Consider the following 57671-nt stretch of genomic DNA (forward strand, 5'->3'; position numbering starts at 1 on the left):
TCGCTGCAGAAGGTCCCGGTGGCGGTGTCGGTAATCGACGGCGAACAGCTGGAGCGCGACAACCGCAATGGCGTGGCGAGCATTGTCCAGCAAGTGCCGTCGCTGAATTTCCGCACCGGCGCGTCGAACAAGGACACCTCGTTGTTCGTGCGGGGCGTGGGCACCATTTCCACCTCGCCGGGCGTCGAACCGACCGTGGCGACGGTGATCGACGGCGTGGTGTATGCGCGTCCCGGCCAGGCCACGCTGGACTTGCTGGACCTGGAACGCGTCGAAGTTCTGCGCGGCCCGCAAGGCACGCTGTTCGGCAAGAACGCTTCGGCCGGTGTGCTCAATATCACCAGCAGGGCGCCGACTGCCGAGACCCACGGCTACATCGATCAGTCGTACTACAGCGGCAACGAAAGCCGTACCCGATTCGGCCTCGGCGGCAGCCTGATACCGGACACGCTGAAAGGCTCGATCACCACGCTGTTCGGCAGCTACGACGGCAACGTGGACAACGAGCACAACGGGCAGGAAGTCAACGGCTACAACCACAAGGGCGCGCGGGGCAAGCTGGAGTTCACGCCCAACGATGATTTCAAGTTCACCGTCATTGCCGACTACATGCAATCCCACGACGACGCGCCCAACGGGGTGGTCAGCCAGGCGCTGACGCCGGCCTTCGCCAATGCGCTGAGCCCGGTGCGGGCGTCCAGCGATAACCGCAAGATCAACACCGACACGCGGTCCCACGTCGAGGACATCAACAAGGGCCTGTCCGGTCAGCTCGACTGGTATCTGGGCGATTACACCCTGACGTCGATCACCGCGTGGCGCGGCTGGGACAACACCCAATATCAGGACGGTGACCGGCTCGGCAGCATTACCGCCGCGTTCCCCGGCACGGCGGACAAAGGCGACCTGGCTTTCGACCAATACTCGCAAGAGCTGCGCCTGGCCTCGCCCAAGGGCCAGTTTTTCGAGTATGTCGGCGGGCTGTTCTACATGCATGGCAAGGACGAAGAAACCTATCAGCGCACGCTTACTACGCCGACCAGCGTCAACCGCGGGATTGCCGATTACAGCACCACCAACGACAGCTACGCGGTGTTCGGCGAAAGCACGCTGAATTTCACTTCGGACTTTCGTGGTATCGCCGGCCTGCGCTGGACCCACGACGATCTGGAATACGATCACCGCCGGGTGTCGACCTCGGCGACCACCGTCAGTGGCATCCAGCCGGCGACCAGCAGCTCCGGTTCGGTGGACGAAGACGGCTGGTCGGGGCGCCTAGGTGTGCAATACGACCTCAGCGATACCGTCACAACGTACCTGACGTATTCGCGCGGCTACAAAGGCCCGGCCTACAACGTGTTCTTCAACATGCAGCCGCGCGACACCGACGCGCTGAAGCCGGAAACCTCCAACACCTGGGAGTTGGGTATCAAGGCCTCGTCCTGGAACAATCGCCTGACCACCAACCTCGCCGTGTTCCACAGTGAGTACGACAACTATCAGGCCAACTTTTTCGACACCGTTGCCGGGCAAGTGGTGACGCGCCTGATCAACGCCGGCAGTGTCAGCACCGAAGGCGTGGAGCTCGATTACGCTTTGCAGGCCACCCAGCAACTGAAGTTCTCCGGTGCCCTGGCGTACACCCGCGCACGCATCGATGAGTTCGCCTGCCCGGCGGGCGCGGCGGCGTCGTGCAACGTCGACGGCAAACCGCTGCCGTACACCCCGGACTGGAAAAGCTATGTGCGCGCCGACTACAGCATCCCGCTGGAAAACGGCCTCGATATCGAACTGGGCACCGACTACAGCTGGCAGAGCGAAGTGCAGTACGACATCGCCCAGAACCCCGACACCAAACAGGGTGCCTACGGCCTGTGGAACGCCAGTATCGCGCTGGCCGACTACAGCAATGGCTGGCGTGTGGCGCTGCTGGGCAAGAACCTCGCGGACAAATCCTATTCACCGTTGCTGGCCAGCGGCGGCAACTACATCTACCGCGCTGTGCCACGGGATGACGAGCGCTACTTCGGCGTGCAGCTGCGCAAGGATTTCTGAGCATGACCCGACAACTGAAACTCGGCGCGTTCCTCATGGCCACCGGGCACCACGTCGCCGCGTGGCGCCATCCCGACGTGCCGGCCAACGCCGGGCTGGATTTCAGCCACTACAAACGCCTGGCGCAGATTGCCGAGGCCGCGAAGTTTGACGCCTTGTTCGTCGCGGACACGGTGGCCGCGCCGAGTGACGAGATCGCCAGCCACACGGCACGCTCGGATTACTTCGAGCCACTGACCCTGCTGTCGGCCCTTAGCGCGGTGACCGAGCACATCGGCCTGATCGCCACGGCCACCACCAGTTACAACGAGCCGTACCACGTGGCGCGAAAATTCGCGTCGCTGGATCACCTGTCCGGTGGGCGAGCAGGGTGGAACCTGGTGACGTCGGACAATGCCGCCGAAACCCTGAATTTCGGCCGGGATGAACACATCGGACACGCCGAGCGTTACAGCCGCGCGCGGGAGTTTTACCAGGTGGTCACGGGGCTGTGGGACAGCTGGGAGGACGACGCGTTTGTTCGCGACAAGGCCAGCGGCGTCTATTACGACCCGGCCAGGCTGCATGTGTTGAATCACGTCGGTGAGCATTTCCGGGTCAAAGGGCCGCTGAATATCGCGCGCTCGCCGCAGGGGCAGCCTGTGATTGTGCAGGCAGGGTCTTCAGAGACCGGCCGTGAGCTGGCGGCGCAAACCGCCGAGGTGGTGTTCACGGCGCAGACATCCCTGGCGAACGCGCGGGCGTTTTATGCCGATCTCAAAGGGCGCCTCGCTCAGCATAGACGCAGTGCCGATTCGCTGAAAATCATGCCGGGCGTTTTTGTGGTGGTCGGGTCGACCGAAAGTGAAGCGCGGGACAAATACGAGTCCTTTCAGCGTCTGGTCGAGCCAGAGGTGGGCGTCGCTTTGCTTGGCCGCATGCTGGGCAACTTTGACCTGTCGTCGTATCCGCTGGATGGGCCGTTGCCGGACTTGCCGCTCACTGAAAGCGGTCAGCAGAGTCGGCAGAAACTGCTGACGGAACTGGCGGGCCGGGAAAACCTCAGCCTCGCCGAGCTGGGCAGGAAAATTGCCGGGGGCCGGGGGCATTACAGTCTGGTGGGTACGGCGGTGCAGATTGCCGACCGGTTGCAGGAGTGGTTCGAGCAAGGTGCGGCGGACGGTTTTAATGTGCTGGTGCCGCACCTGCCCGGGGGGCTGGAAGATTTCGCCAATGAGGTGGTGCCTGAGTTGCAGCGGCGTGGATTGTTCAGGACCGAATACGAAGGCCGGACGTTGCGTGAAAACCTCGGACTGACCAGACCCTCCAACAGATTCACACCTATGTAGGAGCCAGCTTGCTGGCGATGGCGGTGTGTCAATCACTGAGTCGGCGCCTGACAAATCGCCATCGCCGGCAAGCCGGCTCCTACAGTTGAACGTATTTTATTCAGGGAGATAGCGATGAGATTGCAGAAGGTTTTTTTAGCGGGGTTGGCGTTGTTCAGTCTGGCCGGTTCGGTGATGGCAGCAGACCCCGCCACATTGCGAATCGGCTATCAGAAAGGCTCGATCACCTTGTTGCTGGCCAAGGAACACAGGCTGCTGGAAAAACGCTTTCCCCGCACGGCCGTGCAGTGGATCGAGTTTCCTGCCGGGCCGCAGATGCTGGAAGCGATGAACGTCAACGCACTGGACATTGGTTCCACCGGTGATATTCCGCCGCTGTTCGCGCAAGCGGCGGGGGCCGACCTGGTCTACATCGGCACCGAACCGCCCAAGCCACAAGCGGAAACGATACTGGTCCGCGCTGACAGTCCGTTGAAGGGCATTGCCGACCTTAAAGGCAAAAAGGTCGCCTTCCAGAGAGGCTCCAGCTCACACAACCTGATTCTGCGGGCGTTGAACAAGGCCGGTTTGAACTACAGGGATATCCAGCCGATGAACCTGCCACCGGCAAATGCGCGTGCCGCGTTCGAGCAGGGCAGTGTCGATGCCTGGGCGATTTGGGAGCCTTATTCCTCACTGGCCCTGAGTCAGGGCAATGTGCGCGTGCTGGCCAATGGCGAAGGCTTGAACCTGTCAGGCCCGGTGTACACCGCACGACGGGCTTATGCGCAAGACAACGGCGCATTTGTCCATGCGCTGCTCGATGAGCTCACGGCCGCCGAAGGGCTGACGCGCAGCCAACGGCAAGACAGTCTGAACGTGGTGAAAAAGTACATGGGCCTGCCGGACGAGGTGATTGCCAGCTACTTCGATAACCGGCCGCCATCGCCAATATTGCCCGTTGACGAAAGCATCATCCGGGCGCAGCAGACGACGGCGGACCTGTTTTATCAAAACCAGCTGCTGCCCAAGGCAATCGATGTGCGTGAAGCGGTGTGGAAAGAAGCAGATTGAGTCCATCAATCAGCATCAATGGTGCCTGATCCACCGCAATCCTGTAGGAGTCGGCTTGCTGGCGATCACGGTCCATCATTGAACATTGATGGCGCCTGTCACACCGCGATCGCCGGCAAGCCGGCTCCTACAGGTTTGGTGGTCTGCGCGGCACTGCGCGCCAGGGCAAAAATCCCGTCCATGCGCCAGTGCTGATTATTGTATTTCGGGTCGGTCGCCCACTCGTCCCAGCCTGAATCACGGCGGTACTGTCCGAGCAGGCCAGCGTTCCGCACCACGTCCGGATCAGGCTGACGAACCTGGTCGCAGTCGGGGTCGACGTACAGCGCATCGCTCGCACAATACAGTTCGCACATGAAACACGTCTGGCAGGCTTGCTGGTCGATGATCTGTGGTTTGGCCGCGGAATCCAGGCGCAGTACGTTGGTGGGGCAGACCTCGACACACTGGCCGCAGCCGCTGCACAGGTCCTGGTAAATCAACTCGATCATTGGGCGTGGCCTTGTGGCTGCGGGAGAGAAGTGGACACCGGGTCGTGGCGGGTCCAGGGCTGGTCGACGCCGGCGATGCGCAGGTGGGCGTCGAACAGCGGATTCTGTTCAGGGGTGTCGCTGCGCTGGTGCATGCCGCGACTTTCCTTGCGTTGTTCGGCTGCGCTGTAGCACCACCGGGCCGTGGCGGCCATGGCGGCGACTTCCCTGGCCCTGAGCGGGTTTTGCGGATCGACCGACAAGCCTTGGCGCACCTCGTCCCAGACGGTGTCCAGCACTTGCAGGGAACGGCCGAGCTGATGACCGGAGCGGAACAGGTTTTTCTCCAGCGGGTGGACTTCCGCCTGGATTCGCCGTATCAGCTCGTTCGGCTGTGGCGCCGTGAGCGCAGGGCTAGACCACAAACCCGCACCCGCAAATCCTTGCAGCACTTCGCTACGTGCAGGTTTGCCGAGAGCCAGCCTCGCGGCACCGCGTCCCGCGTACTGGCCGGAAGACAAGGCCCATGCCGAGTTCTGCGCGCCACCTCCAGAAGTCGCACCGGCAATCAGCTCACGGCTGGCGGCGTCGCCGGCAGCGAATACACCGGGCACCGTGGTCTGGCAATCATCATCAATGACCCGCAGGCCGCCGACGCCGCGAATGGTGCCTTCGGGGTGCAAGGTTACGGCGAACCGGTCGCGCCAGGGATCGATGCCACGTCGGTCGAACGGCAGCATGAGGTTCGGTTGGATCGTGGGTAACTGCGCGCGAATGTTCGCCGGCACCCGATTGAGCCGGCAATACACCGGACCGTCGAGCAACGCCCTGGCGAGGGCATCGGTGAAGTCGGGGCCGGTTGAAAGGTTCAGGGGCCGGTCGGCGGCATCGAAGTAGTCGCCGAAGCTGTAGACCATCGAACGGGTCATGCTGCTGCCCGCTGCGGCGATGCAGTAATAACTGGAGAACTCCATGCCGGACAACTCGGCGCCTGCTTCAGCCGCCATCAAGTAACCGTCGCCGGTATTGGTGTGGCTACCGAGCAATCGCGAAAGAAAGGCACAACCGCCGCTCGCCAGCACCACGGCACCCGCCCGGATCTGCCAGTCGCCACCCGCTTGCCGGCGCCAGCCTCGGGCACCGGCGACCTCGCCCTGATCATTGCGCAGCAGTTCCAGTGCCGGGCTGTGATCGAGAATGGTCACACCGCTGTCCTGCACCAGTCGCCGCATGCCGCGCAGGTATTCCGGCCCGCGCAGCCCGCGATACTGGGTCACGCCGTGTTCGTTCTGCGGGAAATCGTAGTAGCCGGCGAGGGTTGGCAGGCTGGTCCAGGTGGTGTCGATGATGCGTGCCATCCAGCGCGGATCGGCCAGGGCATGGGCCGTGGCGAGACGTTTGTCGATGGCCGCCTCACGCACACCGGGCAAGGGCGGTACCCACCAATGACCCGGTCCGGCGGTGGCCGTCACGCCGCTGGTGCCGCAATAGCCTTTGTCGACCAGAACCACCCGCGCGCCTTCACGGGCAGCGGCGACAGCGGCCCATGTACCGGCCAGGCCGCCACCGATGACCAACACGTCGGTGGCAAGATCGAGGGTCGTTCGGGAGGCAAGGGGGATGGTCATGAAAGGGCAGGTTCCTGGCGGTTCTGGATGGGGTGGTTTACCTCCGCCTGGAGAAAAGGGGTCGGCCTGTATCAAAGCTATCCCCATAAAAATCCGCTGTGAAATTCTCTTTGGTTATAAGTTTGTTATGAAAATAGCTGATACATAAATCTATTGAATATTACGTAAATGCATTATTAGGTTAGATCAATAAAGCATTTCACAGGTGTATTCCCAACGCATAAGGTCGACCTTCACAAGGCAGTAGTGCCGCAATCTCCGGGGGATTTCACATGACCACTTCACCACGACAACTCAAGTTCGGTGCCATTCTCACCGGCGTCGGCACCGCTCAGAATGAATGGCTGCACCCGCAAATTCCGGGCGATGCGAGCATCAATATCGACTGGTATCGGCAGCAGGCCCAGGCCGCCGAAGCCGCGAAGTTCGACTTGATCTTCATCGTCGACAGCCCGTACATCACGCCGGATTCGGCGCCGCATTACCTCAATCGCCTGGAACCCCTGACGTTGCTGTCGGCCGTGGCCGGCGCGACGTCGAAGATTGGCCTGGTCGCCACGCTGACGACGTCCTACACCGAACCGTTCAACGTGGCTCGCCAGTTCGCTTCGCTGGACCTGATCAGCGGCGGCCGGGCGGGCTGGAACGTGGTCACCACTGGCCTGGAAGGTGCCGCCGGGAATTTCGGGCGTGAGCAGCACATCGACCACACCGAGCGCTATCGCCGGGCCAGCGAACACCTGCAAGTGGTGCAGGGATTGTGGGATTCCTACGAAGACGATGCCTTTGTGCGCGACAAGCAGAGCCGGGTGTTCCTCGACCCGCAGCGTCAGCACCGGCTTGATCACCAGGGCGAATTCTTTTCGGTCACCGGGCCGCTGAACATTGCCCGTTCACCCCAAGGCCAACCGGTGATCTTCCAGGCCGGGATTTCAGAATCCGGGCGCAACCTGGCGGCCAGCTTTGCCGAAGGCATCTTCGCCGGCGTGGACAATTTCGAGGATGCCCGCGCCTATTATCAGGACATCAAGCAACGCGCCGCCGCAGCCGGACGCAACCCCGATCACATCACCATCCTGCCGGGCATCTCGCCGATCATTGCCGATACCGACGAGCAGGCCCAGGCCATCGACCGCGAACGCAATGGCGAGCTGGACCTGCGCAAGGCGTTGGTACATCTGGGTCGTCCGTTCAACTACCACGACTTCACGCAATACCCCCTCGACGAACCTTTCCCGGAGCTGGGCGACCTAGGCAGCAATGGCTATCGCGGCCATGCCGAGCACATCAAGCAAGTTGCCCGCGACCAAGGGCTGACCCTGCGCCAGGCCGCCTTGCGTTTCGCCGCACCGTTTTCGAATTTTGTCGGTTCACCGAAAACCGTCGCCGACGAGATCGAGCGCTGGTTCGTCGAAGGGGCCGTCGATGGGTTCAATATCCGTGTCGGCGCGCCGGACGAGTTTGCCCGGTTCACCGACGAAGTCTTGCCATTGCTGCGAGAGCGCGGCTTGTTTCGCAGCGAATACAGCCACAACACCTTGCGCGGTCACCTGGGCTTGCCGGTGCCGGTCAATCGCCACAGCGCCGCCCGCGCGGAGCAAGGGACGGCCTTGGCGGAGAGTGCATAACTCGTCAGGCGTTCTTCACGGAAGCCTTCACACGGGTGACAGGCTTCTTCGGCGCGCGCATCAGCAGCGGGCCGAATGTCGCGAGCAGCGCGAGCATGATCAGCGGGAAAAACATCAGCGAGCTCAACCCGAAGTTGCTGACGATCACGGTGATAGCGGCCGGGCCGACGAGCATCCCGGAAAAACCGATGCAGTTGACGATGCCGATGTTGCGACCGGCATGCTTGGGATCCCGGCGTCCAGCGGCGGAGATCATCAGCGGCGCGATGCACGACAGCCCGAGACCAAACAGCGCGAAGCCGATAATGCCCGTTACAGCGGTGCCACCGATAATGGTGATGAGCATGCCGAGGACACACACTGCGCCGCATCCGAACACGACCTGGGCATTGCCGAAGGTCGCCGCCAGTCGGTCACCGAACAGGCGCCCGATGAAGGCTGCACCGACGAAGATCGACACCGCCATGCCGGCCGTCGAGGTGCTCGTGGCGAACTGGCGGCGGATGTATTCCTGGCCCCAGTCCGCGATAGCGTTTTCGCCCATCATGCTGCCCAGCAGCAGGACACCGAGGGCAATCATGACCAGCAGCGTTTTTGTCGAGGGCCCCTTGCCCGACTCATCAATGGTCTGGGCGCCGGCCTGCCAGTCGCTGGATGAAGGCGCGGGGACATCCTGTTTGCCCAGCAGCCACCGGCTGAAAAAACAGCCTACGACAAACAGCACCAGGCCGAGCACGGTGTAGGGTACGAGGACGCTGTCGGTATAGAAACCGGTCAGCCAGCTGCACACCATCCCCAGCAGAAAGCCGCCCAGTGAATAAAACGCGTGGAAGCCAGACATGATCGAGCGTTGGTAGAAGCGTTCGACTTGCACGCCGTGTGCATTCAACGCGGTGTCCAGCGCGCCTCTCAGCAACCCGAGGACCACGCCGAAGCACAGGGCGAACCAGAAGCCGCTGACGAAACCCAGCGGAATGATCGACAGGGGATAGGCGAGGGCGCACACCGTGATGACCGGCTTCGCGCCGAACGAGTCGAGCAGGCGACCGACGCACAGCGCGCCTGTCGCGGAGCCCACGCCGACACCGAGGGCGATCAGGCCGAAACTGGCGTCTCCCAGTTCGCCGGTAAAGCCCAGTTGCACCCGAAAGACGCTCACGCCCGTCGACCAGATGTACATCATGGCGCCGATCATCATGAAGCCGAGGAACGTCGCGATACGTGCCTTGCGAATGCGGGCGGGGATCTGTGTTTTTTGAAGGTTGGTCATCACGCTGCAGGGTCCCTTTTGTTTTTGTTGGGTATTGATGCAAGTGCGGAATTACGGTTTTGAGTTATACGTATAACTCCATAAACTAGCATCGGCAGTGGATCCGCTGTCAACTCTTTTTCCGTATTCACGGATGAGTGACGTCAGCGTCGGATTGACACCTTCATTCAATGGACGAATCTCGGGGTTAAACAGATCGATTGGCCTAACGGATTGTTTTAGGTTATACGTATAACTTTCATCGTCCGAGCCTGAGGTTGCCGTGTCGTCTCAAGAATTGCTGTTGCCCTGCGCCACGCCTGATATGGCGGCTTATCGGCTGACGTTTCTGATGTCAGGCCTGTGCATGGGTGCATGGGCGCCCCTGGTTCCTTATGCGCGGAGCCGGGCAGGGGTCGACGACGGTGCGTTGGGCCTGCTTTTGCTGTGCCTTGGCCTCGGTTCGCTGGTGATGATGCCGCTTGCCGGGATCCTGAACGCGCGCAAGGGGTGTCGCTTCACGATGCACGTCGGCATCGCGCTGGTGTTGCTGACTTTACCTTTGCTGGCGACCACCCATTCATTCGCCGGCCTGATGTTCGCCCTGACCGTTTTCGGTGCCGGTTGCGGCGCTGTCGATGTCACGATGAACGTCCAGGGGGTGATGGTCGAGCGTGCCACCGGCCGATCGCTCATGTCCGGTTTTCATGGCTTGTTCAGCCTCGGCACGATTGTGAGTGCCGCGGGCATTACCGCATTGTTGTGGCTCGGTGCCACGCCGTTGCTGGCCAGCAGTGCGGTGATGGCGGCACTGCTCGCTTTCGTCGTGAGCTACGGACGGCAGATGCTGGGGCGAAGTGGTGATGAAGGCAGCCCGATCTTTGTCCGGCCAACGCGAAAAGTCCTGTGGCTTGGTTTGCTTTGCCTGTTCGCCTTTCTCGCGGAAGGCGCGATTCTGGACTGGAGCGCGGTGTTTCTGACGGAGGCAAGAGGCGTTCAACATTCGATTGCCGGCCTTGGCTACGCGGCGTTCGCGGTGATGATGGCCCTGGGACGATTGAGCGGTGACCGGATTCTGCTGAAGCTGGGGTCTCGCACGGTGCTCATGGGTGGCGGGCTTATCGTCATCGCGGGATTCCTGCTGGTGGTGCTGGTGGCCGACTGGCTGCTGAACCTGTTGGGTTTTGCCGTCATCGGCATCGGCCTGGCGAACATTGCGCCGGTCTACCTGTCGCTGGCAGGCGCCCAGCAGACGATGCCGGGCGAGCTGGCGATTGCCGCCGCAACCAGTCTCGGTTACCTCGGCATCCTGATGGGCCCGGCGGTGATCGGCTTTGTCGCCCACGCGACCAACCTGTCTGCGGCGTTGCTCGCCGTCGCCTCATTGATGATCGCGGTCATCGTCAGTGCCACTCGACTGGTTCCGAAGGCTTCTCGTCAACGGTTACACTGAGTGCATGTTTATTTCACAGACCTCCCTTGGAGGTTTAAAAAGATCGGGAAGCAAGCGATGGCATCCGTTTCAATGAAAGATGTAGCACTGGCGGCGGGGGTGTCTCAGCCTGCGGTGTCCTACGCTTACAATCGCCCCTCCAAACTGTCGCAAGCCCAGCGCGAGCACATCCTCGAGGTGGCCGCGACATTGGGCTATCCAGGCCCCAATGTGCTGGGGCGAAGCCTTCGCTCGGGCAAAATCGGCGCGATCGGGCTGATGATGATGGACAAATTGTCCCTGGCGTTCGCCGATCCCTGCACCATCGCCTTGTTGCGCGGGATCAGTGAAGTGGGCGAACTGGAGAACGTCGCACTGACGTTGTTCCCGCTCAATAACAATCGACTGGTCGGGCGTGCCCAGGCTGCAAGTCACGGCAGCCTTGCTCTGCGCGGGCTGGTGGATGGACTGATTATCTCGACCCTGCCGGATGATCACCCGGCGGTGTTGGCCGTGGTGAAGCAGAACATCCCCTTTGTGGTGATCGATTCGCCCCTGGTTGAAGACTCATTCTTTGTCGGGATCGACGACCGGGGCGCCGCCCGCACGCAGATGCAGCACCTGCTGGACCTGGGGCACCGCAAGATCGGCATCATCATTGATCGGCTCAACCCCGACGGTTATCGCGGGCCGATCGATCAGCAGCGTTTCAAAAGCGCCAGTGAGCGCATCGTCAGGGAACGGTTGACCGGCTACGTGGAAGCGGCTGGCGCGGCTGGCCTGGCGTTCGAGGACCTGAGCATCATCGAGGCTGGCGGGCTGGATTCCACCTCCGGGCAGGCGGCAGCCTTTACGTTGCTGACGTCCAACGATGTCACGGCCGTGGTGGCCTGTTCGGATGTCATGGCGATCGCTTGCATGAAAACTGCCCACGCGCTTAATCGCAATGTCCCGCAGGCGTTGTCCGTGATTGGCTTTGACGACATACCCGAGGCCGTTCAACTCGGCTTGACCACCATCGGCCAGCCCATGGTGGAGAAGGGCGTCTACGCTGCGCGACTGTTGACCGAGCAATTGAACGCACCGGCCGACACCCGTCTGGAACCCGAGCAGAAAATTTTCGCCACGAAACTCATCGTGCGCACCTCGACGCAAAAGCTGCCGCCCGCCGACGTTTGAGAAGCAGACACAAAGGCACCGGATTCGACATGACCTATTGCAGGAGCCAGCTTGCTGGCGATGGTCGTTAACGTCTGATTCACCGCGGCGCACTTGAGTCCATCGCCAGCAAGCCGGCTCCTACAGGTTCGGTGTTTCCCGGGGTTGCGTGTAAAACCTCGGGGTTCTGCCGGTTGACGAAGAACCATTGTAGGAGCCAGCTTGCTGGCGATGGTCGTTAACGTCTGATTCACCGCGGCGCACTTGAGTCCATCGCCAGCAAGCCGGCTCCTACAGGTTCGGTGTTTCCTGGGGTTGCGTGTACAACCGCAGGGTTCTGCCGCTTGGCGCAGAACCATTGTAGGAGCCAGCTTGCTGGCGATGGTCGTTAACGATAACGCGGGCAAACTGACTCACCGCGGCGCACTTGAGTCCATCGCCGGCAAGCCGGCTCCTACAGGTTCGGTGTTTCCTGGGGTTGCGTGTACAACCGCAGGGTTCTGCCGCTTGGCGCAGAACCATTGTAGGAGCCAGCTTGCTGGCGATGGACGTTAACGATGACGCGGGCGAACTGATTCACCGCGGCGCCCTCGAGTCCATCGCCGGCAAGCCGGCTCCTACAGGTTCTGTGTTCCGGGGTCAGTTCGCCAGGTGCTTGAAGTGCTCTGCAACCCGCAGCGCATTGGCGGCGATGGTGAGCGCCGGGTTGACGGCGGCGGATGACGGGAAGAACGAGCTGTCGACTACCCAGACGTTATCCAGGTCATGCAGCTTGCAGTTCACATCCAGCACGCTGGAAGCCGGGTCCTTGCCCATGACGGCTGTCCCGCACTGATGGGAGTTGGTGGCAATCCCCATGCGTGCTTTCAGGATCACCGGATAACCTGCTTCACGCATGACTTTGCTGGTCTTGTTCACCAGGCCTTCGTGCGCCTTGAGGTTGTTCGGCGTCCAGTGGACTTTGATCGCACCCCGGGCCTTGTCGTACGTGACCCGGTTTTCCTGCGTCGGCAGATCCTCCGAGGTCAGGTACAAGTCGACACTGTGGTCGGTGATGTACCGCGACGCGAACCTGGGCAGCCACGGACGCATCGACGTGATCATGGGCTCACGGATTTTGCCGAGCATCTGCACGTTGCCCAAGGGAAACGAGTTGAGCGCACTGGCGCTGTACCAGTCGTTGATGGCCAGGGTTTTCTGGAAGATCACCTTGTTCTTGCGTCGCGGGTCGACCGCCAGCATGAACGTGCTGTTGTGGACCATGTAGTTGCGACCCAATTGCCCGGAGCTGTTACCAAGGCCTTCCGGGTGCTGAGCATTGGCTGACTTGAACAACAGCGCCGCGCTGTTCACCGCGCCGCACGCCAGGACGAATCGTTTGGCCCGGAGTGTCACGTCCCGGCCATCGAACTGGCCTCGCGCTTCGGTGACGGTTCGACCGTCGTTGCCGGTGTTCAGCTGTTTGATCGTGGTGCGGGTCATCAGCCGGAGGGTCGCGCTACGCAGTGCCGGTCGCAAGGCCGACACCTCGGCATCGGCCTTGGCATCCACCAGGCAGGGATAACCATCGCAGGTCGAGCACAACACGCAGTCGCCGCCATCGCCATAATCCACCGCCGCCGGCATCACGAAAGGCTTGAGCCCGGAACGGCGCATGCTTTGTTCGAGCGGCACCAGTGCCGGGTCATGCTTGAGCGCCGGTTGCGGAAAGGGCCCCGAACGCCACGGCTCGCTGGGATCGCTACCCGCCTGGCCATGAACCCGATAGAGCTTTTCAGCTTCGGCATACCAGGGTTCCAGGTCTGCATAGCTGATCGGCCAGGCGGGGGAAACGCCCTCGGCGTGCTGGATTTCGCCGAAGTCTTCTTCGCGAAACCGTGGGAGCATGGCGCCATAGAATTTGGTGTTGCCGCCAACGTAATAGAACACGCCGGGGGAAAACGGTTGATTGGCCTGGTTCAGCCACTGTTCGGCATTGCGGTAACGGCCTTCACCGAAGACCGACTCGGCGCTCCAGTTGTGTATCTCGCGGGGCAGGAAATCACCCCGTTCGACGATCACAATGTCCAGCCCGCTGTCGCGCAGCGCATGGGCAAAGGTCGAACCGCCCATGCCCGAGCCGATAATCACTACATCACAGTTGATATTGCCATCTGCATCAGGTGTCACCACGTCGAGGGCGCGCGGTTCGCGCGGCGCCCCCGGTTGTGGATTCAGCTCTGCATGATGCGAAATCAATGCATCACTCATTTGAGCCGCTCCAGTTCTTATAGGTGCTGTTCGGAGTTCCGCAGTTCCCGGTATTCATCCTGACGTTCGTCAGTGATGTATTCAGGAATCGGGAAGTCCCACCAGCCAGGTACCCAAGGGCCTGCGGCGTCGCGATCAGTCGGGATTTCGATCAGCACCGGCGCGTTCAGCTCCAGGGCCTCCTGCAGAATCGGCTCCAGATCTTCAGGGCGCTCCACACGATAGGATTTCAGGCCGAACGCTTCGCCGACCGCTTTGAAATCCGGGCTGTAAGGCGTGCCGTCCGGGTGGTTGAACTCGGTGCCGATGTGGCGACTGGTCTGCTTGCGCTGGCCACCGCGAATCGACATGTACCCGGCGTTGTTCTGGATCATGAACACAACAGGAATGTTGTTGGTCACGCAGATCGCAATTTCCTGAGAGGTCATCAGGAAGTCACCGTCGCCGAGGATGCACACCACCGGTTGATTCGGCGCAGCCAGCTTGGCGCCGATGGCGGCCGGAACGGCCCAGCCCATGGACGAGAAACCGCCGGAGGTCAGGTGCGTACGAGGGGTGTAAACCGGGAAAGTCTGCTTGACCGCGCCCTGGGTGTTGCCCGATCCGACCACCACGATGGTGTCGCGCGGGAAGACCTTGCGCAGCGCGCCCAGCGGACGTTGCGAGGTGAACGGGAAGCGATCGGAGTCACGACGACCGGCCAGTTTGGTTTCCCACTCGTCCTGATAGCCACGCAGGTCGCTCAGGTATTCCTCGCGATCGACCGTCTGGCCTTTCAAGCCTTCGACGATGTGCGCCAGTGCGTATTTCGCATCGGCACAAATGCCCACGGTCACCGGGTAGTTCTTGCCGATCTCGTGCGGATCGATGTCGATGTGAATCAGCTTCGACGGCGGAATCGCGAAGGTCACGCCTTTGGCGTAGCTGGACGAGGACCAGTCGGTGAAGCGGCAACCCACGGCGATGATCACGTCAGCCGTGGAGGCCACTTTGTTGCCGCACATCGTGCCGGTCTGTCCGACGCTGCCGGCGAACAACGGGTGATCTTCCGGGAAACCGCTTTTGCCGTTCCAGGTAGTGACTACGGGGATTTTCCAGGCCTCGGCCAGGGCCAGGACTTCGGCGCTGGCTTCACCGGTGATGACGCCGCCGCCGATGACCAGCACCGGACGTTTGCAGGCCTGCAACTCTTCAACGGCACGGGCCGTGGCGGCCGGGTCCGGGAAACATTTGCCGATCGGGGTACGTTCTTCCAGGGCGTGAAGGGTGACGTCAGCGGCCTCGGCCTGCACGTCCATCGGGATTTCAAGGTGAACCGGGCCAGGACGTCCCGTCACCATCGAACTCCAGGCGCGGTGCATCATGAACGGCAATTCTTCAACGCGAGTGGCGACCCAATGGCGCTTGGAGACCGCTTCGGCGATTTTCGGAAAGTCGTTGTCGGTGTAGCGTTCCAGCTCTTGCAGCAAACCGTGGCCGCGCATGTGCGTGGGCGGCCCGCCGGTGATGAGCATCAGGCTGGTGGAGTCGGTGAAGGCGGTGGCCATGCCGATCACGGTGTTGGCAGCGCCGGCACCGATGGACGTGACGGCAGCCATCGGCTTGCCGGAAACCCGGTAGTAACCATCCGCCAGGTGCACCGCGCTCTGCTCGTGGAAGACCTGGATGAACTTGAGTTTCGAGTCTTCTTCGAGGAAGGCGTCGGTGAGTGTCCAGATCCCGTGTCCAGGAATACCGGCGACGTATTCGACGCCATAGTTTTTCAGGGTTTGAGCCACGATCTGGCTGCCGGTCAATTTAGTCATGACAGGACTCCTTGGGTTGATGAAACGGTGGTGGAGGCATCGGATTTGCCGGTGCTGCCGGCACGCCCGCGCGTTGCCCAGTTCAGGCCCTGCTTGGTCAGGCGGCGGATGTTCGGGTCGGCGAGGTTGCTCGTGTCGTGGCCGATCGAGTGATAGAACACCCGGCCCTGGCCCCATTGGCGAACCCAGGCAACCGGGCTGCGATGGCCCTTGATCCAGGGGAACGGATTGCCGTCGAAGGTGGTTTCGGCGAGCACATGAATGTTCGGGTCGACCTGCATGTAGTACTGCTCGGAGCGAACCTCGAAATCCTCGACGCCTTGCGTGACTTCATGGCTGCGGTCGATGACGTTGACCTGATACGGATGGGGAAAACCTTCGCCCATCGGATGCTCGAGGAACGATCCGCCCAGCACCCAGTGATACTTGAGGCTTGCCCGGAATGCCGCACCGGCACCGTGCCAACCCACCAGGCCGGTGCCGCTTTCGATCGCTTCGAGCAGGCGGTTTTCCTGGGAGGCGGTCAGGGTTTCCGTGGTGACGGCGTTGTTCCAGCCGATCACGATCAGGTCGTAACCGGTCAAGTCCCTGTCCAGCGTGAAGATGTCGGTCGACTCCTCGACTTCAAACTCCAGCTCCTGGAAAACGGTCCGAGCCCATGCAGCAATTTCGTAGGGGTAATGGCCGGGCCAGCCACCGTATAGATACAAGACTCGACTCACGGTTGGTCACCTCTTCAGGTTGGGTGTGATTATTAGGTTATACGTATAACCGCTTATTTAAGCTATCACTCCGAATCGGTAAGTCAATCCCTGTGTGGCGATTTTCAAGAAACGGCAGTCATGGTGTCGTGTTTAGGGCACTTAATCCCTTGTAAACCAAGGGCTGCAGCGAACTCGCCAAGAAGATGAGACCCAGCTTTCAGGGTTTTAATGAGAAAAGGTTATACGAATAACGTAAATGACTGCTGCAAGTGCTTCAGCAGTGCGTCTGTGCTGCGTCAGATCGCGTCATCAATAGGGGCGCTGCGAAATTGCCGGGGGCAGGGGGGTGAGAAAAGATGGTCGCCAATGCTGAGGACATGTCGCGTGCCCTCATGAACCACCTGGAGTCTATTGATGATTCGTTATCTGAAAACAAGCAAACCCGTCGAAGCCCAAGCCGAGATCGCCTCCCAAGTCCGCGATACGGTTGAGCAAATCATCGCCAACGTCGCCAGGAACGGTGACGCCGCCGTCCGGGAATACTCGAAGCAGTTCGATAAGTGGGAGCCCGTGTCCTTCCGCCTGACCGACGAAGAAATCGCGGCGTGCGTCGCCAGCCTCTCGGAGCAGGAAATCGGCGATATCAAGTTTGCCCAGGCGCAAGTCCGCCGTTTTGCCGAAGTGCAAAAAGCCTCGATGCACGACGTTGAAGTCGAGACGCTGCCGGGTGTGATCCTGGGGCACCGCAACATTCCGGTGAACTCGGTGGGTTGCTACATTCCTGGTGGTAAGTACCCGTTGCTGGCCTCGGCGCACATGAGCGTACTGACCGCCAAGGTGGCCGGTGTGAAACGCGTGGTTGCAGCGGCGCCGCCCTTTGATGGCAAGCCTCACCCGGCCATCGTCACCGCCATGTACCTGGCGGGTGCCGACGAGATTTACTGTGTCGGCGGGGTACAAGCGATTGCCGCTTTTGCCTTGGGCACCGAAGCCTTCAAACCGGTCGACATGATCGTCGGACCGGGCAACGCCTATGTGGCGGAAGCCAAGCGCCAGCTCTTCGGCAAAATCGGTATCGACCTGATCGCCGGCCCGACCGAAACCCTGGTGATTGCCGATGACAGTTCCGACGTTGAAATCATCGCCGCCGACTTGCTGGGCCAGGCCGAGCATGGCGTCAACTCCCCAGCCGTGTTCCTGACCAACAGCCCTGAACTGGCGGAAACACTGCCGGCAGAAATCGAGCGCCAGTTGGGCATTCTGTCCACCGCGCCTGTCGCTTCGGTCGCCTGGCGTGACTACGGCGAAATTATTCTCTGCGACACCCTGGACGAACTGGTCCAGGAGGCTGACCGCATTGCCTCCGAGCACGTGCAAGTCATGACCCGGGACCCGCTGTATTTCCTCGAACACATGACCAACTACGGTGCGCTGTTCCTCGGCCAGCGGACCAACGTGTCCTACGGCGACAAAGTAATTGGCACCAACCACACGCTGCCGACCACCGGGACGGCGCGTTACACCGGCGGCCTGTGGGTCGGCAAGTTCATCAAGACCTGCACCTATCAACGGGTCCTGACGGACGAGGCTTCGGTCCTGGTGGGCGAATATTGCTCGCGTCTGTGCGGCATGGAAGGTTTTGCCGGGCACAAGGAACAGGCGGACATCCGCATTCGTCGGTACAAAAAGACCGCTTGAGGTTGTTGATTCGTTGTTGCACTTGGCAAGCGGGCAGCGAGAAAAAGGGTCGTTCTCGCTGCTGGTGGTCACTCTTACCGTCTTTCCAAGTGTTTTCAGGCTCCCCGTTCGGGGAGCTTTTTTTTTGAACCACTCAAAACCACTCGTTGTTCCAGGCTGAATCTTATAGAGGCGATGCGATGGGAACCTTGTCGATTAAAACAAGAATTACGCTGGCTGCCGGCAGTTGCCTGTTTGTGATGGTGCTCTGTCTGGTGGGGTTTTCGATTCATCAGATGCGCGACACGTCGGCCGTGGTCAGCGCGTCCAGTACGAACGCCTTGTCACTGGCGTCGATGCAATACCTGGAGGCGACGGGGCACTTGCAGGCCAATGGCATTGAACAGCGCTTCCTCAGCAGCCTGATGTTCACCCGGTCCCTGGCAACGCAGGTGGTCATGCTGCGCCGCCAGGCCCGGCAAAATGGCCTGGCCCCCAAACAGCTGCGCGGCGATTTGTACCGGCTGATCCGCGCGCAAGTGGCGACTACGCCAGAGATACTCGGTGTCGGCATTTCCTTCGAACCCAATGCGCTGGACGGCGCTGACGCCAGCGCGATCAACGGTGCCGACTTCAGCGGCAACGCCAGTGGCCGGTTCGCGGTGTACGTGTCCTCGATGCAGAACTTCATCCTTGATGAAAAGGAAATGCAGGACGACGGCGACCCTGGCAAAGCCTGGTGGAACTGCCCGAAGAAAACCCGCAAACCCTGTTTGATCGAACCTTATTCGTTCCTGCTCAACGGTGTGCCGACCCTGACTTCCAGCATCGCGATACCGTTGATGGACGGCGGCAAGTTCATCGGCGTGGTCAGCATTGACCTGCCGTTGAGCAGCTTGCAAAACATTGCGCAGAAAGCCGGTTCGTCGCTGTTCGACGGGCAAGGACAACTGACCTTCGTCAGCGGCGCCGGTGCGGTCATGGGCCGGAGCGGCGATCCTGCTGCGCTGGGAAAATCCATCAGCGACCTGTTCCCCCAGCAGGCGACGGATATGGTCGAGGCGGCGAAATCGGGTAAAACCCTGACGATCGATGGGGCCGACAGCGCCAACGTCATGCTCGTCGTGCCGTTTTCGCCCATCCCGAATGCGAGCCCGTGGATGACGGTGATCGAGGTGCCGCGCGCCACGTTGATGGCCTCGGTCGCGGCATTGCAGGAGGTGCTCGAGCAATCGAACCGGACGTCGGTGATCGTTCAGGTCGCCACCGGTATTGGCGTCACCCTGGCCGGCACCTTGCTGATGGGGTTGCTGGCGGTGAGTGTCAGCCGGCCAATCCGTCGCGTGTCGGCGATGCTTGAAAACATCGCCAATGGTGAGGGCGACCTGACCCAGCGGCTCAGCGCCGAGCGTCGCGATGAAATCGGCGCGCTGGTGGGCGGGTTCAATCGCTTCCTGGACAAGCTGCAGCCGATCATTGCGCAGGTCAGCCAGAGCGTTGTCGAGACCAGATCCACCGCCGACCAGGCCTCCTCGATCGCCACCCAGACCAGCAGCGGTATGCAGCAACAACTGCGGGAAGTCGAGCAGGTCGCGACGGCTGCCCATGAAATGAGCGCGACGTCTCAAGAGGTGGCGCGCAACGCGTCCATGGCGGCGACGGCTGCGCGCAACGGTGATGTCGCGGCGCGATCCTGCAAGGGCACCATCGAGACCGCTGCCCATTCCATCCAGTCGCTGGCCGATCACATGAGCGGCGCCATGAGCGGTGTGCGTCAGCTCGCCGACAGCAGCGAGAAAATCGGCAGTGTGCTCGATGTGATTCGGACCATTGCCCAGCAGACCAATCTACTGGCGCTGAACGCTGCCATCGAAGCGGCGAGGGCCGGGGAGACGGGCCGGGGTTTTGCGGTGGTGGCGGACGAGGTTCGACATCTGGCCCAGCGCACCCAGGACTCGGTGAGCGAGATTCAGGGGGTGATCGAAAGCCTCCAGAGCGGCACCCGCGATGTGGTGAATGCGATGCAGAGTCAGCATCGGCAGGCGGATGCCAGTGCAGTGCAGGCGCTGGAGGCGGTGGATGCGTTGATCAATGTCAGCCAGAACATCGAGATCATGACCGACATGAACCTGCAAATCGCCAGTGCGGCGGAGGAGCAGAGTGCGGTAACGGAAGAGGTGAACCGCAATGTCTCGGCCATCCGGGACGTCACGGGAGCGCTGGTGGAACAGGCGGATCAGTCGGCGCGGATCAGCCAATCGTTGAATGACCTGGCGAACCAGCAGCAGGTATTGATGAGCAATTTCAGGGTCTGACCCGACCCCAACGCCTATCCCCCTGTAGGAGCCGGCTTGCCGGCGATAGCGGTGGATCAGTCGACATGTTTATCGATTGAATTGACGCTATCGCCAGCAAGCTGGCTCCTACAGGTGGGGTTCCGGGTTAGAAGGCACGCTGAATGTGATCCGCCGCTTTCTCGCCAATCATGATCGCCAGGGCATTGGTGTTGCTCGAGCACAGGCTCGGGGCAATGGAGTTATCGGCGATTCGCAAACCGTCGATTCCGTGTACCCGCAACTCGTTGTCCACCACCGCCATCTCGTCCGCGCCCATTTTGCAGGTACCGACCGGGTGCAGTGCGGCGTGCGCCTGTTGGCGGACGAACTGGCGGTAATCGTCGCGGGTACGCAATGGCTCGGCGGGCATGTGCTCGCGCAGGATATGCCCAGCCATCGCACTCTGGGACATGATGTGACGACCGAACTCGGTCGCTTGCACCATGCATTCCACGTCGAACGGGTCGCTCAGGTAGTTGGGGTTGATCGAGGGGAAATCCAGCGGATCAGCGCTGCGAAGTTGCACGGCGCCGGTCGAGCGCGGGCGGGTCTGGCAGACGTTCAGGGTGCAGCCATTGCCACCGGGGACGGAACCTACGCCCGCTTCCACACCGGCACCGGCCATGAAGCAGTACTGCGCATCGGCACGGTCCTCGGCCACCGAGGTTCGCCAGAACGCACCGCCTTCAACCACGTTTGACGTCACCGGACCTTCTCGAAACAACGCGTACTGCAACCCGGCAGCGAGTTTCCAGTGCGGCTTCTTGTACTTGTCATAGCTCAGCGGGCGGCGCAGTTCATTGATCAGTGATACTTCAATGTGATCCTGCAGGTTCTGCCCGACACCCGGCAGGTCATGCAGCACCTCGACGCCTGTGTCCCGCAGGTGACTGGCCGGCCCGATGCCCGACAGCATCAACAGCTTCGGTGTGTTGATCGCCCCGGCGCTGACGATGACTTCGCGCTCGGCCCTGAGCACGCGACGTTGATTGTTTTCAAGGTACTCAACCCCGGTTGCCCGGCCATTTTCGACCAGGATACGCAGGACCCGGCAGCTGGTTTTCACCGTCAGATTGGCGCGTTTGCGTGCCGGCTTCAGGTAGGCGACCGAGGTGCTCGATCTCAATCCATTCCTGGCGTTGATCTGATACAACCCGCAGCCGTCCTGTACACCCGAGTTGAAGTCTGGGTTATAAGGCAGCCCGGCCTGCTGGCAGGCTTGCAACCAGAACTTGGTCAGAGGATGGGTATAGCGCTGATCGCTGACGCCGAGCGGACCCTCGGTGCCGTGGGCCGCATTGCTGAAGCGATCGTTGGTTTCGCATTTCCTGAAGAAGGGCAGAACGTCCTTGTAGGCCCAGCCTTGAGCGCCGCCCGATGCCCAACTGTCGTAATCGGCCGGTTGCCCGCGCAGGTAAACCATGGCGTTGACCGAACTGCCGCCGCCGAGCACCCGCGCCTGGACCATGGTCGGGCTGGCCGGGCCTATGTAGTCCGCTGGCGGGTCCCAAGGGTAATGCTCGACCAGGTTGCCCTGGCTGGTCTTGTAGAAACCGACCGGCAAATGAATGAACGGGTGGGTGTCCCTGGGTCCTTCTTCAAGGAGCACCACCGAAGCCTGTGCATTTTCGCTGAGGCGCGCGGCAATCACGCAGCCGGCAGATCCGCCCCCGATGACGATGTAGTCGACCACTTCTATGTACCGCCCTGATCAAAAAAAGTCCCACCAATAACGCGATACTTGTAGGAGCCAGCTTGCTGGCGATGGACTCGAGAACGCCGCGCTGAACCAGTCCGCACGCGTTATCGTTGACGACCATCGCCAGCAAGCTGGCTCCTACAGGGGAACGCGCACCACCAGAAATCAGGCGGGCATCACCACAAAACTGTCGGGTTTGCAGGTGAGCGCCACGTCCGATCCCGGCGGCAGCGCGTGGCTGCCCGGGGTCGGCAACTGTTGGCATTTGAGGTCGAGGGTGCCGCCGGCCACCGCCACCCGGTAAATGACCCGGTTGCCGATGAAGGACGTGTCCTTGACCTTGCCGATAAAGGTGCCGTCCGCCGGCGGATTGCCCGATGCCGGCTCAAGACCGATGGTTTCCGGACGGATCGACACATTCACCGGACCGGCGCCGAGGCTGTTTTTGGCCGTGTGCGCGTAGCGCCCGAACGGCAGATCGACAAAGCCGCTGCTGCTGTCAGCCACGCCGTAGGTGCCATTGACGATATTGGTGTCGCCGAAAAATTTCGCGGCGAACAACGTCCGTGGCGACCAATACATCTCTTGCGGCCCACCGATTTGCTCGATGCCACCCTTGTTCAGCAGCACCACGCGGTCGGACAGGATCATCGCTTCGTCCTGGTCGTGGGTGACGTAAACGAAGGTGGTCGAGGTCTCTTCGTGGATCCGTTTGATCTCGTTGAGCATGTGGTGGCGAATCTTCAGGTCCAGCGCCGCCAGTGGCTCATCGAGCAGCAACACCGCCGGGCGATTCACCAATGCGCGAGCCAGTGCGACGCGCTGCGCCTGGCCGCCGCTGAGTTCGGAAATCCAGCGATTCTTGAAGCTTTCCAGCTGCACCAGTTCCAGCGCCTTGGTCACTTCACGCTTGATCTCGTCTTTCGGCTTTTTCTTCAGGCGCAGCCCGAACGCCACGTTGTCGAACACGTCCAGATGCGGAAATAGCGCGTATTTCTGGAACACCATGTTCACCGGGCGATGTTCAGGCGCCAGGGACGTGGAATCCTTGCCATCGATCACGACCTTGCCGGTGGTGGGTTCTTCGAAGCCGGCGATGATCCGCATCAGGGTGGTCTTGCCGCAGCCGCTCGGGCCCAGCAAGGTCAGGATTTCGTTGCGCTTGACGGTCAGGTCGACTTTGCCAAGGGCGGTCAGGTTGCCGTAGCTCTTGGAGATTCCGGTCAGTTCAATACTGTTGGTCATGGCGATTACTCTGCAGTTTCAGCACGTTCAAGTTCGAGGCGGCGACGGCGCAAGGTCATGACCAGGCCGGCGATGACGATAATGGCGATGGTCACGACCAGCATGAATACCGAGGCGGCATTGATGGTTGGGCTGACGGCGCGGCGCATCATCGAAAGGATCATCAGGGGCAATGTGGTGTCGCTGCCGGTGACGAACACGGTGATCAGGAATTCGTCCATGGAAAGCGCCACTGCCAGGATCGCGGCGCCGGCAATGGTCGGACCGATGATCGGCAGCGTCACCAGCCAGAACGCCTTGAGTGGTGAGGCGCCCAGGTCACGGGCCGCTTCTTCGAATGACAGATCGAAGTACTCCAGGCGTGAACGGACCGACTCGACGAAGAACGGAAAGGTAAACAGCGTGTGGCCGATGATCACGGTCAGCAGCGAGCGCGGCAGGCCGATCAGCGAGAAGAAAATCACCAGTGCGATGCCCAGGAACAAGCCGGGCAGGGCGATCGGCGCGAAGTTCATGAAGGCAAACACCTTTTTGACCCGGCCTTTCATGCGCATCAGCGCCAGCGCCGAAAAGGTGCCGAGCAGCGTGGTCAGAATGGCCGAGCCGGCGGCGACGATTGCACTGTTGGTCAGCGCCGTCATGAAGTCCGAGCTGCTGAACAGCGCCTCATACCACTGGGTAGAGAAGCCCTCGAACGGGAACGACAACGAGGCCGACGAGTGAAAGCTGAACAACGCAATTATCGCGATCGGCGCGTAGAGGAAGAGCATGTAAACGTAAGTGAAGAGTCTGATCATGGCGGTCACCTTGCATTTTTATTGGCGGCGTTCAGTCGTGGTAGCGTTTGCCCGGCGCCAGGTTGGCCGCCCGCAACACACCCAGCAGCAGCGCATAAACCAGCATGAAGACAATCAGCAGCAGGTAAGCCATCGCCGCTCCCAGCGGCCAGTTGCCGACCGAGCGGAACTGGTTGGCGATCACCAGGCCGGTGGTCATGGCGTCGCGTCCACCGAGCAGTTGCGGGGTGACGTAGTCACTGGCGGCGAGCACGAAGGTGAACATGAAGGAACTGACGATGCTCTTGTGCGCCATCGGCATGATCACGCGCCACAGGATGGTCGCGCCGCCAGCGCCCAGGTCCGCGGCGGCTTCCAGGTAGTCCTTCTTGATGTCGCGCAGACCCGAAACCAGCAGCAGAAGCGTGAAGGGCAACATGATGTGGACCAGGGTCAACACCACGGAGAATTTGCTGAACACCAGCCAGTCCAGCGGTTGGTCGATCAGCCCGAGGTGCAGCAGCGTGGAGTTGATCACGCCGTTGGTGCCCAGGATCGAACGCCAGGCGTAGACCCGCACCAGGTAGCTGGAGAACCACGAGATCAAGGCCAGGTACAGCACGGCGTTGGAGCGCGTGCGATAGACGATGTAATAGGCGACCGGGGCGCTGATGACCGTGGACAGCACGGCGGTCCAGAAACCGTTTTGCAGGGCGATCCACAACGAGTCGTAGAAGCCGCTGGCACTCAGCGCCTTCGCGTAGTTGGCCAGGGTCGCGGCGGGCTCCATGCTGAAGGTCTTGGCGGTCCAGAAACTCGCGACCAGCAGCAGCACCGACGGGATGAGGAAGAACACAACCAGGAACAACAGTGGAGGCGACGCCAGCCAGTATGCGCTGAGGGTTTTCTTGTCGATTTTCACGTGTTTACCGGTCTGCGAATCCCGTTCGTCAAGAAGGATGGGCTCGCTGTTGTTGACTACGTTCATGATGAGTTTGCCTTTGCTTTTTATTTCGATGACGAGGGCGCTTTGGCGAGCGCCTGCACGGTGTGACATGTGCGCTTGCTGAACCGTACGAACGGCATCGACAGGCCATTCCATCGCCTCCATCGAGCAGAGAAGCGCGTGCTTGCAAACACGCACCCTCCGGTACAGTTCCCTCAAACAATCCTTTCAATACACCGGATTGGCGATGGCTCTAGAACGAGCCTTTGAAGTTCGCCCACTGATCGATCCATTCAGCATAGGTCACATACTTGTCGGAGCTCAGGGGCGGCTGGCCATAGAGTTTCGATTTCTCGAAAAAGCCGTCCAGGTTCGCGTAGTCGAAGGTGCTTTTCAGCTCGGCAGGCAGCAGCGGGATCGCTTTGGTGTTGACCACGCCGGAGAACATGGTGGTCGCCATCTTGGCCTGGGTTTCAGCCTCGAGCGTCTTGTTGATGAACTCCAGCGCCAGCGGAATATCCTTCGCGGTTTTCGGAATGAACAGGGCATCGCACCACAGCGCCGCACCTTCGGCGGGAACCGACAGCGCCGTTTCTATGCCGCGTTTACGGGTCTCGCTGGGCGTGTTGGCTGACGCCGAGAACACTGCGTCCACTTCGCCCGACACCAGCAGGGACACCGCGTCACCCGAAGAGGCGGCAAACACCCGGCATTGATCACGGTAAGGCTTGAGTTTCTCGAAGGCATCGTCGAACTCGGCACGGGTCAGGTTGGGGAACTTGTCGCCATAGCCGGCAATGATCGCGATGAGTGACCAGTTCGAAGTCCCGTCATCGACGAAGGTCAGTTTGCCCTTCAGCTTCGGATCCAGCAGGTCCTTGTACTCGGTGGGCTTTTTCACGTTCTTCGGGTTGTAGACGATGGTGTTCATGCCCCACAGCAGCGGGACGCCCCATTGCTTGCCGTCCCAGTACCAGCGGCTGCCTTTGTAGAACAGCGGCACGGTATTTTCGGCCGAGTAGTTGGGGATCTTCGAGGTGTCGATTGCCTTGAGCAGGCCCATTTCCTGATAGATCGTCTCGTAGCCCAGGGCGTACATGGTCAGGTCGAGCTGCACGGGATCTGAACCGGCCAGGCGAGCGGTAATGTCGTCCTGGTTGCTGGCATAGCTCGAGCGCACGGTGATGCCGCGCTGTTTGCGCCACTCGGCCAGTTCCGCGTCACCGGTTTCACCTTCCCAACCCAGAATTTCCAGGTGGCCGCCTGCCGCTGCCGCAAACGCGCTCGGCATGAACGAGCCCATGTACAACCCCGCGGCAGACGCCGCGGCCCCGAGCAAAAAGGTGCGGCGCTTCAAGCTGATCGAATCAAGGTCAATGCCGGTGAGTCCATAACCCGTCTCTGTTTCTTTTTTCATTTTGAGTTCCTGCCTGGGGTGGTGGTTAGCAAACGATCAGCAACTTGCAATGGCTCCGGCTTGCTGCGTGTTGCCGGGCTCATCCTTATGTATGCAGTCATGTACATCGGCAGTGTTATGGCCAGCGGTGGTTCCATCCGGCTGGGGAGGGTGGCGGCGCTTGCATGCCCAAAAATGCGGGCAATGCGTCGTTGATCTCCACTGTTCCGATCGACTCTTCCTTGGCGGGGCTGCGGGCTGCGTTCCTCGAACAGACTGAGGAACCTAAGCGGCGCGCCCAGCGCTTGATAGGCTCGGCTTGTTGTTTTCATGGATCGAGTATTGGCCCGGCGGGCAGGGCACTCAATTTCGCAGCATCTTTAAAAGCGACGCACTCTGACGCATCAAAGTGACCTGATTGGCGCAGCACGCTCCCCGTAACGATAGTTGCCCATGGCGCGGGGAGCGGGGGGAGCGCCTGCGTCAACCTGCGTCGATTTTGCGCAGGGTGCGAAATTGAGCCGTGCCGGTTGCGGGCGAATACTCAAGTCGAGGTCCTGAGGCGGGCGATGTGTATTCGCCCTGACACCTGCGTCGGTTTGATTGGAGTGTCCCGTGAAGCTCACTGGTGGCCAGATTATTGCGAAAGCGCTGAAAGCGAACGGTGTCGGTTATGTGGCCGGCATGCCGGGCGAAGGCTCGTGGGCCGTGGTGGAAGCCTTGCTGACGGCCGGCACCGATATCCCGTTCATCCACGTCATGCAGGAACAAAGCGCCGTCCACCTTGCCGACGGCTATTTTCGAACCTGTGGTCGTCCGATGGCAGTCCTGCTTCCCGTTTCATTAGGGGCTTCCAAGGCACTGGGCGGTGTCGCGGCTGCGGCGGCGGATGCGTCGGCCATGCTGATACTCAGCAGTGGCGAGGATGTCCGGCCGGATTCTGCGGCACCCGGTATCACGACAGCGTCGGTACGGGTCACGTCGACGGACCAGTTGCCGGACGCCTTGCGTCAGTCCTTCGATACGATGTTCAGTGGGCGTGCCGGTCCGGTCTGCCTGGATATTCCGGCTGCGGTCCAGAACACCTCTATCGACGTCAGCCTGGCGCCCGCCACGCTGCGGGCGACCAGCGAGGTGCAGCGGCCGGATCCACGCTTGAAAGTGGTCGCCTTGCGCGAAGACCGAACACCGCACTTGAGCGAAGACGGCGCGAATGACATTCCGCCATTGACGGTGCAGAGGCCCTTGGCCGAATTGAAGTCGGTCCTGGATAAGGACGCGATTCTGGTGGTGGGTGCGGGGCGCCTGCAGTCCCTGGTCAAGGCGATGTTCCCCGTTTATCAATCCCGAAGCCTGTGCACCACGCACAATGACCTGCCCGGTTGGGCATTGCCCGCAGCGATTGGCGCGAAGCTCGCCATGCCGGCGCGTCAGGTGGTGTGTGCTCTAGAGAGCGCGGATTTCCTGCAGTCGTTGCAGGAAATGGCGGTGTGCGTGATGCACAGTCTTCCTGTGGTGTTCCTGGTGTTCAATAACAGTGGAGAAGGCGCGTTCAGCGATGTGCAAACCCCGTTGCTCGAGCAGCACCGGGCCGGCGAATTCAACCTGCCGGACGGCAAACCGTATTCCCCGGACTTCGCCGGCGTGGCCCGGAATTTTGGCCTGGAGGCGTGGCGGGTCGAGCATGCCTCGCAACTCAATCCGGCGTTTATCAAGGCGCTGAACAGCAAGGGGCCGTCGCTGGTGGAAGTGATCACGGCGCGCGGGGCGCGAGGGCAGTAATCAAATCGTCTGGAGAGGAATCACGTTATGGGTATTTTCGACTGGAAGCACTGGATCGTCATACTGCTGGTGGTGGTGCTGGTGTTCGGCACCAAAAAACTGAAAAACCTCGGCAGCGATGTCGGTGAAACCATCAAGGGGTTTCGCAACGCCATGCATGAGGATGAGCCACCAGCGCCCATCGTCGAGCCACCGCCCGTCATCGACGGGCAGCATCACAAAGTCTGAACAACCACGAGGCGGTCCATTGACCGCCTCAGTCCTGTCCGCCCCACACAATTGTCGCGTTGTCGCCCGTCATGTACTCACGCACTTCCAGCGGCAAGGATTGATCGCTGGGCAGCACGGCGGTTGCATTGCGCAGGTGATGTTTGCGGATCTTGCCTTTGTCCACCAGCCCGAGTGCCATGCGGGTCGAGAAGGGTTGGCGGAACGAAGACGACGCCACGCCGGTGACCAGCCCGTAGAGGAAGCGGATCGGGCGGCGATGCTGTGGGGTCAGGATCGAAAACGTCATTTCGTTTCGTTGCTTGCCTTCAAAGTCGACCATGAACAGGCGGTCTCCGAGGAGCAGGCAGAATCCGTGGTAGGTAAACGAATAGCCAATCTTGCCGCTGCCATCCAGCAACGGGAAACGTTCTACCGTGACGTACTGAACCATCGAATCGGCGCGATACAGGCAGGTCACCGAACGCAGGATCCGGCCCTTGTAGATCGATGAGTTGTGGTAGCGGTAATAAACGCCCAGATAGTCTTCGAGCAAGTCTGCCGACTGTTTTGCCAATGGCAGGAAGTGATTGAACTGCGCCGAGGCACGCAAGTCCGTGGGCAATTCGTTTTCATAGCCTTCATAGAACTTCTTGAACTCGGCGGGCGGCCGAAAAAGATCTTCGGCTTCCATCATGAAGTAACGACCGATCTTCTGAAGAATCTTCTGAGAAGGAACGTGCTGGCCCACCAGGTACTTGTTGAACTGCTGGCGATTGACGTCGACTTTGCGGCACATGTCCGCTACCGAGCGGCAGGATTCAACCAGCGTACTCAGGTTTTTTTGCACGTTTGCCTGCAAGTCGCTGCGAACCTGTTGTCGCTCGGGGTGCGAGGTGGCAGCGGTCAATGGCATGGTGACGGGATCTCCTGGGCGGGGCATTTTCTGTCTCTATTTAACTGGGCGTGTTTGCGCGGCGCGGTTATATGGTAGTTATTCCTGAATAACCGTTAATTCACTTCATGCCGACGTAAATACTTGATCATATTGTATTTAATTCCAAGCAGGTTCCATGCCGTGTCGCAATGTTCGAATACTGTGGGCCACCGGCATTTATCAGTCTAGCTTGCGCGGCTGAAGGTTACTCGCCGCCCCATCAGGTAACAGTTCGGCATTGCCGGGTAACATCATTGTTATTGCCTCGTTCATTTCGGTGCTGCACTCCGCGTCATGTATCAGCGTGGTGCGAAATGGTGAAAAGCCGGTTCTCGTCCAATACTCCCCGTGGCGCACAGGCGCCATACATCACGGAGCATTTGAACGATGGCCAGGTTAACAGGCGATATTCCAGGACAACGACGTTTCAAGGTCGGCATGGTCGGTGGCGGGCAGGGTGCCTACTTCGCCAGCTATCACCGCGCGGCCATGCGGCTGTGCAATCGCTACGACATTGTCGCCGGCGCCTTTTCTTCAGACCCGGACAAATGCCGCGAGGCTGGCCTGGCGTTCAACCTCGAGGACGACAGGATTTACCTGTCATTCGAAGACATGGCCGCTGCCGAGTCGCGACGCCCGGACCCGATTGATGCCGTGGTCATCGTCACGCCCAACCACCTGCACTTTGAACCGTGCCAGCTGTTCCTGCAGGCGGGTATCCCGGTGATCTGCGACAAGCCGCTGGTCAACAGCCCGGAAGAAGCCCATGAGCTGGCCCGCATTGCCGATCGGCATAACACTTTTTTCGCGGTGACCTACACCTATCAGGGCTATCCCATGGTCCGGGACGCCCGCAGCCGAATCCTGGCCGGGGAACTCGGGGACATTCGCTTTATGTATGTCGAGTACCTGCTGGAGTGGCTGGCGTCGGGCGTTGAGGGTTTGAACAAGAGCCTGGCCTGGCGTGGCGACCCCGAAAAGGCTGGCCCGACCGGTGCTTTGGGCGATGTGGGAACACACGCTTTCAACATGCTTGAATTCCTGTCCGGGCAGCGCTGCACCAATCTGAATGCCAAACTGAGCACGCTTGTTGCCGGTTGGGGGCTGGATGATACCTGTGTGGTGCAGCTGGAATTCGAGGGTGGCATCGAAGGGTTGTTGTGGGCCAGTTTCGCCGCCCCAGGGCATCGCAACGGCTTGCGTTTCAAGATCGTCGGCAGCAAGGCCTCGATCGAGTGGTGCCAGGAGTCGCCGGAAACGCTGTTGTTTACCCCCATTGACGGCGCCGACCGTATCTATCGCCGGGGCCAGAGCGATAACGCAGCCCAGACGCTGAGCTTCACCAGTCTGCCGGCGGGTAATACGGAGGGTTACCTGGAAGCGCTCGCCGTGCTGTATGCCGATTTTGCCGAAGCGCTCGATGCCGGAACGGACTGGCGCACGGCGACCGCCATCCCGTTACCCGACATTCATGAAGGCGTGCGCGGCGTCGTGTTGTCCCAGGCTTGTCTCGAGTCCAGTCAACGGCGTGCCTGGGTAACTTTTCCAAAGCCATAGCGCCTGCCGGTCAGCTGGCGACCACCACGTTCGAAACCCGGGCCTGGATCGGCGCCAGCCGTTCGGCAGGGGCATCACTTTCCACCACCAGCACACCCAGTTCCTCGCAGGAGGCGACCTGGTAGTGCGCGATACTCGACAGCTTTTCGTTGGTCGCGGCGACCACGATCTGCCCGCTGCGCGAGACCACGGTGCGTTTGAATTCGGCATCGTCCATGTCGAAGGCTGTCACGCCTTTGATCGCGTCAATCGCACAGGCGCCGAGAAAGCACAGGTCGAAGTTGAAGTTCGACAGTTGCTGAATGGCCGTGAGGCCGACGGTGCTGCCGGTCGCCTTGTGCAAACGCCCGCCCAGCAGGATCACATCGGCCTTTGGCAGTTTTTCAAGTTCGAGGGCAATGGCTGGCGAATTAGTGGTGATTGAAATGGCGAGATCGTGATTGATCATGCTCGATATGCGGGCATTGGTCGTGCCGCCATCGATGAATACGTGTTGCCCGGATTTGATCAGCGCCGCAGCGGCCAGCGCGAGGGAGTTTTTGCGATCTGCCTGTTGAAGCTGCGCGGCTTGATCGCCCCGTACGGGCGCCACGGAGATAGCGCCGCCGTAGACGCGCTTGCAGATTCCAGCTTCCGCCAGCGCCGCGAGGTCACGGCGGATCGAGTGCTCGGAAACGTTGAATTCCTGGGCCAGTTCTCCTGCCAGAACCCGGCCATGGGTGGCCAGACGCTCCGCGATCAGGTTCTGCCGTTCCCCGGGGAAAGCTTCATGAGTGAGCATTGACTTAATCCGTTCTCCGTATAGAGTGAGCGCAAACGAGCATTGCAGTGTCTGTTTGTGCTCGATTTTGGGCGGTATCATGCGTGGCACCCCGTCACGCGTCAATAAACTTGAGCGTTCTGCTCAAAATAACGGTGTTGAGGAAATACGATGTCAAGCGAACTGCATAGAGCCGCGTACTCGGTCCTGCTTCCTGCCTTCGGGGATTTAAACCTGGACGACACGGTCCGTCGTTATTTGAGCCGGGGCGGCGTGTCCCTCCTGCTGGGCGAAACCCGGGAGGAGTACGTCAGTCGGGACATGAGCCCGGCGCGCAAGGGCGCCGAATCCCAGGCCCAGTTCATCGATATCGCTCGGCAAGCTGCGTCATTGGCCGGTGCGCCGATACTGATCGCCGTGGACCAGGAACTGGGTGGCATCGAGCGTCTTCACCAATTGGTGCCGGCCGTTGCGTCGCGAGAACAGCTCAGGGACCTCGACGCGCAGGAGATCGAAACGCGTTGCTTCGAGATGGCCCGCGTGGCGCGCAGCCTGGGCGTCAACCTGTTCCTGGCGCCGATTGTCGATGTGGTCACCGGTGCCAACCCGTGGCTGGTCAACCGACACCTGGGCGCTGACCCGGTTGAGGTCAGCCGCGTGTCTTGCGCCTTTATCCGTGGGGTGCAGCGCGCTGGCGTCATCGCCACGGCAAAACATTTCCCCGGTCACTACGTCACCGAACAGGACCCGGCCATCGCCGAGGCCACGGTCCCCGGGCCGTTGGAATTGCTCCATGACAACCTTGAGGTGTTCAAGGAAGTCATCGCGACCGGTGTTAAAGCAGTGATGCCCGGGCCTGCGGTTTTTCCTGCCATCGACCCGGATCATTCGGCATCAACCTCGTCCAAAGTCATCGCGGTGTTGCGTGACACCCTGGGATTCGGCGGCCTGATCATCTCCGACGACCTTGATGCGGTCTCCATCCTCAGAGGCAATTCGATCACGGACACCGCGGTTGCTTCATTGGCTGCCGGTGCGCATCTGTTGCTGGTGTCCAGCGAGTCGGGCCTGGATGCCATTGCCGAAGCCATTGTCGCAGCGGTTCACGACGGTGCTCTGGATCGTCAGGTGCTGTTGGACGCAGCCTCCAAGGTTCGCGAACTGGCAGCGGCCAATCATGAACAGCAGCACTCAAGCCGGGATTGATCATGAGCTCAATTGAACACAAGGCCTTCAGCGTCCTGTTTCCGGTGTTGCTCGATCTGGACATGAACGATGACGTGCGCAGGTTTCTCGACAGTGGAGGGCGCAGCCTGCTGTTTGGCGAGACTGCGCAGGAGTATGTCAGCGGCAAGATGAGCGCGAGCCGGCTCGAGTCGGAAACCCTGGAAACGTGGCAGCGGTTCACCGGCACCGCCAAGGAACTGGCCGGGCCGCTGCTGCTGGCGGCGGATGCGGACATCTCTGCGGTCCATCGCTTGCAGGGCATCGCGCCTGCGCTTCCGGAGCCCGGTTTGGCCAGAACCATGGCGCTGGCCGAGCTGGAAGAGGTGTGCTTTAAGGTCGCGACCGCCGTGCGAAATGCCGGGGTGAACCTGCTCCTGTCGCCGACGGCCGATGTGGTGGCCGGCCCCAACGTGTGGTTGCAGGGGCGCACGCTTTCCGATGACGTTGATCAGGCCGCCGCCATGGTTGGCGCGTACGTGCGTGGCGTGCGCCGTGCCGGGATGGCCAGTACGCTGAAGCACTTTCCCGGGCATCCCGTGTTGCTGCGCCAGCCGTCGATTGAGGAGGCGGTGGTCACCGAGTCGCTGGATCAACTGCGCGCCTATTGGCCCGCGTTTCAGGCCGGGGTGAACGCCGGGGCGGACGCGGTGATGATGGGGCCGGCGATTTTTGCCGCCTGCGAGCCCCCCGTCGCGGCATCGGTGTCGCCCGAGCTGATCGGTTTGCTCCGACAGGAATTGGGCTTCAAGGGATTGGTCATGACCATCGACCTGGACCACCGCTCCACGATCGGCAACCTGTCGCTGGGCGAGGTGGCGGTGGCGGCACTGAATGCGGGGGCTGACCTGCTGCTGATCTCCGCGAAGGCGATGCCCGAGATTGCGCAGATTGCTCGCGCGATTACCACGGCGGTCGCGCAGGGAAGCTTGCCGCTGGAGCGGCTGGAGGCCGCGTCTCAAACCGTCTCGGCACTGGCCAACCGCCTCGCCAAAACCCACTGAACACAACCCCTGTAGGAGCCGGCTTGCCGGCTCCTACAGGGTGCGCATTTTGCCGATGTTGACGCAGCAACTGCGTCAGGTTGCGCCGCATTTACTGCGAGTGCGAAATCACTACCGGAACCCTATCGCTCTACACTGGAAGCCAACAGTAGGAGCGCCCTATGCACACTCAAAAAAACACCCTGGCCCTGCATTCCACGGTCGCCAAACATTCGACGCTGGCGATGGACATCGACATTGCCAGGACGGTCGGTTTCGAAGCGCTGGAAATCTACAGCGGCAAACTCGAGAACTGGTTGCAGGCCGGTGATTCCGAAGCGGAACTGAAAGCGTTGTTCAAGGACATCCCCGTCACCGGCATCGGTTACCTGAGGGATATCGAGCGCCAAGGCGCCGAACGCGATGATTTGCTAAAGGAAGCGGAGCGGCTTTTCCAGTTGGCCAACCTGGTCGGCGCCAAGGGTGTTCAAGTGCTCACCGGCCCGATCAACGTGCAAGCCGTGATTGATTTCCGCAAGCACGGCAGTAGCGCCCACTACAGCGGTCTGCTTGGGCAGGACGAGGCCGAGCAGTTTGCGTTGACGGCTGAAAATCTGGTGTTGCTGGCCGATCTCGCCAAGCAATACGACGTGCTGCTTTACCTCGAAGCGTTGTCCTGGACGCCCTTGAATACCCTGGATCACCAACTGCAGCTGATCGATCGCACCGAGCGCGACAACGTGAAGATGGTGATCGATTACTGGCATTGCTTCACCTCCGGCGTCAAACCTGAAGACATCGCGCGCATGAACAAAGACGTGATCTACGGCGTGCATGTGTGTGACTCGCTGCCGTTCGCAGGCGGGATTCCCAATGAAGAGATTCTGCGGGATGTGCCGACGGGGCAGGGGATATTGGACCTCGTCGAGTGGACCGACGCCGTGAAGGCGACTGGTTATGACGGCTGGTGGAGTTGCGAGTTGTTTTGCAAGAAGCAGCAGCAACAAAACAGCTATGAGGTCGCGCAGGACCTGAAGGCGCTGCTGACCCGACTGGTTGGACGCTAAAGCGCCGCTCACCCGGATTTCAAACTCCCCGCTCTCACAATGTGTGCCTCATAAAAGGTAGTAAGTCGTCATGGTGGATTTCATCGTAATCGGAGGCGGCTCGACAGGCTGCACGGTGGCCTCGAGGCTCAGCGAAGACAGTTCCGCATCCGTCGTGCTGTTTGAAGAAGGACCTCGCGACCGCAACCCCTACATCCATATCCCCGGCGCCTATTACAAAACGGCGCAGGGCCCGCTGCTCAAACGCTATGCCTGGGAACCGACCGAAGATCAGCGCCGCACTGAAACGCCGACCATGGTCCAGGCCAGCGTGCTGGGGGGCGGGAGTTCGGTCAACGCGATGATTTACATCCGCGGTGTGCCGGCCGACTACGACGGTTGGGTCGAGCAGGGCGCCACGGGCTGGTCGTACAAAGACGTGCTGCCTTACTTCAAGAAGGCCGAAGACAACGAGCGTTTCTGTAACGAGGCCCATGGTGTGGGCGGGCCTCTGGGGGTTTCCGACCCGATCAATATTCATCCGCTGACCAAGGTCTGGCTGCGCGCCTGCCAGCAATACGGCTTGCCGTACAACGAGGATTTCAACTCCGGTAAACCGCAAGGTTGCGGGTTGTACCAAATCACCGCAAAAAATGGCTTTCGCAGCAGTGCGGCCGTGGCCTATCTCGCGCCTGCCAAATCACGCAAGAACCTCACGGTGAAGACCGGGTGCCGGGTGATCCGCATCCTGACCGAGGGCAACAGGGCGATTGGCGTGGAATACATCGAGAACGGTGTGCGCCAGATCATGCACGCCGACAAGGAAATCGTCCTGTCGGCCGGCGCCATCAACTCGCCTCGTTTGTTGATGCTGTCGGGCATCGGTCCGGCCGCGCAGCTGGCAAAGCACGGCATCAAGGTGATCAGGGATTTGCCGGGGGTAGGGCAGAACCTGCAGGACCATATCGAAGTGTCGCTGGTCTACGAACTGACGGGGCCGCACAGCTACGACAAGTACAAGAAGCTGCACTGGAAAATGATGGCGGGCTTGCAGTACGCCCTGTTCCGGCAAGGCCCGGCGGCCTCGAACCTGATTGAAGGCGGCGCGTTCTGGTGGGGTGACAAGGCGGCGACCAATCCCGATATCCAGTACTTCATGGTGGTGGGCGCGGGGATTGAAGAGGGCGTCGATTCCGTTCCGGGGGGCAATGGGTGCACCTTGAACCTGGGCCAGATCCGTCCAAGATCCCGGGGCTATGTCGAACTGTACTCGGCCGACCCGATGTCGCCACCGCGCATCGTGCCCAACTACTTCTCCGACCCCTATGACATCGAAAGCCTGGTGGACGGCTGCCTGGTGGGCGAAGAGATCATGTCCCAGGCCGCGTTCAAACCTTACCTCGCCAGGCGTCATGTGCCGGACGCGGCGGTCAGGTCCCGGGAAGCGATGAAGAAGTTCTGCCACGAAGAAGCCCACGCCGCGCTGCATCCTTCCGGCACGTGCCGCATGGGCACGGATGACCTGTCCGTTGTCGCTCCGGATCTCAAGGTGCATGGCATCGAAGGGCTGCGCGTTGCGGACGCCTCGATCATGCCCACACTGATTTCAGGTAACCCGAATTCGGTGTGCATCATGATTGGGGAAAGGGCGGCCGACATGATCAGGAACGGTCGATAAGCCGAGCTCGAGGCAGCGTTTGATCAAGGCGCGGCAGTCACAGGTGCATAACCTGTGGCTGCCGCGCTTTTTTGGTTCAGGCGAAGCTGCCGATCAACCAGAACGTGCAGGAAGTACTCAGGGCCACCAGCAGAATCGCACTGCAAATCCTTGCCTGAAACTCAAGGGCAGAAGGCTTCGTTTCAACGGGGCCAGGCACCGAATCAAGCGGCTGTACCCGGATTTTGGCCAGATGGCCCGTCGCATAAAACACACTGTGCATGGCATGTACCCCTGTGGGTGGTTTCTGCTCAAGTAGAGGTTGATCGACGCCTCTTTCCTGTGCAGGAGCAATCTCCATGCCACCGGCTTTCCCCGGTTTCGCCACCCCCTCGTCTATGCTCCGCAGAGCCAGTCAATGGCTCTGCGTCAATGCGTTCATATGATTTACATGTCCCGAAAAAAAGTCACTTGTTGCACCTCTGGCATCAGGCCATTGTGGTTTGCAAGCGAGGCGATATGTAGTTTCTCGTGACGGACGCAACAGCGTTTTCCTGTTGCCCCAATAACAAAAGGTCACCCGGATTCTCGCGATTTATATGGCTCATAGTCAGCCCTGCCCAATCGACAACAACAATTCCTATTGAGGCGTATGCGAATGAACTATCGAAATGCAGGTCAGCTGGTTACAGGTCTCGTAGCGTGCATGAGCATCGGCCTTGCCCAGGCTGCCGTGCCTGAAATATCGACACCTGTTCGAATCTCGTTCATCAACTCCTCGGACTCCGATTTCATTGCCGCCGTGTATGGCCAGGCACTGAAACAGGCGGGATACGAGGTCAAGTATGTGACGGTGGATTCCGCGGCGCAGTACACCGCCGTGCAGACCGGCGATATCGACGTCACGCTTGGCGCCTGGCAAACCACCGGCGTGGAGATGACCAAGGCCGCCATGGCGTCCGGTAAGGTCAACAATTACGGCCCGACAGGCGTAAAAGTCACCGAGGGCTGGTGGTACCCGGAGTACCTCAAGCAATTCTGTCCGGGACTGCCTTCTTTCGAGGCGCTCAAACAGCCCAAGTGCGCTGAAGCCCTGGCCACCGCCGACACCAAGCCCAAGGCCCGTTTTGTCGATGCCCCGGCCGACTGGGGCTCGCGTTCCGATGTGCGCATCACCACCTATCAACTGCCGTTCAATGTGATCAATTCAGGTTCACCTTCAGCGCTGCTGGCCACGTTCCAGGGGGCCATCGATCGCAAACAGCCGATCCTCGGCTGGATGTTCACCCCAAACTGGTTCACCGAAAAAAATCCCGGTGAGTTCGTGCAGTTTCCCGATACCCGCCAGGAAGTCGACGTGCTGAAACTGGGCAACAAACAGGCGTTTGCCGCCATACCGGTCGCGGAAAAAATCCTCCAGAAATTCACCCTGAACAAAGAGTCCGTGGCCACGGCGATGGACATGATCGACAACGACGGCAGCTCACCTGAAAACGAAGCCGATGAATGGATTGCCTCCCACAAGGACGTTGTTCAAGGCTGGTCGAAATAGCGCAACACCGCTGATTTCGTCACTGCTCAAGAACCTGTACCGAACAGGCGAGCGCCAATCGTCATGGGAGATTCAAGGTGTTAAACCCTATTGCTCATACAGAGCCACTTGCACTCAAAGCGATCGATGTCTGGAAAGTTTTCGGTGCCGACTGCGAAGCGTATCTGAAGGCGCAAGGCAATGCGCGCGATGCCCAGGCCCTGGAAAAACTGGGCTACACCACCGGTGTGCGTGAAGCCAGTTTTGAAGTTCGCACCGGCGAGATTTTTATCCTGATGGGCTTGTCCGGCTCAGGCAAATCAACCCTGCTGCGCTGCCTGACCGGGCTGTATTCCCTCAGCGCGGGGGAGGTGATGATCGCCGATCAGTCGCTGGCATCCGCCACCTCGCAACAACTGATGGATATTCGCCGGCGCAAGATCAGCATGGTGTTCCAGAACTTCGGGCTGCTGCCGCACTTGAGCGTGTTGGAGAACATCGCGTTCCCGCTGCGCATGAACGGCACCCCACGGGACAAGCGCCTGGCCGAGGCGCAACGCGTGCTGGAACTGGTCGGGCTCAAGGGCCGGGAATTGTTCTACCCCCATGAACTCTCCGGCGGACAGCAACAGCGCGTGGGTATTGCCAGGAGCCTGGTGACCGACCCGTCCATCTGGTTCCTCGACGAACCGTTCTCGGCACTCGATCCACTGATCCGCAAAGAGATGCAGAACGAGTTCATTCGTCTGCAGCGCAGCCTGCGCAAGACCATTGTGTTCGTGACCCACGACTTCGATGAAGCGGTCCGCCTGGGCGACCGGATTGCAATCATGCAGAACGGCCAGATCCTGCAGATCGGCACCGCCGAAGACCTGGTGCTCAAACCTGCCAACGATTACGTACGCGCGTTCGTGCAAGACATTCCGCGGGACAAGGTGGTGTCGCTGCGAGCGATCCTGGAACCGCTGTCAGCCCAGGCCGAGCACGCCGAACCGTTCGAGCTGGATCAGAAAATCGGCACGGCTGCGCAACGATTGATTGCCTCGGATCACGCCATTGCGGTGAAAGACGCCCAGGGCACGCTCGTCGGCCAGGTATCACGTCAGTCCTATTCACGTTGGTTGACCAAATGAACAGTCAGCAAATCCCCACCGTATTGGCGGACCCGGTGAACTCGCGAACTCGCCCGGCCGGGAGAACCGGTCGCTTCAAGCTGATCAAGGCCGTAACGCTGGTTGTCGCGACACTGATCGTGCTGATGCTGGTCAACCGGGTGGACTGGGCACACAGCATGCCGCAGGCGTGGACCGTGGACGCCGGGAGCTACATCACCCGACTGTTGGCTTATATCACCCAGTTCACGATTGGCAGTTACACCATCGTCGATATTTCCCGGGGGATTTCCGGCGTGCTGGCCTTGCCTCAGCGCTTCCTCGGCGGGTTGCTGGTCGAGGGCTTCAGGTTCAGTCTCTTCGGTTCGACGCCTGTCACGCTTCCGGCGATTCCGTGGTTCTCGATGGTCTTCGTCCTGACCCTGCTCAGCGCCTGGTTCGGCGGCAGGAAGCTTGCATTGCTGGTCGGCGGTTGCCTGGCGTACTTCCTGTTCACCGGGTTGTGGGTATCAGCCGTCAACACGCTGGTCACGGTGGCCGTGGCGATTCCTATCGGCTGCGGCCTCGGGTTACTGCTGGGCATTCTGGCCTATCGGTACCCGGTGGCCGAGGCGGTGCTGGAACCGTTTTACGACACGATGCAAACGCTGCCGATCTTTTCCTACCTGGTATTGATCGTGGTGTTCTTCGGCTTCGGCCCGATTGCCGGGCTGGTAGCGCTGGTGATCTACGCCATGCCGCCGATGGCGCGCATCACCACGTTTGCCCTGCGCCGCACGCCGCAATCGATTGTCGAGCTTGCCCAGATCACCGGCTGCACGCCACGCCAACAGTGCTGGAACGTGCAGGTTCCGGCGGCCCGGGCGACGCTGCTGACCGGGTTGAATCAAGTGATCATGCTGACGTTTTCCACGGTGATCATCTGCGCGATCATCGGTGGGGAAGGGCTGGGCGCCGATGTGCTCCGGGGACTCAAGTCCATGCGTCTGGGCGGTGCGTTGGTGGCGGGCGTAGCGATCACGCTGATGGCGATCATGCTCGACCGTGCCTGCCGCATCTGGATCATGCGCCGGCCGAGGCACGGGCAATCGAAAAAAGGCCTGCTCACGCTGGTGTGTGTGCTGGTGACCGTCGCGGGCGTCGTCGCTGTCTGGCTGTACCCCCACGTTGCGACCTTTCCCAAGGCACTGGAATTCGAACCGGGCAAGTTTCTCAATCAACAACTCAGGGTGTTCAACCTGGCGTTCCAGCCACAACTGTCCGCGTTGCGCGACGGGGTGATCTCGGGGCTGCTGCGCCCGACCCGCGAGCTGTTCGGTTCGTTCGGCTGGCTGCCAGGCCTGATCGGCTTCGGCGGGCTCGCGTTGATCAGCGGCGGGCGCAAGCTGGCGGTCATGGTGGTGATCATGCTGGGGGCTGTCGCCTGGTTCGGGCTCTGGGACAAGGCCATGGTTTCCTTGTACCTGGTGATCATTTCGACCTTGACCGCCATCGTACTGGGTCTGCCGCTGGGCATCCTGGCCGGTCTCAACCGCAAGGCGTTCGTCATCCTCGAAGTGGTGGCTGACACCCTGCAAACGCTGCCGGCATTTGTCTACCTGATCCCCGTGGTTGTGCTGTTCGAGGTGGGCGATTTCGCGGCCTACATTGCCATCGTGCTCTACGGCCTGGCGCCGGTCAGCCGTTACGTCGCCACCAGCCTGCAACAGGTCGGCGGTGACTACAAAGAAGTGGCGCGCATGAACGGCTGCAACGGCACCCAGCAGTTCTTCCATGTGCTGTTGCCACTGGCCTTGCCGCAAATCGTGCTGGGTATCAGCCAGACCATCATGTTGTCTTTCGGGATGCTGATTGTGGTCGCGCTGGTCGGTTCCCAAGGGCTTGAGGCCCAGACACTCTCGGCGATCGGACGCGTCCAGCCCGGTGAAGGTTTGATCTCCGGCCTGGGCATTGCCGCCCTGGCCATCACGGTCGATCGCATCGTCCGTGCTACCACCAACAAGTTGACGCCCAGCACCAAAAGGGCTTCGGGGGAACAGGCATGAGTCGCACCACCACCTATGACTACATCATTGTCGGCGCCGGATCGGCGGGCTGTGCGCTGGCCGGACGGCTGTCGGAGGACCCGTCTGTCTCGGTGCTCGTACTGGAAGCCGGTCCCAAGGATTGGGACCCGAGGTTTTCCTTTCCTCTGGGGGAAGCCCTGACCGTGGGCAGTCGCTATGACTGGGCGTTCAAGTCAGAACCCGAACCGGCGTTGCACGGCCAGCAGTTCGAGCTGCCTCGCGGTCGCGTGCTCGGCGGCAGCTCATCGATCAATGGCAAGTTGTACGTGCGCGGCAATGCCGGGGATTTTGACGAATGGGAAGCCCTGGGCAATCCCGGCTGGGGCTTTGCCAGCGTGTTGCCTTGTTTTGTGCGCTCGGAACACTGGGAGCACGGCACCGCGCCGTTGCGCGGTACCGGGGGACCGCTGGAAACCACGTTCGGGCATTACCAGCACAGCATTTACCAGGCCTTTATCGATGCCGGCAAAAGCCTCGGTTTTGCCTATAACCCGGATTACAACGGGCCGAGCCAGGAAGGCTTTGCGTGGTCGCAATTCACCCATACTCACGAGTCCGTGGCGCGGTGCTCATCGGCGCGAGCCTATTTGCGGCCGGTGCTCGATCGCTCGAACCTGACGGTCATGACCGGCGCGCGGGTCACCAAGGTCCTGCTGCAAGGCGATCGCTGTGAAGGGGTGGCCGTCCAATACAAAGGCAAGGCGTTGCAACTGCGTTCACGACTGGACACGGTGCTGTCGGCCGGGGCTTACCAATCGCCGCAACTGTTGATGTTGTCCGGGATTGGCGATCCGCAGGCGCTGGCCGAACACGGGATCGAAACCTTGCACGCATTGCCGGGCGTCGGGCGCAACCTACAGGATCACTTTGGTTCGACCCTCCAGTTCGAAAGTAAAACCACGGACACCTACTACCGCCTGATGAACCCCTTCAGCGCCGCGTCCGCTTTGCTGCAATACGTGGTGCGCCGGGAAGGGCCGCTGTCGATTTTCCCGATGAACGCCCTGGCCTTCGTCAAGACACTGCCCGAACTGGCGCGCCCGGACGTGCAGTTCCTGATGTTTCCCAGTGCGGTAAACCCCAACAGCGCCAATGATCCATGGCCGCGCAAACACGCGCTGGCCATTCAGTGGGCGGTCTGCCGGCCGGAGAGTCGCGGTGAAGTCACGCTTAACTCGGCCGACCCCATGGACCCGCCAAAAATCATCCATCGCTTCCTCAGCGAGGAAACCGATCGTGCCACCAATCGCCGGGCGTTTCGCCTGGCCCGGCAGCTCTTTGCCCAGGGCCCGTTGAAGGCACTGGTGGGGGAAGAGGCGGCGGAAAGTCGCGAATGCGTGACCGATGAGCAAATCGATAACTACATGAGCTACCTCTCGGGAACGCACTACCACCCGGTGGGCACTTGCAAGATGGGCAACGACGACCTGGCCGTGGTGGATGCCCGCTTGCGGGTGCACGGGATCAAGGGATTGCGGGTGGTTGACGCGTCCATCATGCCGACCATCGTCGGCGGTAACACCAATGCAGCGTCGATCATGATCGGCGAGCGCGCCGCCGAGTTGATTCAGGAAGAACGTGCCGGCGGCCTGAAAATTTCCGCATGACCCTTTAGATGTCTCGAACTGTCAGCAGGTAGAAAACCAACATGCAAAACCTGAACTTTATTGATGGTCGCTGGAAGCCGAGTACAACCGGCCAGACCTTGCCCGTCATTGATCCCGCTACCGAGCAAGCCTTCGCCGAGATCCCTCGCGGTACCGCCGAAGATATCGATGCGGCGGTAGTGGCCGCTGAAAAAGCGCTGAGTGCCGGCTGGCGCATCACCACGGGGGCACAGCGGGCGAAGCTGCTCAGGGCGATCGCCCAAGGCATCGAAGCCGAGGTGGAGGCACTGGCTCAACTGGATGTGCGCGATTGCGGCAAACCCATCGTCGAGGCGCGTTATGACGTAGGCGACGCCGCGCTCTGCTTCAACTATTACGCGGACCTCGCCGAAGCACTCGATGGACGTCAGGGTGAAGCGGTAGCGATTGCCGATGAGCGCTTCGAGGTGAAATTGCGCTACGAGCCTGCGGGCGTCGCCGGGTTGATCGTGCCGTGGAATTTCCCGTTGGTGAACGCGGCGTGGAAAGTCGCCCCCGCACTGGCGGCCGGGTGTTCGGTGGTGATCAAACCGTCGGAACTGGCGTCCCTGAGCACCTTGAGCCTGGCGCGCATTGCCGAGACGGCGGGGCTCCCGGCCGGTGTACTCAACGTGGTGACCGGCCTGGGTAGCGAGGCTGGCGCACGCCTGGCCGGGCACCCGGGCATTGCCAAGGTTTCGTTCACCGGCGGTGTCGACTCCGGGCGCCGAGTGATGCAAGCGCGGGCCGAACTGGTCGGCGACGTCGCACTGGAATTGGGCGGAAAGTCGGCAATGATCGTATTTGCCGATGTCGATCTCGATCACGCGGTGGAATGGATTCTGATGGGCTCCCTGTACAACCAGGGCCAGGTTTGTGCCGCGACCAGCCGGGTGTTGGTGGAGGACTCGGTGTATGACGCCTTGCTGACAAAGCTGCACGCGGCGGTTGTCGGGCTGCGTGTCGGCGCGGGAGTCGAGGACACGACCCAGGTGGGGCCATTGATCAGCGCCGCGCAGCGTGACCGGGTGGCGAGCATGGTTCGCCAGGGTATCGAGCAAGGGGCTACGGTGCTGTGCGGTGGTGAACTGTCGGCCAGCCACGGCCCGGGTTTTTACTACCCGCCGACGGTCCTGCTGGATGTCTCTCGCGAGAACCTGCTCTGGACTGAAGAGATTTTTGGCCCGGTGCTCAGCGTCACCCGGTTCAGTACCGAAGCTCAGGCCATCGAACTGGCCAATGACAGCCGCTTCGGTCTCGCCGCCGCGGTGCTGTGCAACGATCAAGCGCAGCGTGAGCGTGTGGCCAGTGCCCTGGTCGCCGGTATCGTCTGGGCCAACTGCTCGGGCCCGGCCTTCATTCAGGCGCCATGGGGCGGGGTCAAGCAAAGCGGTTTCCGCCGTGGCCTGGGGGAGTGGGGCATGCATGAGTTTCTCGAACTCAAGCAAGTCACCACCTATGTCAGCGACCAGGCTTGGGGGCACTTCACGCCAGCCGGTTAATTGATCGCTCCTCACAGTTAAAGACTTTGTTGTCGTCTCTCTTTATCCAAGAGGGGCGGCAACTTTTTTTTGCGTTTTATTTAACGATAAAGCCTGGGTTTTCATGTTAGTTCAGTTGACCGATTCGCAAATTTAATCAATTGAGCGATATCCGGATAATCCTTTAACTGTCTTCAGTGGCTGGAACAATAACAACCCTGGAGATTAGGTTTCATGAACCCCATTGATAACGAATTGCTGCTGGATCTTTCCCGTCGACTGATTCAACTGGTGACGTTCGATCCACCGGGCAACGAACTGCCGGCCGCGCAACTGGTAGCCTCGGTTCTGTCGGACTACGGCATCGATAGCGAATTGCAGTCCATCGGCGAAAACCGCGCCAACGTCGTGGCCCGTATCAAGGGGAACGGCAATCGCCCGGCGCTGATATTTTCGGCGCACCTGGACACCATCAGCGTTAATGAAGCCGACTGGAGCGTTCCGCCGTTCGGTGCGCTGGTCAAGGACGGTCGCTTGTATGGCCGTGGCGCGACCGACATGAAAGCGGCGCTGGCAGCGATGGTCGTCGCCGGTATCGCCGTCAAACAAAGCAACGAGCCCTTGCAGGGCGATCTGATCCTGGCCTTCAGCGCCGCGGAAAACTCCAGTTGCCTGGGCGCCAAGCACATGCTCGACAGCGGGATCCTCGACGGCTCCGGGGCGTTGCTGGTCAGCGAACCGACCTCCCTCGACGTGTTCATCGCCGAAAAAGGTGCGTTGTGGCTGCAAGCAACGGCCAAGGGTGAATACGGGCACAACGCCTTTTCCGAAAACCGTACCGGGGATCGCGGCAGCGCCATCCTGCGCATGGCGGAGTTCCTCTGCCGGGTGCGAGACCTGAAGGTGGAGTCACCGGTTCACCCGTTGCTGGGTTCGCCGACCGTAAACGTGGGCCTGATCCAGGGCGGTATTTCCTGGCCACTGATTGCGCCGGAATGCACCGCGAGCATCGACATTCGAACCGTGCCCGGTTTGACCGCAGACGACGTCATTGCCCAGTTTCGGGCGATCGCCGGTCCCCACGTCAGCATCGAACTGGTGGACGTGAAGCCGCCGGTAGACACCCCGGCCGAACATCCTTTCGTTGACCTGTGCGTGGCGTCGGTGGTCGCCGAACGTGGCACGCAGCCGCGGGTGACAGGGGTTTCCTACTATTCGGACGCAGCGGTCCTGGCACCGGCGCTCAACGTGCCCATGGTCATCATCGGCCCTGGCGAAGTCGGCAAAAGCGGTTCGGTAGACGAGTACGTTGAGCTCGACAAACTCGAAGCCTCGGCGCGAATTTTCGCCGATGTAGCCCTGCGCTACCTGGCTTGAGGGGGTGTGCATGAGTGAGCTAACCGCACGCCTGCCTTCGGCGTTCACCGACGCCTTGCAAGCCATCGACGAGCAATCGGTCGATGGCACCACCAAAGGCTTGCCGCCGACGCTGTCGCCGATGGCATTCGGCGACATTGGCAAGCAGGGCTGGAACCTGTTGCAGGAAGACACTGCGTTCCCCGTTGCAGTCCTGAAAAAATCGGCCCTGGCCGGCAATCGCGAATGGATGAAAGCCTTCTTGCGCACGACCGGCGCGCGCATTGCGCCGCACGTCAAAACCACCATGTCCCCGCACTTGTTCCAACGGCAGCTGGAGGACGGTGCGTGGGCGCTGACCGCGGCCACGGCCAACCAGGTCGCGGTCTTGAGGGCGTTCGGTGTGCCGCGCATCCTGATTGCCAACCAACTGGTCGGGCGACAGAACATCGCGTTGATTTACGACGAACTGGAGCGCGAACACGGGGCGGAGTTGATGGTGATCGTCGACTCGACCGCCACGCTGGAAGCGCTGATTCAGGGCGCAGAAGGCCGGGGTCCGCGACGCAAACTCGGCGTGTTGCTGGAAGTGGGGGCCCAGGGCGGTCGTACGGGGGTGCGCGATACGGTCGTCGCGGCAGAACTCGCCCAACGCATCGCCTCCAGTCCGGTGGTGGAATTGCGTGGTCTGGAGTCGTACGAAAGCGTATTCCCGGGTTTGGCGGAAGACGCAAAATTGCGCCGCATCGAATCGATGCTCGACACGATGCTGGCGTTGGCCAGCGACTTTCTCCGCGACGGTCTGTTTGCGCCGGGCGAGGTGGTGCTGTCCAGCGGCGGCTCCGAATATTTCGACGTCGTGGTACAGCGCCTGAGTGAATGGCGTGCGCCGCAGGGCCAGGTCGTGGTGATCCGCAGCGGTTGCTATCTGGCCCACGATCACCTGGCCTACGCCCGCGCGTTCGACCGCCTGATTGACCGGACCCCGACGCTGGCAGGCATTGCCCCGGCGCTGCAAGGCGGGCTTGAGGTCTGGGGCGTCGTGCAGTCGCGGCCCGAGCCGGACACATTGATTGTGACGGTCGGCAAGCGCGACATCAGTTTCGACTTCGAAATGCCGGTCGCGCGCTTGCACTTCACCCCGTCAATGGGCACCGCGCCGCAACCTCTGGGAGCGGATTACAAAGTGACCCGCCTCAACGACCAGCACGCCTTCGTGGCGTGCCGCGCGGACTCCCCGGTGAAGGTCGGCGACCTGATCGGTTTTGGCATTTCCCACCCGTGCACCACGTTCGACAAGTGGCAAGTGATCCTGCTGGTCGACGACGACTACAACGTCGAGTCGGCCATTCGCACGTTTTTTTAATTCGGAGCTTCCCATGACAGTGCAGATAAACAGCATCCAGATCGCCCCGCCCACGGGCCCGGCGTATGGCGAGCAGCTACGCATCGGCTTGATCGCGCTGGCGGCAGACATTGCCATCGAACGTGATTTTCACCGTTTGGCCGCGACCGACGACGTCAGCGTCTTTACCTCGCGAATTCGTCAGGGCGAGCCCAACTCCGAGGCGACCTTCCGCGCGTTCGAAAGCGATATCCCTCAAGTGGCGCGCCTGATCCTGCCCAATTCGCGAGTGGACGTCGTGGTATTTGCCTGCACGGCCGCGTCGATGCTGATCGGTGCATCGCAGATCGAAGCGGCGGTGCAACTCGGGCGTCCGGGCGTTGCCGTGACCAATCCCGCGACCGCCGTGACCGAGGCGCTGAGGGCGGTTGGGGCCCGGCGCATCGCCATGCTCACGCCGTATACGCCGTCGGTGACCGAAACGGCGGTGGCGTTCATGCAAGGGCAGGGATTTGAGTTGCACAGCGTGGCTTGCCTGGGCATCGACCTGGACGATACCCATGCGCGGATCAGTGAAGAAGTGCTTTACCAGCAGGCGCTGGAGCTGGACTGGAAATCGGTGGATGCGATCTTCGTCTCCTGCACGGCCATTCGCTCATTGAACGTGATCGAACGGCTGGAGCGTGCCACCGGCAAAGTGGTGATCACCAGCAATCAGGCAACGTACTGGCATGCGTTGCGCCTCGGCAAGGCCAGCCCCTCGGTGAAGGGGTTTGGCCGCCTGTTCGAGTTCTGATCAGGGTTGTGCCGGCTGGCTGCCGGCACTTTTGACTTCCTTGAGCAGCCAGTCGCGGAAGGCCAGCACCGACGAACTCGGCACTTTGCGGTGCAACAGCAGGTAATTGCCGTGGCACTTCACGCCGACATCCGACAACACCACCAGGTTCTTCTGCTCGATGTCGGCCCTGACCAGTTCGACCGGGCATAACGCGACGCCATGGCCAGCGATGGCGGCGGTGCTCATCAAGTTGAAGTCTTCATAAATGATGCCGCTCAAGGGAGCCGACAGATCCAGCCCGGCGGAGTGGAACCAGGCCGTCCAGATATTGCGGTCGTTGTCGTGGAGCAAGGGCACGCGAGCGATTTTTTCCGGGCTTGAAAGGTCGCCGTATCGCGCCACGAACGAGGGGCTGCACAACGGCCGAGACTCACCGGAAAACAACGGCACGCCCACTTCGCTGCCGGTGACCGGCGTTTCCTGGTAACGGATCAATACGTCGCAGTCGGCACGCATCTCATCGGTTTCATGGGGCGCATAAATCACCCGGATGTCGATATCGGGGTGCGCCGCCATGAACTTCGGCAAGCGCGGGATCAACCAGCGAGAGGCAAAGGATGCGACCGAAGCGACCGCGATGGATCGGCCGTTTTTGGCGCGGATCACGTCTTCGCAGAAGTTCTGGATTTGCTGGAAGGAGTCGGTCAGCAGGTGGGAGAACTGCTCGCCGACCTGGGTCGGGACAACGCCGCGGCCGACGCGCTGGAGCATGGGCACGCCAAAATGGTCTTCGAGCTGTTTGATCTGATGACTGATGGCCGGGTGCGTGACGTTCAGCTCTGCGGCGGCTTTGGTGACGCTGCGCAAACGCGCGGTGGCTTCGAACGCTCTGAGGCTGGCCAGGGGCGGAATCGTCGGCATCGGATATCCCTCGAATACAGCGTTTAATCGTTAGTTTGATTTACAGGTTAGCTGAAAATTGTAACTTGTATCAAGCGTGTTATTCGTCGAATCTTCAAGTGTGATTTTTGCCTTGTGAAGTTTATTAAAGTCCGCTGTTGAATTGATATTAATCATAACTAATTGATTGTTTTTGCTGGGAGTTTAAATGAATAACTCGGGTGCAATATATGAGCGTATTTCAGCCGCCGGGATAACGCTAGTTCCTCCGGGGAAACCGGCGGCCTCTTATGTTTCTTTTGTTGAAACAGGAAAACTTCTGTTTCTGTCCGGGCATGTTTCCAAGCGCGAAGGAAAGTCCTGGGTCGGCCAACTGGGCAAGGACACCGACACCAACACCGGCGTGCTTGCGGCTCGCGCCATCGCCATTGATGTGCTGGGAACGTTGCAGGCTGCAACAGGGGACCTGTCGCGGATCGCCCGGGTCGTCAAAGTGCTGTGCCTGGTGAACAGCACCGGCGAGTACACCGACCACCATATCGTCGCCAACGGTTTTTCCGATCTGCTTGAAGACATCCTCGGCGAGTCGGGCAAGCACGCCAGGAGTGCGTTTGGCGTCGCGCAGATTCCGACTGGCGCCTGCGTCGAAGTTGAGCTGATTGTCGAACTGCACTGAAGCAAAAAACAGTCTGATCGAGGTGCGGATACGATGGCGACATTGACTGAAACAGCAGCAGCGCTGGCGAAGGGCAGGGTGACGGCGGTCGAACTGGTGACCGCCGCGCTGATCCGTGCCAGGGCTAGCGAGCATGTGTTCACCGAGCTCTTTGCCGAGCAGGCGATGGCGCAGGCCCGTGCCGCGGATATCCGGCGGGCGAACCAGCGAGCGTTGGGGCCACTGGATGGTGTCCCGTTCGCGGTGAAAGATTTGTTTGATGTGCGCGGCCGCAAGACGTTGCTGGGGTCCTTGACCCGGATTGGCGAACCCGCCGCCGCAGCCGATGCAACTGTTGTCGCGGCCATGAAGGCCCAAGGCATGATCGCGCTGGGAAAAACCGGCATGAACGAGTTTGCCTTCTCCGGCCTCGGTCTGAACCCGCATTTCGGCACGCCCACGGCGGATTTTCCGGGTCTCGAACCCCGGGCCCCGGGCGGTTCTTCGTCAGGTTCGGCGGTGGCGGTGCAGCGCGGGATCGTCACCGCCGCAATCGGCAGCGACACGGGCGGCTCGATCCGCGTGCCTGCCGCCTTCAACGGTCTGGTGGGCTTCAAAAGTTCGCCGGAGCGTTATGACCTGAGCGGCGTCCATCCATTGGCGCCGAGCCTGGACAGCCTAGGGCCGATTGCCCGTACCGTCGGCGACTGCGTGTTACTCGATGCCACCATGCGCGGCTTGACCAAGCCGTCGGTAAAGGCTGGCGCGCCGTCCGGCTACAGGTTTGTGGTTGAGCAGGGCGTGCTCGACGACGCCCGACTGGCGCCGGCGGTGCTGCAAAACCTGATGCATTGCGTTGAACAACTGCGAACGGCGGGCGCCCTCGTCGAATTCAGAACCCTCGACAGCGTGCAGCAGGTTCGGCAACTGATTGTCCGTGACGGCTGGCTCGGCGCGATTGAAGCGTGGGAGCAGCTGCGCGATGTGGTGCTGGGCCCGCAAGGGACTCAAATGGATCACCGGGTCAGCGCCCGGCTGCACGTGGCGGCAAAGATTCCCGCCGACCGTGCCGACGCGATCCGGTCTGCCCGCGCCCGATTGATCAAAGCCATCGCCACTGAGCTGGAGGGAGCGGTGCTGATCATGCCGACGGTGCTACACGTCGCGCCATTGCTGGCACCACTCGAGCAGGACGATGAACTGTTCACCGCCACCAACATCGCGACTCTGTCGCTGACCATGATCGGCAGTTTTCTCAACATGCCGGGGCTGGCCATGCCGTCCGGCATCGATGCGGAAGGGCTGCCGACCTCCATGCTGTTTTCCCTGCCCCAAGGACACGACGATGAACTGCTCGCCTGCGGCCTGGCCGTCGAACAAACCCTGCAGCCTGGCCAAGGCTGTGCACCTCAAACACTTGCTGCAGCGGCTCGCACCTGAAGGCACGCGTTCACCGAACGGCGCTGGCGTGAGCACTCAAACCAACAACTCCAAAAAAGACTGAAGAGGTAGGCATGGACCTGAAAATCAAAGGCAAAACCGCACTGGTCATGGGCGCGGGTGGCGGGCTCGGCGGGGTGATTTCGCAAACCCTGGCCGCAGAGGGCGCCAACGTGGTGGTGGCTGACATCAACCTGGATGCCGCGCGCGAAACCCTCGACGCTATCGAGTCCGCAGGCGGCAAGGGCCTCGCCCTGGCGTGGGACCTGGGTGACCTGGCGCAGGTGGAGACCAACATCGCGTTGATCGAAGCGCACTTCGGTGGCGTCGACATCCTGGTCAACAACACTGGCGGCCCACCACCGACGCCGGTTTCCGGCCAGGATCCGGCCCTGTGGCTAAAGCAGTTTCAAGGCATGGTGTTGTCGGTGATCGCCATCACTGACCGGGTGTTGCCGGGCATGCGCGAGCGCCGGTGGGGGCGCATCGTCACCAGTGCTTCGTCGGGGGTCGTGGCGCCGATTGCCAACCTCGGTATTTCCAATGCGCTGCGCCTGTCCCTGGTGGGTTGGTCGAAGACGCTCGCCCGTGAGGTCGCCCGCGATGGCATCACCACCAACATCATCCTGCCGGGGCGCATCGCTACGGCGCGGATTCATTTTCTCGACGAGAAAAAGGCCGAGCGAGAGGGGCGTAGCGTCGAAGCCGTGCGAAATGAAAGCACGGAGTCGATTCCGGTCGGGCGCTACGGTGATCCGCAGGAGTACGCCGATACCGTGGCCTTTCTGGCCAGCGCACCGGCTTCCTACATCACAGGCTCTGTCATCCGTGTGGATGGTGGGCTGATTCCAAGCATTTAGGGAGAACGCCATGAGCCTCGATCCATCGATCAAAGAAATCCTTAGCGGCATCTCCACCGCGACGTTGACCACGGTGCTGCTGAAAAAGGGCCTGCGCAATGTCTGGCTGCGCGGCACGCGACCGTTGCAACCCGGACAACCCCGGATTGTCGGGCGCGCCTTCACTTTGCGGTTTGTGCCGGCACGTGAAGACCTGGCCACGCCGGAGTCCTGGTCGTCACCGATTTCCACCCGGGCCGCCATCGAAGCCATGCCCGAAGGTTGCGTGGCCGTGGTGGATGCCATGGGCGTGACTGACGCCGGCATCTTCGGCGACATCCTCTGCGAACGGATGCAGCGACGCGGCGTGGCGGCATTGGTTACCGATGGCGTGATTCGCGACGTTGCCGGCGTGCGCGGCACACATTTGCCGGTGTGGTGCCAAGGCGTCGCCGCGCCGCCATCCGTGGCCGGCCTGACGTTTGTGAACTGGCAGGAAGCGATTTCCTGTGGCGGTGTGGCCGTGTTTCCTGACGATGTGATCGTGGTGGATGACGATGGCGCCGTGTTGATCCCCAAAGCGCTGCTGGAGGAAATCGTCGTGGTGGCGGCTGAACAGGAGCGGCTCGAAAACTGGATCATGCGTCAGGTTCAGGAGGGCGCGACGCTACCGGGTCTGTATCCGCCTAATGCGCAGAACAAAGCCCGGTACGAGGCTGAGCGTTAGCCATCAACATGAGCGGCCGCAGGGTGGCCGCTTTTGTGGCTGTCCCGATCACTTGCGCACGTTCTGGTACAGCATCAACCTTGAAGTTTCATGCATGCCCCGGGTCAGTTCCACCAGGCGCTTGAACTCTTCAGGGTTTTGCGGGGCGACGTTGTCCAGCGGCGTCGCCGAAGCCAGGTCGTGCAGCGTTGGCGAACTGCCGTCGTGCTCCATTTGCACCATGAAGTGTTGGGTCACGCCGGCAATCACCGGGAACGTGCCTTCGCGCAACACCAGCGGCACCACGCGCTCACCTTCGGGCGCAGGCTGCTGGATATCGCGTCCCAGTCCGCTGTTGCGAAACTCGAGGCCGGCCATGCCGGCCACGGTGGGCAGCAAATCCACCAGGCCAACGGCTTCCTTGACGGTGCGCGTGCCGAGCAGACCCGGTGCGTGGATGATCATCGGCACCGCGTTGCTTTCCAGACCCAGTTGCTCGTACGCCGGCGCCAGGAAAGGGATCTGCGCGATGCGGGTGTTATGGTCGCCAAACAGCACGAAAATGGTGTTGTCGTAGTAACCGCCGGCCTTGGCGATTTCCATCAGGCGGCCGATGTTGAAGTCCAGCAGGCGCACGGCGTTGTACTGCTCGACACTGCGCGACCCGGCAGCCTGAACTTCCGCCAGGGTAGGGTGCTTGACCTCGAATCCGTCATTGCTTTTGGGGATCGTGAAGGGACGATGATTGCCCGCCGTTTGCACATAGGCAAAGAACGGTTTGTCCTTGGGCAGCGCTTGCAGGACCTTGTCGGTTTCCTTGAACAGGTCCAGGTCCGAGATTCCCCAGACATCCACGACCGGGGATTTCCAGTCCCGCTCTTCGAGCAGTCGGACCCCGTCGATGCTTTGCCGGATCAAGGCGTTCATGTTGGCCCAGCCGGAGTTGCCGCCGATGGTGTAGATCTTCTCGTAACCGGTGAAGGCATTGATCAGCGTGTGCTGTTTGGTGATCAGCGGATTACGCGTCGCGGTTTCCTGGCGGGTCACGTCCGGAACCCCGCTGATGCTGGCCCACACGGTTTTCGCGGTGCCGGTGACCGGAACGTAGAAGTGCTCGAAGAACCAGCTCTGCGTGGCCAGGCGGTCGATATTGGGGGTCGGATTGAGCGGGTTGCCGTAGGCGCCGACGGCGCTGGTGCCCAGCGATTCGAGCATGACAAACATCACGTTCGGCGGCCGCGAGCTCGAAACCTTGTAGGGTTGTGGCGCCTGATGACGGACGAAGTTCAAGGTGTGCGGGTCTGGCTGGTCGACCCCCAGGTACTTGGCGATTACCGCGTAATGTTCACGCACCTGCGCTTCGTCATAGCGCGACTGGCCGACCTTGACCGTGTCGTAGAAAAAAATCACCGGGTTCAGGCCCAATGCAGCGACCTGGTTGTTGCCAGAGAAGAAGGCATCGCTCCAGCGCAAAGGCACCGGGTTTTCCAGGTTCATGTTCTCGACACGGCCCAGGATGCCCAACAGTACCAGCACCACCATCAGCGCACCTCCCCATGTCGCGGAGAGCGGGTGGATGACTTTACGGGGGCGATCCAGCGTCACCCGTTCCAGGCGCACCAGGGCCAGCGTCACCAGCACGACGGTCGTCAGCCAGCCCAGTGAGATCCAGATCACCGGGTAGGTTTGCCAGACCATGTCACGGGAGATTTGCGCGTCCTCGATAAAACGCAGCACGGTGGCGTTGATCCTCACGCCCAGGTAGGCGTAATGGCCAAAATCGACGATATAGACAAGGAGCAGGGCGCCTATGGCCAGGGCGATGTAGGCGCGTGCCAATCGGCGAAGCAGTTGGCTGCCGAGGAGATTCCAGCGCGGAATCCAGGCCAGTATTGCCAACGGCAGCGTCACCAGAATGGCCAGGCGCAGGTCGAAGCGAAAGCCGATGCCGAGGGTCTCCAGGACGGCATTGTCCTCGCTCAGTACCTTGGGGTCGAAACCGGAGAAACCGAAAAAGAACACCACCCGCAGCAGCGCAAACAGCACAAACGCGATCGCTGTTGCACCGAGCCAATAATGTAAACGTCTTGAATGCAGCCAACCCATCCCTGTTCCCCTGTTAAAAGTTTCGGTCTTTCATTGAGCACTGAGCGTACTCAGCCAGCCATAGGTCCAGCGCACCGCAAGCGCCAGCAATGCCACGCAGCAATACAGACCCAGTAGAGGATCAACCAGATAATCCCAATAGTTGTGTGAAGGTTTTATCCCGACAATGAAGGCCAGGGTAGCGCTCGCCAGCATCACGACGGCGAGGTAGCTGCGCTGGTAAAACAGGCCAATTGTGAGCAGTGCAACGACGATCAGCATTGGGCGTGGGCTGAATCCGAGCCGGTACGGGTCCAGATACGTCAGACCGAGCGTTGCCGGGTAGAGCACCAGCGCCATGGCGGCGAAGATGATCAATACGGTTGTCGCGCTTTGCTGTGCAGGTTGCAGGAAGCCCAACTTACGCAAGCAGCCCCATACCATGAACACCAAGGTTGTAATCGCTAGGTCATCGATGTGGCTGCGCAAGTACGCCGCCAACGACAAGCCATTCAGCGGTATGAAGCTGGCTGCCAGCAACGCGATCAACAGCACAATCCGCGCGGCCTTGTTCAGGCCGAAAGAGGGCAGCAACAAAAAGATGATCATTGTGAAGCTGAAATGGGCTTGCCACAGGGTGATCATTTGGCGAGCTCCGACAGCCATGCATCGTTGAACGTGACGTGCTTGATGAAGGTGTTGTTCCAGGAATAAACCAGGTGATACATGCCGTCGGGACTGCGGATGAAGTACGGGTATTCATACTCGAAGCTGCAGCCTTGAGCGTCACACACCCGGCTGTCGAGGTTGTCCAGGAACTGTGCCTCCAGCGGCTGGCGCAGTGCGCCACTGGACCCGCGGAACTCTTTGCCGATGATTGCCTTGTACGCCTCGGGAGAAAACGTATCGCCTTCCGGATCAGGCGATTTGTCGAGGTCCCGCAGCGAGCGCCAATCGTCCATTTTCGCGTCGGTGCCATAGAGGCTCAGTTTGAAGCGGCCGTCCTGCAAGTCATTGAGTGCCACCAGCAAGCCATGGTCGGGTGTGGCGACGGCCGCCAACGAGGAATTGGGATTCGAAGGGTCGAGCGGATAAGGCTCGCTCCAGGTTTGCCCGGCGTCTTCGGTACGCGTCGCCAGTACTCGATGGTGAGTGTTGCCGGCGTAGCGCAACAAGGCGATACCACGCTGCCCATCCAGCGGAACGACCGTGGGCTGCAATGAGTTGTTGCCATGGCTGATGCGGAATTTATCGATGACCTCACCGTCTGCGCTGAGGTACAGGTACTCGGAAAACTTGCCCAGAAACTCGTGATAGACCGGCAAGCCAATGGAACCGTCGGCGTGAAAGACCGGAGCCGAACGCACCAGCGTGCTGATATTCAGAAACGGCGAGGTGATCAACTGGCGAGGCTCGGACCACTGGCGGCCGTAGTCGTCAGAGACCATCACATTGACCGCGCTCCCGGCCCAGCCCCCCATGGACACCGACACGTAGAACAACCAGAGACGGTTATCCGGTGCCAGCGCAATAACCGGATTGCCCAGTTTGCGGATGTATTTGCCAGTGCCTTGCTGGGTCGAATCCCGAGTCGCCAATACCTGTTCAGCCCCCCATTCGCCGGTTTTCGCATCGAAGCGGGCAGAGCGCACTTGCACATCGGAAGCGCCTTCGCGAGTGCCGGCGAACCACACCGACATCAGGCTGCCATCGGGCAAGGCCGTTACCGCCGAGGAATGCACGAAATCCACCAGGCCGGATGAGGCAAAACGGCTGGTATAGATGGGTTTGGCGACTTGATCAGCCACGGCCCTCACGGGATTCATCAGGGCAAAGGAAGAATGGACCGGTGCGGGATGGGTGAACCATGCGACCGCAAACAGACAAGAAAGGGCGACGTAAGCCCCGAGGGCAGGGAGGGTGGGGAATTGGATGCGCATAATTATTCTGTGCATCTCGTTATTATGTTGGGCGCGTAACCTATCACCTATAGTTACGAACCCTGTCTTTGGCGAGCCAGGGTTTTGTAAGCAAATGTTTGTAGCGTGTTGTTCGCGTTTGCGTGAAGTCGAGACTCCATGGCAATCAATGGCTTGTAACAATCATACCGTTGATCGTAAATTTGACATTGCGGTGGGTGAAACCGGATCCCAGCCGGGATTTGGGATTGAATCTGGCGATCACCCGTTCCATGCAGCGTTTCGACCTTGTTTCACGGAGGAGAAATGTGAACGGCTAAAGATGAGTCGTTATCAGCCCCATAACACTGGAGTACCTGTGTCAGTTTTCTCCCAAGTAGCCAGGCAACTTCTTCAACCGGTAGGCCAGCGCTGGTCTGGTCATCCCAAGAAGGCGCGCGGCCTCAGACACATTCTGATTAGCGCGATCCATGGCGCCCTGTAGCAACTGTTCCTCCAGACCGTCCAGGGTTATCCCCATATCGAGCAACTGATTGACCCACGCTTCATCAGGCTCCAGCTTCTGACTGATCAAGTTGCCCTCGCTCGACAATCCGATGCTAAGCGCTTCAACAGACATGTGTGGGAACAGTGCGTCCACCGAAATACTCTGATTGTTGTCCGTGATGATCACGCCACGCTCTATGAGATTCTCAAGCTCGCGAATGTTGCCGGGCCAGTCATAGCGAAGGCAGGCTTCACTGGCTCGATCGGACAACCCGAGGGTTTTTTTCTGGTAGCTCAAATGCAGCTTTTCCAGGAAGTGCTCGATCAAAAGCGGAATGTCTTCCTGACGATCGCGCAGT

The 57671-nt window shown here is 60.7% G+C and carries 45 protein-coding genes and 2 pseudogenes (2 of these 47 only partly in view); 28 read left to right on the forward strand and 19 right to left on the reverse strand.

Annotated features, from left to right (window positions below; genetic code table 11):
• From ACF6ZU_RS27200 to ACF6ZU_RS27210, 3 genes are all read left to right on the forward strand, one after another.
• A protein-coding gene (locus tag ACF6ZU_RS27200; RefSeq protein WP_392888704.1) for a TonB-dependent receptor crosses the window boundary here: on the forward strand, positions 1-2055 show its 3' portion. 171 nt of this gene lie to the left of the window's left edge; only the last 2055 of its 2226 coding nucleotides appear in the window; its start codon lies beyond the left edge, outside the window; it ends in the stop codon at positions 2053-2055.
• A 2-nt stretch (positions 2056-2057) separates the two neighbouring features.
• A complete protein-coding gene (locus ACF6ZU_RS27205; RefSeq protein ID WP_392888706.1) occupies positions 2058-3383 on the forward strand; it encodes an LLM class flavin-dependent oxidoreductase in 1326 nt (441 codons plus the stop codon).
• 114 nt (positions 3384-3497) lie between these two features.
• Positions 3498-4436, forward strand: coding sequence for a sulfonate ABC transporter substrate-binding protein (locus tag ACF6ZU_RS27210; protein WP_392888709.1), 939 nt, complete (start codon positions 3498-3500; stop codon positions 4434-4436).
• Positions 4437-4534: 98 nt separating this feature from the next.
• Here the strand turns inward: ACF6ZU_RS27210 and ACF6ZU_RS27215 are convergent, their stop codons facing one another.
• Both ACF6ZU_RS27215 and ACF6ZU_RS27220 read right to left on the reverse strand, forming a co-directional pair.
• Positions 4535-4927 carry a ferredoxin family protein gene (locus tag ACF6ZU_RS27215; protein WP_392888711.1) on the reverse strand — a complete coding sequence of 131 codons (393 nt, stop codon included), beginning with the start codon at positions 4925-4927 and terminating at the stop codon, positions 4535-4537.
• A complete protein-coding gene (locus ACF6ZU_RS27220) occupies positions 4924-6534 on the reverse strand; it encodes an FAD-dependent oxidoreductase (RefSeq protein ID WP_392888713.1) in 1611 nt (536 codons plus the stop codon). Before ACF6ZU_RS27220 ends, ACF6ZU_RS27215 begins: the two co-directional genes overlap by 4 nt.
• A gap of 272 nt (positions 6535-6806) precedes the next feature.
• Between ACF6ZU_RS27220 and ACF6ZU_RS27225 the strand changes: the two genes are divergently transcribed.
• Positions 6807-8162: an LLM class flavin-dependent oxidoreductase gene (locus ACF6ZU_RS27225; RefSeq protein WP_392888715.1), complete on the forward strand. Its 1356-nt coding sequence runs from the start codon at positions 6807-6809 to the stop codon at positions 8160-8162.
• Between the two features lie 4 nt (positions 8163-8166).
• Here the strand turns inward: ACF6ZU_RS27225 and ACF6ZU_RS27230 are convergent, their stop codons facing one another.
• Positions 8167-9432, reverse strand: a complete 1266-nt coding sequence (locus ACF6ZU_RS27230; protein ID WP_392888717.1) for an MFS transporter — start codon at positions 9430-9432, stop codon at positions 8167-8169.
• A gap of 304 nt (positions 9433-9736) precedes the next feature.
• On the opposite strand from ACF6ZU_RS27230, the gene ACF6ZU_RS27235 reads away from it, so the two are divergent.
• Entirely contained in the window at positions 9737-10864 is a 1128-nt protein-coding gene (locus ACF6ZU_RS27235; RefSeq protein WP_392893945.1) for an MFS transporter, read from the forward strand.
• Positions 10865-10921: 57 nt separating this feature from the next.
• Positions 10922-12022 carry a LacI family DNA-binding transcriptional regulator gene (locus tag ACF6ZU_RS27240; RefSeq protein WP_392888719.1) on the forward strand — a complete coding sequence of 367 codons (1101 nt, stop codon included), beginning with the start codon at positions 10922-10924 and terminating at the stop codon, positions 12020-12022.
• Positions 12023-12640: 618 nt separating this feature from the next.
• Here the strand turns inward: ACF6ZU_RS27240 and ACF6ZU_RS27245 are convergent.
• The 3 genes from ACF6ZU_RS27245 to ACF6ZU_RS27255 are packed head-to-tail and all read right to left on the reverse strand — an operon-like array spanning position 12641 to position 16778.
• Complete coding sequence (locus tag ACF6ZU_RS27245; RefSeq protein ID WP_392888721.1) at positions 12641-14251, reverse strand: GMC oxidoreductase; 1611 nt, start codon at positions 14249-14251, stop codon at positions 12641-12643.
• Between the two features lie 17 nt (positions 14252-14268).
• The gene (locus ACF6ZU_RS27250) at positions 14269-16056 is read right to left on the reverse strand and encodes a thiamine pyrophosphate-binding protein (RefSeq protein ID WP_392888723.1); all 1788 of its coding nucleotides are present in this window, start codon (positions 16054-16056) and stop codon (positions 14269-14271) included.
• Positions 16053-16778 (reverse strand): ThuA domain-containing protein, encoded by a 726-nt coding sequence (locus ACF6ZU_RS27255; protein ID WP_392888725.1) that lies wholly within the window; start codon positions 16776-16778, stop codon positions 16053-16055. The genes ACF6ZU_RS27250 and ACF6ZU_RS27255 overlap by 4 nt, the downstream gene beginning before the upstream one ends.
• 396 nt (positions 16779-17174) lie before the next feature.
• Between ACF6ZU_RS27255 and hisD the strand changes: the two genes are divergently transcribed.
• From hisD to ACF6ZU_RS27270, 3 genes and pseudogenes are all read left to right on the forward strand, one after another.
• Positions 17175-18458 (forward strand): histidinol dehydrogenase, encoded by a 1284-nt coding sequence (gene hisD / locus ACF6ZU_RS27260; protein WP_392888727.1) that lies wholly within the window; start codon positions 17175-17177, stop codon positions 18456-18458.
• Positions 18459-18895: 437 nt separating this feature from the next.
• A pseudogene (locus tag ACF6ZU_RS27265) lies at positions 18896-19846 on the forward strand (methyl-accepting chemotaxis protein); the annotation flags it as partial.
• Between the two features lie 366 nt (positions 19847-20212).
• A pseudogene (locus ACF6ZU_RS27270) lies at positions 20213-20752 on the forward strand (methyl-accepting chemotaxis protein); the annotation flags it as partial.
• 127 nt (positions 20753-20879) lie between these two features.
• Here ACF6ZU_RS27270 and ACF6ZU_RS27275 read toward each other — a convergent pair.
• From ACF6ZU_RS27275 to ACF6ZU_RS27295, 5 genes are all read right to left on the reverse strand, one after another.
• Entirely contained in the window at positions 20880-22466 is a 1587-nt protein-coding gene (locus ACF6ZU_RS27275) for a GMC family oxidoreductase (RefSeq protein WP_392888729.1), read from the reverse strand.
• 171 nt (positions 22467-22637) lie between these two features.
• Positions 22638-23717 carry an ABC transporter ATP-binding protein gene (locus ACF6ZU_RS27280; protein WP_392888731.1) on the reverse strand — a complete coding sequence of 360 codons (1080 nt, stop codon included), beginning with the start codon at positions 23715-23717 and terminating at the stop codon, positions 22638-22640.
• 5 nt (positions 23718-23722) lie between these two features.
• A complete protein-coding gene (locus tag ACF6ZU_RS27285) occupies positions 23723-24514 on the reverse strand; it encodes an ABC transporter permease (RefSeq protein WP_392888733.1) in 792 nt (263 codons plus the stop codon).
• Positions 24515-24545: 31 nt separating this feature from the next.
• On the reverse strand, positions 24546-25481 hold the full coding sequence (locus ACF6ZU_RS27290; protein WP_392888736.1) for an ABC transporter permease: 936 nt from the start codon (positions 25479-25481) through the stop codon (positions 24546-24548).
• 211 nt (positions 25482-25692) lie between these two features.
• Positions 25693-26856: a PotD/PotF family extracellular solute-binding protein gene (locus ACF6ZU_RS27295; protein WP_392888737.1), complete on the reverse strand. Its 1164-nt coding sequence runs from the start codon at positions 26854-26856 to the stop codon at positions 25693-25695.
• Positions 26857-27450: 594 nt separating this feature from the next.
• Between ACF6ZU_RS27295 and ACF6ZU_RS27300 the strand changes: the two genes are divergently transcribed.
• Complete coding sequence (locus ACF6ZU_RS27300) at positions 27451-28617, forward strand: thiamine pyrophosphate-dependent enzyme (protein WP_392888739.1); 1167 nt, start codon at positions 27451-27453, stop codon at positions 28615-28617.
• A gap of 27 nt (positions 28618-28644) precedes the next feature.
• Positions 28645-28845: a twin-arginine translocase TatA/TatE family subunit gene (locus ACF6ZU_RS27305; protein ID WP_392888741.1), complete on the forward strand. Its 201-nt coding sequence runs from the start codon at positions 28645-28647 to the stop codon at positions 28843-28845.
• A gap of 28 nt (positions 28846-28873) precedes the next feature.
• Here ACF6ZU_RS27305 and ACF6ZU_RS27310 read toward each other — a convergent pair whose 3' ends face one another.
• Positions 28874-29740, reverse strand: coding sequence for an XRE family transcriptional regulator (locus tag ACF6ZU_RS27310; RefSeq protein ID WP_392888743.1), 867 nt, complete (start codon positions 29738-29740; stop codon positions 28874-28876).
• A 408-nt stretch (positions 29741-30148) separates the two neighbouring features.
• Here ACF6ZU_RS27310 and ACF6ZU_RS27315 point away from each other — a divergent pair, with 408 nt between their 5' ends.
• Positions 30149-31318 (forward strand): Gfo/Idh/MocA family protein, encoded by a 1170-nt coding sequence (locus ACF6ZU_RS27315; protein WP_392888745.1) that lies wholly within the window; start codon positions 30149-30151, stop codon positions 31316-31318.
• 10 nt (positions 31319-31328) lie between these two features.
• On the opposite strand, the gene ACF6ZU_RS27320 is transcribed toward ACF6ZU_RS27315, so the two are convergent.
• Positions 31329-32099, reverse strand: coding sequence for a DeoR/GlpR family DNA-binding transcription regulator (locus ACF6ZU_RS27320; protein ID WP_392888748.1), 771 nt, complete (start codon positions 32097-32099; stop codon positions 31329-31331).
• Positions 32100-32249: 150 nt separating this feature from the next.
• Here ACF6ZU_RS27320 and ACF6ZU_RS27325 point away from each other — a divergent pair, with 150 nt between their 5' ends.
• The 4 genes from ACF6ZU_RS27325 (at position 32250) to ACF6ZU_RS27340 (ending at position 37009) form a co-directional block, all read left to right on the forward strand.
• Positions 32250-33284: a glycoside hydrolase family 3 N-terminal domain-containing protein gene (locus ACF6ZU_RS27325; protein ID WP_392888750.1), complete on the forward strand. Its 1035-nt coding sequence runs from the start codon at positions 32250-32252 to the stop codon at positions 33282-33284.
• Between the two features lie 2 nt (positions 33285-33286).
• A complete protein-coding gene (locus ACF6ZU_RS27330; RefSeq protein ID WP_392888752.1) occupies positions 33287-34306 on the forward strand; it encodes a glycoside hydrolase family 3 N-terminal domain-containing protein in 1020 nt (339 codons plus the stop codon).
• Positions 34307-34467: 161 nt separating this feature from the next.
• Positions 34468-35352, forward strand: a complete 885-nt coding sequence (locus ACF6ZU_RS27335) for a sugar phosphate isomerase/epimerase family protein (RefSeq protein WP_392888755.1) — start codon at positions 34468-34470, stop codon at positions 35350-35352.
• A gap of 70 nt (positions 35353-35422) precedes the next feature.
• Positions 35423-37009, forward strand: a complete 1587-nt coding sequence (locus ACF6ZU_RS27340) for a GMC family oxidoreductase (RefSeq protein WP_392888757.1) — start codon at positions 35423-35425, stop codon at positions 37007-37009.
• A gap of 76 nt (positions 37010-37085) precedes the next feature.
• On the opposite strand, the gene ACF6ZU_RS27345 is transcribed toward ACF6ZU_RS27340, so the two are convergent.
• Positions 37086-37349 (reverse strand): hypothetical protein, encoded by a 264-nt coding sequence (locus tag ACF6ZU_RS27345; RefSeq protein ID WP_392888760.1) that lies wholly within the window; start codon positions 37347-37349, stop codon positions 37086-37088.
• A gap of 345 nt (positions 37350-37694) precedes the next feature.
• Between ACF6ZU_RS27345 and ACF6ZU_RS27350 the strand changes: the two genes are divergently transcribed.
• The 8 genes from ACF6ZU_RS27350 to ACF6ZU_RS27385 all read left to right on the forward strand — a co-directional run bounded on the left by ACF6ZU_RS27350 (position 37695) and on the right by ACF6ZU_RS27385 (position 48300).
• The gene (locus tag ACF6ZU_RS27350; protein ID WP_392888762.1) at positions 37695-38540 is read left to right on the forward strand and encodes a glycine betaine ABC transporter substrate-binding protein; all 846 of its coding nucleotides are present in this window, start codon (positions 37695-37697) and stop codon (positions 38538-38540) included.
• 77 nt (positions 38541-38617) lie between these two features.
• On the forward strand, positions 38618-39652 hold the full coding sequence (locus ACF6ZU_RS27355; RefSeq protein ID WP_392888763.1) for a glycine betaine/L-proline ABC transporter ATP-binding protein: 1035 nt from the start codon (positions 38618-38620) through the stop codon (positions 39650-39652).
• On the forward strand, positions 39649-41676 hold the full coding sequence (locus tag ACF6ZU_RS27360) for an ABC transporter permease (protein WP_392888765.1): 2028 nt from the start codon (positions 39649-39651) through the stop codon (positions 41674-41676). The genes ACF6ZU_RS27355 and ACF6ZU_RS27360 overlap by 4 nt, the downstream gene beginning before the upstream one ends.
• Positions 41673-43304 (forward strand): GMC family oxidoreductase, encoded by a 1632-nt coding sequence (locus ACF6ZU_RS27365; RefSeq protein WP_392888767.1) that lies wholly within the window; start codon positions 41673-41675, stop codon positions 43302-43304. The genes ACF6ZU_RS27360 and ACF6ZU_RS27365 overlap by 4 nt, the downstream gene beginning before the upstream one ends.
• Positions 43305-43345: 41 nt before the next feature.
• Positions 43346-44824: an aldehyde dehydrogenase family protein gene (locus ACF6ZU_RS27370; protein WP_392888769.1), complete on the forward strand. Its 1479-nt coding sequence runs from the start codon at positions 43346-43348 to the stop codon at positions 44822-44824.
• Between the two features lie 213 nt (positions 44825-45037).
• Positions 45038-46180, forward strand: coding sequence for a M20 family metallopeptidase (locus tag ACF6ZU_RS27375; protein WP_392888772.1), 1143 nt, complete (start codon positions 45038-45040; stop codon positions 46178-46180).
• A 10-nt stretch (positions 46181-46190) separates the two neighbouring features.
• A complete protein-coding gene (locus tag ACF6ZU_RS27380) occupies positions 46191-47525 on the forward strand; it encodes an amino acid deaminase (protein WP_392888774.1) in 1335 nt (444 codons plus the stop codon).
• Positions 47526-47538: 13 nt separating this feature from the next.
• Entirely contained in the window at positions 47539-48300 is a 762-nt protein-coding gene (locus ACF6ZU_RS27385; protein WP_392888776.1) for an Asp/Glu racemase, read from the forward strand.
• Here ACF6ZU_RS27385 and ACF6ZU_RS27390 read toward each other — a convergent pair whose 3' ends face one another.
• A complete protein-coding gene (locus tag ACF6ZU_RS27390) occupies positions 48301-49203 on the reverse strand; it encodes a LysR substrate-binding domain-containing protein (protein WP_392888778.1) in 903 nt (300 codons plus the stop codon). It abuts the gene before it with no gap.
• Positions 49204-49390: 187 nt separating this feature from the next.
• On the opposite strand from ACF6ZU_RS27390, the gene ACF6ZU_RS27395 reads away from it, so the two are divergent.
• The 4 genes from ACF6ZU_RS27395 (at position 49391) to ACF6ZU_RS27410 (ending at position 52843) form a co-directional block, all read left to right on the forward strand.
• On the forward strand, positions 49391-49858 hold the full coding sequence (locus tag ACF6ZU_RS27395) for a RidA family protein (RefSeq protein WP_392888780.1): 468 nt from the start codon (positions 49391-49393) through the stop codon (positions 49856-49858).
• A 33-nt stretch (positions 49859-49891) separates the two neighbouring features.
• Positions 49892-51277: an amidase family protein gene (locus ACF6ZU_RS27400; RefSeq protein WP_392888782.1), complete on the forward strand. Its 1386-nt coding sequence runs from the start codon at positions 49892-49894 to the stop codon at positions 51275-51277.
• A 74-nt stretch (positions 51278-51351) separates the two neighbouring features.
• On the forward strand, positions 51352-52137 hold the full coding sequence (locus ACF6ZU_RS27405) for an SDR family oxidoreductase (protein WP_392888784.1): 786 nt from the start codon (positions 51352-51354) through the stop codon (positions 52135-52137).
• A gap of 10 nt (positions 52138-52147) precedes the next feature.
• The gene (locus ACF6ZU_RS27410; protein WP_392888786.1) at positions 52148-52843 is read left to right on the forward strand and encodes a ribonuclease activity regulator RraA; all 696 of its coding nucleotides are present in this window, start codon (positions 52148-52150) and stop codon (positions 52841-52843) included.
• A gap of 48 nt (positions 52844-52891) precedes the next feature.
• Here the strand turns inward: ACF6ZU_RS27410 and ACF6ZU_RS27415 are convergent, their stop codons facing one another.
• From ACF6ZU_RS27415 to ACF6ZU_RS27430, 4 genes are all read right to left on the reverse strand, one after another.
• Positions 52892-54928: an LTA synthase family protein gene (locus ACF6ZU_RS27415; protein ID WP_392888788.1), complete on the reverse strand. Its 2037-nt coding sequence runs from the start codon at positions 54926-54928 to the stop codon at positions 52892-52894.
• A 30-nt stretch (positions 54929-54958) separates the two neighbouring features.
• Complete coding sequence (locus ACF6ZU_RS27420; protein WP_392888790.1) at positions 54959-55552, reverse strand: hypothetical protein; 594 nt, start codon at positions 55550-55552, stop codon at positions 54959-54961.
• Positions 55549-56847 carry an exo-alpha-sialidase gene (locus tag ACF6ZU_RS27425; RefSeq protein ID WP_392888792.1) on the reverse strand — a complete coding sequence of 433 codons (1299 nt, stop codon included), beginning with the start codon at positions 56845-56847 and terminating at the stop codon, positions 55549-55551. Before ACF6ZU_RS27425 ends, ACF6ZU_RS27420 begins: the two co-directional genes overlap by 4 nt.
• 340 nt (positions 56848-57187) lie before the next feature.
• Positions 57188-57671, reverse strand: the 3' portion of a protein-coding gene (locus ACF6ZU_RS27430; RefSeq protein ID WP_392888794.1) for a sigma 54-interacting transcriptional regulator. The gene runs 1214 nt beyond the window's last position; the window shows 484 of its 1698 coding nt (coding positions 1215-1698); its start codon lies off the right edge, out of view — the gene reads right to left on this strand; its stop codon occupies positions 57188-57190.

It is taken from the genome of Pseudomonas migulae (genome assembly GCF_043225285.1).
Taxonomy (GTDB): domain Bacteria; phylum Pseudomonadota; class Gammaproteobacteria; order Pseudomonadales; family Pseudomonadaceae; genus Aquipseudomonas; species Aquipseudomonas migulae_C.

Bases quoted from the DNA above. Each gene is read 5' to 3' on its own strand.
- ACF6ZU_RS27205 (WP_392888706.1), top strand. From the start codon at position 2,058: ATGACCCGACAACTGAAACTCGGCGCGTTCCTCATGGCCACCGGGCAC.
- ACF6ZU_RS27210 (WP_392888709.1), top strand. From the start codon at position 3,498: ATGAGATTGCAGAAGGTTTTTTTAGCGGGGTTGGCGTTGTTCAGTCTG.
- ACF6ZU_RS27215 (WP_392888711.1), bottom strand. From the start codon at position 4,927: ATGATCGAGTTGATTTACCAGGACCTGTGCAGCGGCTGCGGCCAGTGT.
- ACF6ZU_RS27220 (WP_392888713.1), bottom strand. From the start codon at position 6,534: ATGACCATCCCCCTTGCCTCCCGAACGACCCTCGATCTTGCCACCGAC.
- ACF6ZU_RS27225 (WP_392888715.1), top strand. From the start codon at position 6,807: ATGACCACTTCACCACGACAACTCAAGTTCGGTGCCATTCTCACCGGC.
- ACF6ZU_RS27230 (WP_392888717.1), bottom strand. From the start codon at position 9,432: ATGACCAACCTTCAAAAAACACAGATCCCCGCCCGCATTCGCAAGGCA.
- ACF6ZU_RS27235 (WP_392893945.1), top strand. From the start codon at position 9,737: ATGGCGGCTTATCGGCTGACGTTTCTGATGTCAGGCCTGTGCATGGGT.
- ACF6ZU_RS27240 (WP_392888719.1), top strand. From the start codon at position 10,922: ATGGCATCCGTTTCAATGAAAGATGTAGCACTGGCGGCGGGGGTGTCT.
- ACF6ZU_RS27245 (WP_392888721.1), bottom strand. From the start codon at position 14,251: ATGAGTGATGCATTGATTTCGCATCATGCAGAGCTGAATCCACAACCG.
- ACF6ZU_RS27250 (WP_392888723.1), bottom strand. From the start codon at position 16,056: ATGACTAAATTGACCGGCAGCCAGATCGTGGCTCAAACCCTGAAAAAC.
- hisD (WP_392888727.1), top strand. From the start codon at position 17,175: ATGATTCGTTATCTGAAAACAAGCAAACCCGTCGAAGCCCAAGCCGAG.
- ACF6ZU_RS27280 (WP_392888731.1), bottom strand. From the start codon at position 23,717: ATGACCAACAGTATTGAACTGACCGGAATCTCCAAGAGCTACGGCAAC.
- ACF6ZU_RS27285 (WP_392888733.1), bottom strand. From the start codon at position 24,514: ATGATCAGACTCTTCACTTACGTTTACATGCTCTTCCTCTACGCGCCG.
- ACF6ZU_RS27290 (WP_392888736.1), bottom strand. From the start codon at position 25,481: ATGAACGTAGTCAACAACAGCGAGCCCATCCTTCTTGACGAACGGGAT.
- ACF6ZU_RS27295 (WP_392888737.1), bottom strand. From the start codon at position 26,856: ATGAAAAAAGAAACAGAGACGGGTTATGGACTCACCGGCATTGACCTT.
- ACF6ZU_RS27305 (WP_392888741.1), top strand. From the start codon at position 28,645: ATGGGTATTTTCGACTGGAAGCACTGGATCGTCATACTGCTGGTGGTG.
- ACF6ZU_RS27310 (WP_392888743.1), bottom strand. From the start codon at position 29,740: ATGCCATTGACCGCTGCCACCTCGCACCCCGAGCGACAACAGGTTCGC.
- ACF6ZU_RS27315 (WP_392888745.1), top strand. From the start codon at position 30,149: ATGGCCAGGTTAACAGGCGATATTCCAGGACAACGACGTTTCAAGGTC.
- ACF6ZU_RS27320 (WP_392888748.1), bottom strand. From the start codon at position 32,099: ATGCTCACTCATGAAGCTTTCCCCGGGGAACGGCAGAACCTGATCGCG.
- ACF6ZU_RS27325 (WP_392888750.1), top strand. From the start codon at position 32,250: ATGTCAAGCGAACTGCATAGAGCCGCGTACTCGGTCCTGCTTCCTGCC.
- ACF6ZU_RS27330 (WP_392888752.1), top strand. From the start codon at position 33,287: ATGAGCTCAATTGAACACAAGGCCTTCAGCGTCCTGTTTCCGGTGTTG.
- ACF6ZU_RS27335 (WP_392888755.1), top strand. From the start codon at position 34,468: ATGCACACTCAAAAAAACACCCTGGCCCTGCATTCCACGGTCGCCAAA.
- ACF6ZU_RS27340 (WP_392888757.1), top strand. From the start codon at position 35,423: ATGGTGGATTTCATCGTAATCGGAGGCGGCTCGACAGGCTGCACGGTG.
- ACF6ZU_RS27345 (WP_392888760.1), bottom strand. From the start codon at position 37,349: ATGGAGATTGCTCCTGCACAGGAAAGAGGCGTCGATCAACCTCTACTT.
- ACF6ZU_RS27350 (WP_392888762.1), top strand. From the start codon at position 37,695: ATGAGCATCGGCCTTGCCCAGGCTGCCGTGCCTGAAATATCGACACCT.
- ACF6ZU_RS27360 (WP_392888765.1), top strand. From the start codon at position 39,649: ATGAACAGTCAGCAAATCCCCACCGTATTGGCGGACCCGGTGAACTCG.
- ACF6ZU_RS27365 (WP_392888767.1), top strand. From the start codon at position 41,673: ATGAGTCGCACCACCACCTATGACTACATCATTGTCGGCGCCGGATCG.
- ACF6ZU_RS27370 (WP_392888769.1), top strand. From the start codon at position 43,346: ATGCAAAACCTGAACTTTATTGATGGTCGCTGGAAGCCGAGTACAACC.
- ACF6ZU_RS27375 (WP_392888772.1), top strand. From the start codon at position 45,038: ATGAACCCCATTGATAACGAATTGCTGCTGGATCTTTCCCGTCGACTG.
- ACF6ZU_RS27380 (WP_392888774.1), top strand. From the start codon at position 46,191: ATGAGTGAGCTAACCGCACGCCTGCCTTCGGCGTTCACCGACGCCTTG.
- ACF6ZU_RS27385 (WP_392888776.1), top strand. From the start codon at position 47,539: ATGACAGTGCAGATAAACAGCATCCAGATCGCCCCGCCCACGGGCCCG.
- ACF6ZU_RS27390 (WP_392888778.1), bottom strand. From the start codon at position 49,203: ATGCCGACGATTCCGCCCCTGGCCAGCCTCAGAGCGTTCGAAGCCACC.
- ACF6ZU_RS27395 (WP_392888780.1), top strand. From the start codon at position 49,391: ATGAATAACTCGGGTGCAATATATGAGCGTATTTCAGCCGCCGGGATA.
- ACF6ZU_RS27400 (WP_392888782.1), top strand. From the start codon at position 49,892: ATGGCGACATTGACTGAAACAGCAGCAGCGCTGGCGAAGGGCAGGGTG.
- ACF6ZU_RS27405 (WP_392888784.1), top strand. From the start codon at position 51,352: ATGGACCTGAAAATCAAAGGCAAAACCGCACTGGTCATGGGCGCGGGT.
- ACF6ZU_RS27410 (WP_392888786.1), top strand. From the start codon at position 52,148: ATGAGCCTCGATCCATCGATCAAAGAAATCCTTAGCGGCATCTCCACC.
- ACF6ZU_RS27415 (WP_392888788.1), bottom strand. From the start codon at position 54,928: ATGGGTTGGCTGCATTCAAGACGTTTACATTATTGGCTCGGTGCAACA.
- ACF6ZU_RS27420 (WP_392888790.1), bottom strand. From the start codon at position 55,552: ATGATCACCCTGTGGCAAGCCCATTTCAGCTTCACAATGATCATCTTT.
- ACF6ZU_RS27425 (WP_392888792.1), bottom strand. From the start codon at position 56,847: ATGCGCATCCAATTCCCCACCCTCCCTGCCCTCGGGGCTTACGTCGCC.